56 protein-coding genes (1 of these 56 only partly in view) are annotated in these 55,884 nt (G+C 63.3%); 31 read left to right on the forward strand and 25 right to left on the reverse strand.

What is annotated here, in order from left to right:
* Positions 1 to 230: 230 nt before the first annotated feature.
* Complete coding sequence (locus G3480_RS28180) at positions 231 to 368, reverse strand: hypothetical protein (protein WP_240905532.1); 138 nt, start codon at positions 366 to 368, stop codon at positions 231 to 233.
* Here G3480_RS28180 and cmr6 point away from each other — a divergent pair.
* Complete coding sequence (gene cmr6 / locus G3480_RS02165) at positions 357 to 1,211, forward strand: type III-B CRISPR module RAMP protein Cmr6 (RefSeq protein WP_240905533.1); 855 nt, start codon at positions 357 to 359, stop codon at positions 1,209 to 1,211. The genes G3480_RS28180 and cmr6 overlap by 12 nt on opposite strands.
* 56 nt (positions 1,212 to 1,267) lie before the next feature.
* Here cmr6 and G3480_RS02170 read toward each other — a convergent pair whose 3' ends face one another.
* Both G3480_RS02170 and G3480_RS02175 read right to left on the reverse strand, forming a co-directional pair.
* A complete protein-coding gene (locus G3480_RS02170) occupies positions 1,268 to 1,741 on the reverse strand; it encodes a GNAT family N-acetyltransferase (protein WP_164652030.1) in 474 nt (157 codons plus the stop codon).
* Positions 1,710 to 2,021: a type II toxin-antitoxin system TacA family antitoxin gene (locus tag G3480_RS02175; RefSeq protein WP_164652031.1), complete on the reverse strand. Its 312-nt coding sequence runs from the start codon at positions 2,019 to 2,021 to the stop codon at positions 1,710 to 1,712. The genes G3480_RS02170 and G3480_RS02175 overlap by 32 nt, the downstream gene beginning before the upstream one ends.
* A 239-nt stretch (positions 2,022 to 2,260) precedes the next feature.
* Between G3480_RS02175 and G3480_RS02180 the strand changes: the two genes are divergently transcribed.
* From G3480_RS02180 to G3480_RS02190, 3 genes are all read left to right on the forward strand, one after another.
* Positions 2,261 to 2,629, forward strand: a complete 369-nt coding sequence (locus G3480_RS02180; protein ID WP_164652032.1) for a hypothetical protein — start codon at positions 2,261 to 2,263, stop codon at positions 2,627 to 2,629.
* Positions 2,626 to 2,919: a CRISPR-associated protein Csx16 gene (gene csx16, locus G3480_RS02185; RefSeq protein WP_164652033.1), complete on the forward strand. Its 294-nt coding sequence runs from the start codon at positions 2,626 to 2,628 to the stop codon at positions 2,917 to 2,919. Before G3480_RS02180 ends, csx16 begins: the two co-directional genes overlap by 4 nt.
* Positions 2,920 to 2,998: 79 nt before the next feature.
* A complete protein-coding gene (locus G3480_RS02190; RefSeq protein ID WP_164652034.1) occupies positions 2,999 to 3,937 on the forward strand; it encodes a hypothetical protein in 939 nt (312 codons plus the stop codon).
* Here the strand turns inward: G3480_RS02190 and G3480_RS02195 are convergent.
* The 4 genes from G3480_RS02195 to G3480_RS02210 all read right to left on the reverse strand — a co-directional run bounded on the left by G3480_RS02195 (position 3,892) and on the right by G3480_RS02210 (position 7,030).
* Positions 3,892 to 4,533, reverse strand: a complete 642-nt coding sequence (locus tag G3480_RS02195) for a LutC/YkgG family protein (protein WP_164652035.1) — start codon at positions 4,531 to 4,533, stop codon at positions 3,892 to 3,894. The two genes, G3480_RS02190 and G3480_RS02195, sit on opposite strands and share 46 nt — an antisense overlap.
* A complete protein-coding gene (locus tag G3480_RS02200; RefSeq protein WP_164652036.1) occupies positions 4,526 to 5,923 on the reverse strand; it encodes a LutB/LldF family L-lactate oxidation iron-sulfur protein in 1,398 nt (465 codons plus the stop codon). Before G3480_RS02200 ends, G3480_RS02195 begins: the two co-directional genes overlap by 8 nt.
* Before the next feature lie 74 nt (positions 5,924 to 5,997).
* A complete protein-coding gene (locus G3480_RS02205) occupies positions 5,998 to 6,405 on the reverse strand; it encodes an SH3 domain-containing protein (protein WP_164652037.1) in 408 nt (135 codons plus the stop codon).
* A gap of 178 nt (positions 6,406 to 6,583) precedes the next feature.
* A complete protein-coding gene (locus G3480_RS02210) occupies positions 6,584 to 7,030 on the reverse strand; it encodes a DUF805 domain-containing protein (protein ID WP_164652038.1) in 447 nt (148 codons plus the stop codon).
* Between the two features lie 480 nt (positions 7,031 to 7,510).
* Between G3480_RS02210 and G3480_RS02215 the strand changes: the two genes are divergently transcribed.
* The gene (locus G3480_RS02215; protein WP_206171454.1) at positions 7,511 to 10,504 is read left to right on the forward strand and encodes a bifunctional diguanylate cyclase/phosphodiesterase; all 2,994 of its coding nucleotides are present in this window, start codon (positions 7,511 to 7,513) and stop codon (positions 10,502 to 10,504) included.
* On the opposite strand, the gene G3480_RS02220 is transcribed toward G3480_RS02215, so the two are convergent.
* Together G3480_RS02220 and uvrA are read right to left on the reverse strand one after the other, a co-directional pair.
* Positions 10,493 to 11,854, reverse strand: coding sequence for a sensor domain-containing diguanylate cyclase (locus tag G3480_RS02220; RefSeq protein ID WP_164652039.1), 1,362 nt, complete (start codon positions 11,852 to 11,854; stop codon positions 10,493 to 10,495). The genes G3480_RS02215 and G3480_RS02220 overlap by 12 nt on opposite strands.
* Positions 11,855 to 12,452: 598 nt before the next feature.
* The gene (gene uvrA / locus G3480_RS02225) at positions 12,453 to 15,278 is read right to left on the reverse strand and encodes an excinuclease ABC subunit UvrA (protein ID WP_164652040.1); all 2,826 of its coding nucleotides are present in this window, start codon (positions 15,276 to 15,278) and stop codon (positions 12,453 to 12,455) included.
* Positions 15,279 to 15,387: 109 nt separating this feature from the next.
* On the opposite strand from uvrA, the gene G3480_RS02230 reads away from it, so the two are divergent.
* The 7 genes from G3480_RS02230 to G3480_RS27780 all read left to right on the forward strand — a co-directional run bounded on the left by G3480_RS02230 (position 15,388) and on the right by G3480_RS27780 (position 22,222).
* A complete protein-coding gene (locus tag G3480_RS02230; RefSeq protein WP_164652041.1) occupies positions 15,388 to 16,827 on the forward strand; it encodes an MFS transporter in 1,440 nt (479 codons plus the stop codon).
* Positions 16,828 to 16,903: 76 nt separating this feature from the next.
* Positions 16,904 to 17,419, forward strand: a complete 516-nt coding sequence (ssb, locus tag G3480_RS02235) for a single-stranded DNA-binding protein (protein WP_164652042.1) — start codon at positions 16,904 to 16,906, stop codon at positions 17,417 to 17,419.
* 42 nt (positions 17,420 to 17,461) lie between these two features.
* Positions 17,462 to 18,523, forward strand: coding sequence for a dTDP-glucose 4,6-dehydratase (gene rfbB / locus G3480_RS02240; protein ID WP_164652043.1), 1,062 nt, complete (start codon positions 17,462 to 17,464; stop codon positions 18,521 to 18,523).
* A 9-nt stretch (positions 18,524 to 18,532) separates the two neighbouring features.
* Positions 18,533 to 19,414: a glucose-1-phosphate thymidylyltransferase RfbA gene (rfbA, locus tag G3480_RS02245; protein ID WP_164652044.1), complete on the forward strand. Its 882-nt coding sequence runs from the start codon at positions 18,533 to 18,535 to the stop codon at positions 19,412 to 19,414.
* Positions 19,411 to 19,977 (forward strand): dTDP-4-dehydrorhamnose 3,5-epimerase, encoded by a 567-nt coding sequence (rfbC, locus tag G3480_RS02250; protein ID WP_164652045.1) that lies wholly within the window; start codon positions 19,411 to 19,413, stop codon positions 19,975 to 19,977. Before rfbA ends, rfbC begins: the two co-directional genes overlap by 4 nt.
* Positions 19,974 to 20,885 (forward strand): dTDP-4-dehydrorhamnose reductase, encoded by a 912-nt coding sequence (gene rfbD / locus G3480_RS02255; protein WP_164652046.1) that lies wholly within the window; start codon positions 19,974 to 19,976, stop codon positions 20,883 to 20,885. The genes rfbC and rfbD overlap by 4 nt, the downstream gene beginning before the upstream one ends.
* A gap of 617 nt (positions 20,886 to 21,502) precedes the next feature.
* The gene (locus G3480_RS27780) at positions 21,503 to 22,222 is read left to right on the forward strand and encodes a VPLPA-CTERM sorting domain-containing protein (protein ID WP_206171452.1); all 720 of its coding nucleotides are present in this window, start codon (positions 21,503 to 21,505) and stop codon (positions 22,220 to 22,222) included.
* 129 nt (positions 22,223 to 22,351) lie between these two features.
* Here G3480_RS27780 and lon read toward each other — a convergent pair whose 3' ends face one another.
* Positions 22,352 to 24,748: an endopeptidase La gene (gene lon, locus G3480_RS02265; protein WP_164652047.1), complete on the reverse strand. Its 2,397-nt coding sequence runs from the start codon at positions 24,746 to 24,748 to the stop codon at positions 22,352 to 22,354.
* A gap of 149 nt (positions 24,749 to 24,897) precedes the next feature.
* Entirely contained in the window at positions 24,898 to 25,692 is a 795-nt protein-coding gene (gene rsmA / locus G3480_RS02270) for a 16S rRNA (adenine(1518)-N(6)/adenine(1519)-N(6))-dimethyltransferase RsmA (RefSeq protein ID WP_164652048.1), read from the reverse strand.
* Between the two features lie 372 nt (positions 25,693 to 26,064).
* On the opposite strand from rsmA, the gene G3480_RS02275 reads away from it, so the two are divergent.
* The 9 genes from G3480_RS02275 to G3480_RS02315 all read left to right on the forward strand — a co-directional run bounded on the left by G3480_RS02275 (position 26,065) and on the right by G3480_RS02315 (position 35,000).
* Positions 26,065 to 26,643: a TerD family protein gene (locus G3480_RS02275; RefSeq protein WP_164652049.1), complete on the forward strand. Its 579-nt coding sequence runs from the start codon at positions 26,065 to 26,067 to the stop codon at positions 26,641 to 26,643.
* A gap of 65 nt (positions 26,644 to 26,708) precedes the next feature.
* Positions 26,709 to 27,347 (forward strand): vWA domain-containing protein, encoded by a 639-nt coding sequence (locus tag G3480_RS02280; RefSeq protein WP_164652050.1) that lies wholly within the window; start codon positions 26,709 to 26,711, stop codon positions 27,345 to 27,347.
* Between the two features lie 11 nt (positions 27,348 to 27,358).
* Entirely contained in the window at positions 27,359 to 28,000 is a 642-nt protein-coding gene (locus G3480_RS02285; RefSeq protein WP_164652051.1) for a TerD family protein, read from the forward strand.
* Between the two features lie 67 nt (positions 28,001 to 28,067).
* On the forward strand, positions 28,068 to 28,709 hold the full coding sequence (locus tag G3480_RS02290) for a vWA domain-containing protein (RefSeq protein ID WP_164652052.1): 642 nt from the start codon (positions 28,068 to 28,070) through the stop codon (positions 28,707 to 28,709).
* Positions 28,710 to 28,771: 62 nt separating this feature from the next.
* Entirely contained in the window at positions 28,772 to 29,824 is a 1,053-nt protein-coding gene (locus G3480_RS02295; protein ID WP_164652053.1) for a TerY-C metal binding domain-containing protein, read from the forward strand.
* A 5-nt stretch (positions 29,825 to 29,829) separates the two neighbouring features.
* Entirely contained in the window at positions 29,830 to 31,515 is a 1,686-nt protein-coding gene (locus G3480_RS02300; protein WP_164652054.1) for a PP2C family serine/threonine-protein phosphatase, read from the forward strand.
* Between the two features lie 69 nt (positions 31,516 to 31,584).
* Complete coding sequence (locus G3480_RS02305) at positions 31,585 to 33,084, forward strand: helix-hairpin-helix domain-containing protein (protein ID WP_164652055.1); 1,500 nt, start codon at positions 31,585 to 31,587, stop codon at positions 33,082 to 33,084.
* Between the two features lie 641 nt (positions 33,085 to 33,725).
* A complete protein-coding gene (locus tag G3480_RS02310; RefSeq protein WP_164652056.1) occupies positions 33,726 to 34,679 on the forward strand; it encodes a DnaJ C-terminal domain-containing protein in 954 nt (317 codons plus the stop codon).
* 3 nt (positions 34,680 to 34,682) lie between these two features.
* The gene (locus G3480_RS02315; protein WP_338114044.1) at positions 34,683 to 35,000 is read left to right on the forward strand and encodes a chaperone modulator CbpM; all 318 of its coding nucleotides are present in this window, start codon (positions 34,683 to 34,685) and stop codon (positions 34,998 to 35,000) included.
* 933 nt (positions 35,001 to 35,933) lie between these two features.
* Here G3480_RS02315 and mgtE read toward each other — a convergent pair.
* The 14 genes from mgtE to G3480_RS02385 form a co-directional block, all read right to left on the reverse strand.
* Complete coding sequence (mgtE, locus tag G3480_RS02320; RefSeq protein WP_164652057.1) at positions 35,934 to 37,295, reverse strand: magnesium transporter; 1,362 nt, start codon at positions 37,293 to 37,295, stop codon at positions 35,934 to 35,936.
* A gap of 90 nt (positions 37,296 to 37,385) precedes the next feature.
* The gene (gene ptsP, locus G3480_RS02325; protein ID WP_164652058.1) at positions 37,386 to 39,128 is read right to left on the reverse strand and encodes a phosphoenolpyruvate--protein phosphotransferase; all 1,743 of its coding nucleotides are present in this window, start codon (positions 39,126 to 39,128) and stop codon (positions 37,386 to 37,388) included.
* Positions 39,125 to 39,394, reverse strand: a complete 270-nt coding sequence (locus G3480_RS02330; protein WP_164652059.1) for an HPr family phosphocarrier protein — start codon at positions 39,392 to 39,394, stop codon at positions 39,125 to 39,127. The genes ptsP and G3480_RS02330 overlap by 4 nt, the downstream gene beginning before the upstream one ends.
* Positions 39,395 to 39,530: 136 nt before the next feature.
* Positions 39,531 to 39,929: a PTS sugar transporter subunit IIA domain-containing protein gene (locus tag G3480_RS02335; protein ID WP_164652060.1), complete on the reverse strand. Its 399-nt coding sequence runs from the start codon at positions 39,927 to 39,929 to the stop codon at positions 39,531 to 39,533.
* Positions 39,926 to 40,786 (reverse strand): RNase adapter RapZ, encoded by an 861-nt coding sequence (rapZ, locus tag G3480_RS02340; RefSeq protein WP_164652061.1) that lies wholly within the window; start codon positions 40,784 to 40,786, stop codon positions 39,926 to 39,928. Before rapZ ends, G3480_RS02335 begins: the two co-directional genes overlap by 4 nt.
* Positions 40,787 to 40,840: 54 nt before the next feature.
* Entirely contained in the window at positions 40,841 to 41,803 is a 963-nt protein-coding gene (gene hprK / locus G3480_RS02345) for an HPr(Ser) kinase/phosphatase (RefSeq protein WP_164652062.1), read from the reverse strand.
* A gap of 27 nt (positions 41,804 to 41,830) precedes the next feature.
* Positions 41,831 to 42,280: a PTS sugar transporter subunit IIA gene (locus G3480_RS02350; protein ID WP_164652063.1), complete on the reverse strand. Its 450-nt coding sequence runs from the start codon at positions 42,278 to 42,280 to the stop codon at positions 41,831 to 41,833.
* A gap of 410 nt (positions 42,281 to 42,690) precedes the next feature.
* Entirely contained in the window at positions 42,691 to 43,011 is a 321-nt protein-coding gene (gene hpf / locus G3480_RS02355; RefSeq protein WP_164652107.1) for a ribosome hibernation-promoting factor, HPF/YfiA family, read from the reverse strand.
* 32 nt (positions 43,012 to 43,043) lie between these two features.
* Positions 43,044 to 44,528: an RNA polymerase factor sigma-54 gene (locus G3480_RS02360; protein WP_164652064.1), complete on the reverse strand. Its 1,485-nt coding sequence runs from the start codon at positions 44,526 to 44,528 to the stop codon at positions 43,044 to 43,046.
* Positions 44,529 to 44,694: 166 nt separating this feature from the next.
* On the reverse strand, positions 44,695 to 45,420 hold the full coding sequence (gene lptB, locus G3480_RS02365) for an LPS export ABC transporter ATP-binding protein (protein ID WP_164652065.1): 726 nt from the start codon (positions 45,418 to 45,420) through the stop codon (positions 44,695 to 44,697).
* Positions 45,421 to 45,445: 25 nt separating this feature from the next.
* Positions 45,446 to 45,883 (reverse strand): lipopolysaccharide transport periplasmic protein LptA, encoded by a 438-nt coding sequence (gene lptA, locus G3480_RS02370; protein ID WP_164652108.1) that lies wholly within the window; start codon positions 45,881 to 45,883, stop codon positions 45,446 to 45,448.
* A gap of 77 nt (positions 45,884 to 45,960) precedes the next feature.
* Positions 45,961 to 46,575, reverse strand: coding sequence for an LPS export ABC transporter periplasmic protein LptC (gene lptC, locus G3480_RS02375; RefSeq protein WP_164652066.1), 615 nt, complete (start codon positions 46,573 to 46,575; stop codon positions 45,961 to 45,963).
* A gap of 50 nt (positions 46,576 to 46,625) precedes the next feature.
* Positions 46,626 to 47,144, reverse strand: coding sequence for a 3-deoxy-manno-octulosonate-8-phosphatase KdsC (kdsC, locus tag G3480_RS02380; protein WP_164652067.1), 519 nt, complete (start codon positions 47,142 to 47,144; stop codon positions 46,626 to 46,628).
* Positions 47,145 to 47,317: 173 nt separating this feature from the next.
* Complete coding sequence (locus G3480_RS02385; RefSeq protein WP_164652068.1) at positions 47,318 to 48,337, reverse strand: KpsF/GutQ family sugar-phosphate isomerase; 1,020 nt, start codon at positions 48,335 to 48,337, stop codon at positions 47,318 to 47,320.
* Positions 48,338 to 48,450: 113 nt separating this feature from the next.
* On the opposite strand from G3480_RS02385, the gene G3480_RS02390 reads away from it, so the two are divergent.
* The 10 genes from G3480_RS02390 to hisC all read left to right on the forward strand — a co-directional run.
* Positions 48,451 to 49,026, forward strand: coding sequence for a DUF72 domain-containing protein (locus G3480_RS02390; protein WP_164652069.1), 576 nt, complete (start codon positions 48,451 to 48,453; stop codon positions 49,024 to 49,026).
* Positions 49,027 to 49,137: 111 nt separating this feature from the next.
* Positions 49,138 to 50,070 (forward strand): ABC transporter ATP-binding protein, encoded by a 933-nt coding sequence (locus G3480_RS02395; RefSeq protein WP_164652070.1) that lies wholly within the window; start codon positions 49,138 to 49,140, stop codon positions 50,068 to 50,070.
* Positions 50,070 to 50,852 carry a lipid asymmetry maintenance ABC transporter permease subunit MlaE gene (gene mlaE, locus G3480_RS02400; protein WP_164652071.1) on the forward strand — a complete coding sequence of 261 codons (783 nt, stop codon included), beginning with the start codon at positions 50,070 to 50,072 and terminating at the stop codon, positions 50,850 to 50,852. The genes G3480_RS02395 and mlaE overlap by 1 nt, the downstream gene beginning before the upstream one ends.
* Positions 50,853 to 50,856: 4 nt before the next feature.
* A complete protein-coding gene (gene mlaD, locus G3480_RS02405) occupies positions 50,857 to 51,324 on the forward strand; it encodes an outer membrane lipid asymmetry maintenance protein MlaD (protein WP_164652072.1) in 468 nt (155 codons plus the stop codon).
* Entirely contained in the window at positions 51,324 to 51,944 is a 621-nt protein-coding gene (locus G3480_RS02410) for an MlaC/ttg2D family ABC transporter substrate-binding protein (protein WP_164652073.1), read from the forward strand. Before mlaD ends, G3480_RS02410 begins: the two co-directional genes overlap by 1 nt.
* The gene (locus tag G3480_RS02415) at positions 51,941 to 52,252 is read left to right on the forward strand and encodes an STAS domain-containing protein (RefSeq protein ID WP_164652074.1); all 312 of its coding nucleotides are present in this window, start codon (positions 51,941 to 51,943) and stop codon (positions 52,250 to 52,252) included. Before G3480_RS02410 ends, G3480_RS02415 begins: the two co-directional genes overlap by 4 nt.
* A gap of 47 nt (positions 52,253 to 52,299) precedes the next feature.
* Positions 52,300 to 53,580 (forward strand): UDP-N-acetylglucosamine 1-carboxyvinyltransferase, encoded by a 1,281-nt coding sequence (gene murA, locus G3480_RS02420; RefSeq protein WP_164652075.1) that lies wholly within the window; start codon positions 52,300 to 52,302, stop codon positions 53,578 to 53,580.
* Positions 53,577 to 54,221 (forward strand): ATP phosphoribosyltransferase, encoded by a 645-nt coding sequence (gene hisG, locus G3480_RS02425; protein WP_164652076.1) that lies wholly within the window; start codon positions 53,577 to 53,579, stop codon positions 54,219 to 54,221. The genes murA and hisG overlap by 4 nt, the downstream gene beginning before the upstream one ends.
* Before the next feature lie 64 nt (positions 54,222 to 54,285).
* A complete protein-coding gene (gene hisD / locus G3480_RS02430) occupies positions 54,286 to 55,593 on the forward strand; it encodes a histidinol dehydrogenase (RefSeq protein WP_164652077.1) in 1,308 nt (435 codons plus the stop codon).
* Positions 55,590 to 55,884, forward strand: partial view of a histidinol-phosphate transaminase gene (gene hisC, locus G3480_RS02435; protein WP_164652078.1) — the start only. 785 nt of this gene lie beyond the right edge of the window; only the first 295 of its 1,080 coding nucleotides appear in the window; its start codon is at positions 55,590 to 55,592; its stop codon lies beyond the right edge, outside the window. Before hisD ends, hisC begins: the two co-directional genes overlap by 4 nt.

A 55,884-nucleotide genomic window follows, 5' to 3' on the forward strand; every position in this document is an offset into this window, starting at 1 on the left:
AACGGAGCGCTCATCAGCACCGCCCTCTCAATCCGACACTGAAATGATGCCGGCCAGTCTACCGAGTCGGCGCCAAAGGTTTACGAAGCACTTTTTTCAGGCTGCTCCAACCCATTGTCGCTCAAGAGAAAAAATTTTCAGCGGGAATTGCTGACGATCAATGGCAGGTTCCAGCCGAGGGCAAGGCCCAATGGGTCAAGAGCAACGCCAAACGTGCCGGGGACGGGCCGTCACTGGAAGAGGCCGTCCAACGCCAGCTCGCGCTCGTCACTGCACTCAGCGGCCGTGGCGGCGTCTTCCGAGCCGACTGGCATTTCGCCACCGGACTCGGTCTGCCGCATCCGGTCGAGAACGGCCTGGCCTGGCATCACACCCTCGGGGTGCCCTACCTGGCCGGCAGCGCGGTCAAGGGATTGGTGCGCGCCTGGGTCGAGGTCTGGGACGACTCACTCGACGACGAGCAGCGTCAGCAACGGCTCGTAACCTGGTTCGGCAGTCTCGATCAGGCCGGCGCCTTCCTCTTCTTCGATGCCCTACCCATCGCACCGGTCAACCTGCGCGCCGATGTGATGACACCACACATGGGCAAGTGGTACGAGCAAGGCGGTGAGATCCAGGACTGGCGCCATGAGCCGGACAAGGTTCCCGCCGACTGGCATGCCCCGGTGCCGGTGCCCTTCCTAGTCGCCAGCAAGCCCCAACTGCTGTTCGGGATCGCACCGCGTCATCGGGATTGCCCCAAGGAGGAACTCGATGCTGTCTTCAAGGCGCTGAAACAGGCGCTGGACTGGCTCGGTGCTGGGTCCAAAACGGCGGTCGGCTATGGACAGATGCAAGAGGATGAATCCGGTACTCGCCAGTTGTACAAGGATCAAAAACAGCGCGAGCAGAAGCAAAGGGAGGCCGGTGAGACCAGGCGTCGAGAGGCTGAACGCCTGGCCGAGCGTGAACGGCTCGATCCGTTCGAGCGTTCATTGCTCGACTTGATCGACGCACGCCCAGACAAGAACCAGAGCGAAATCGTCTATCTGATCGGCCAAGTGAAGAGCGGTCGCTGGCAAGGCGTAGAGAAACAGCAAGTCGCACGTTGGCTGGAAAATCGGATGAAGGGGACGAAGGGACAATGGAAACCGCAATCCCAGGCCAAGAAACCCGAGAAGGATCGCGACTATCAGAACACTTTGCTCGTGCTGCAGTGGCTCAAGGGTTGATGAAAGCTTGCGTGCGTCTCTCCAGACGCAGCGAAACCCGAAACCCAGGGCTGTGCTCAACCGACCGGCAGGAACAATTTCAAGGGATCATCGAGAAATGGAAGGGCGCCATAGCGCCGATAGAACCCGGCGGCCTGGTCATCGATGGCATCAATGAAGAGTCCGACCACGCCCGCATGGGCGCGGATGGCATGGACGCGCTCGATCGCGTTCATCAACAACAGCTCTCCGAGACCCTTGGCCTGATGCTGACGATCTACGACCAAACGCCCGAGCCGGACGCCCGGAATGATGCGTGGCAACCGTTTGGAATGGCTTTCAGGCAAGACAGCGGTATCGACTTCGGTGAGCGTCAGGGCGTAATAGCCCAGGATCGCCGAGGGGGCCTGCTCCTGAACGGCCACAAAGGTCTTGGACAAGCCCTTGTTCTGATGTTGGCGCGCAACCTTGGCCAGCCAGTCATTGAGTTCGACCCGCCCGCAGTCGAAGGCGCGTCGGTCATGGCTGCCAGTCAAAGGCTGAATCAGCATCACGTTTCAGTCCTTGATAACGCGTCTGAGCGTCGGTGAGCGCCTGATTGGGTGGCGGTGGATTCTCCAGCAGTTCCAGCAAACGCTCGGCATCGCGGCGGGACAGTTGCAGCCGTTGCTCGCGCTCGATGACGGATCGGGCCTCTTTGAGCGCGGCCTGCACGAGGAATTGATTGAGCGTTGCCCCGGTGAGATCGGCCGCCTGATGCAGTGTGCGCAAGACCTCGGGCGGCACGCGCGCGCCAATGCGCGATTGTCGCTTTGGCTCGTGGGAAATCATGGGGAAGGACCCTGTTTGACCAGTATGGAGAGAACAATAGCACTGGCGCCAAAATGGCGCCACGACTCAGGCAAGCCTGTGAAGCCGATCGGTGTCTCGAAGCTCGCAAGCTTGCGAATCCTGACCGCAAAGCCAATCGCCTGTTCAATACGTCCAGCCACGGGGAGCACAGGTTCTCCCCAGGCCCCGGCCTCTGAGGAGACCGGCCGCCCATCACTCGATTGCAAGGAGACGCATCCATGCTGAACGTGCGCGATGTTATCAACGAGCACAACTGTCTGACCTCCGTGACCGCCGCCTACAACCCGATGCAGGGGCAGATCCCGCATCCCTACCTCGTCAAAGGGCAATACTTCGACGTCTCGCTCAACGGCAAGTCCAACGACAAGCACCATCTCTCTTTCGAACAGCTCGTCGAGCTGCTGGCGAATCCGTCGCTCCATCCTTCGGCGCGTGTGCGCTGCAAGCCCAACTGCGCGGGCACCAAGCCCAACGGGCGGCGCAAGCTCTCCGAACTCGACTGGTCGGCGCTGCGCGCGTGCCTGATCGAGGCGGGCGTGCTTAGCGCGAGCGGTTTGCTGCTTCGCGCGTCGCTCACGTCGGCATGAGCCTCTACTTCGTCACCCGCCATCCCGGCGCCCGCGACTGGGCGGGCGAGGAGGGCATTACGGTCGATCAGGTGCTCGAGCACCTCGATCCGGCGATCATCCAGCCGGGCGACACCCTGATCGGCTCGCTGCCAGTGAACCTGGCCGCGACGGTCTGCGCGCGCGGTGGTCGCTATCTGCACCTCTCGCTCGATTTGCCGCCCGCGCTGCGCGGGCAGGAATTGAGCGCCGAGCAGATGCGGGCCTGCGGGGCTCGGGTCGAGGAATACCAGGTGCGGCGCATGGGTTGATCGCAAGCTTGCGAAAACGCACACGCTTCGCCCATTCGGGTGTAATACCTTCCACGGATTCGAACGGGAGGAAATACGCATGTTCGGAGCAATGCGGGAACTGGCGTTACTGGAACTGAATCGCCGCTGCGGAGAAACCGCGCTTGGCTTGCCCGAGATCCGGGCGCGACATGGCGAGCAACTTGCCCTACTTCTCGTCGAGGCCGCTGAGAAAGTTGCGCGCGTCTATCTGCTACAAGCCGTTGCGGATCAACCGGGCATGGTCAAGATGTGGGTCGAGGATCTCGATGAGGCCAAGCGCCTTCGACTGCCGTTCAACAAGCCTAGCGGCGCCCAGTCACCCGCCTTGGGTCCCGTCTTCAAGCGCACCAGCAAGCCGAAGGACAATCCGCCGTGCGGGCCAAGCCTGAAGATCCAGAACACCACGGCCAAGGAATTCAGCGCCCAGGCCAAGGCGGATGCCGTCTGGCGTGACTATTTTCGGGAAACCTGCGCGATCCTGTTCGAGGGGACCGCGTTGCGCTATGGCGATGCGGTCTATCCGATCGGCGAGGAAGCCGATCCGCACATCCTCGCCGCCGCCATCCGGCTGATTCCAGAAAAGGAAACCGTGTTTCTCAGCGTCGTGGATGCCGAGGGCCGCTGGCCGGGCGATCGGCCCGAGTATCAGACCTATCTGGCCCAGGCACTGGCATCGATCAAATACGTGACGGGTGAGGCGCGCGAGCACGGCCCCGCCGACTGTCCGCTCTGTGGTGTGCGCGGCGTCACCCTCTATCCCAATCTGCGCGGCACCGGGATCAACTTCGCCAACATGGACCGGGCCGGCGCCTTTCCTGGTCTGGAGACCGGCGATGCCTGGTGTCGACTCAACCGACTGGACGGTTCGATCATCAACGCCTCACGCAACCACCGGGAAATTCTCTTGAGGATCATCGGAGCGGTTGGTTCGATCTGGGGTACGGCCCTCGCCTATTGGATGAGGACGAGCAATCGCTCTGGTCCGTGGACACCGTAGGCGAGGGTCTGCTCGATATCGGCTGACTTGGACGGGCCCGAGATCAAGAGGGCATTGGTCGGCATGCCTTTGCACCAAGACTCCTGCACGATGAGTTCATGCAGGGTGGATCGGATCTGATCCCGTTCGATCAAGACGCAGTGGATTGGCGGGACGAGCGACAGCAGCCGGGGCTCGGCGGGTGTGGGCCAGAGCACCAAGGATCCGGTTTCCGCAATGCCGGCGACGCAGCTCGTGAATCCAGCATCGGCCTGATCGAACAGGGTCTCACGGGTTTCCTCGATCGGCCGATCGAGGGCCGCCAGCTGTGGGCCTGTCTCTGGCCAGCCTCTGGTCAGCCTTTGGCTGAGCGGCCCTTCCGGGCCGTAGTAGAGGTTGCGGGCGCCCGCTTGGGTCAGCTGCTCGGCCAGGAGGCATGGCCAGTCGTGACCGACGTGGTACACCTCGGCCCGGACGGCCTTCAGCATTAGTTCGAATTTTTCTACGGCCTCATCAAGCGACCAGGCGAAGCGTCTGACCTCAAGCTCGGGTGCCGGCACCTCACCTAGAGGATTTGTGCGCAGCCGCGCGAGCATCTGTTCCCTTGTGTTAGTCATTGCTCAGCCCCTCCTCGCGTGCCAAGTCGTGAAGGGAGCGTTTGGCGATGCGCGGTGCGGTGCGCGTGCGTGCCCAGGGTCCGACCGAGATCTTGGCGAGCCATCCGAGACTGGTCACTAAACCCATGAAGCGCTCATAGCGTGCTGGACTCGCGTAGATCCAGGCCCAAAGTCGCCAGAGGTGCCGCTCCATCCAGGCCCCAGCGCCGGCGTCCTTGCGCCCGGCTTGTGCCTGCTCGAATCGCAGTCGATTCAAGAGCTGTGGGATGGGAATGCGGACCGGGCAGACGGCCGCGCAGGCGCCGCAAAGTGTGGATGCCTGCGCGAGTTCGCCCTGACGTGCCAAGCCTTGGAGCTGGGGCTCCAAGATCGCGCCGATCGGGCCGGGGTAGACGGTGCCGTAGCCATGTCCGCCGATGCGGACATAGACGGGGCAGTGGTTCATGCAGGCCGCGCAGCGAATGCAGCGCAAGGTGGCGCGCAGTTCGGGATCGGCGTGGATGCGCGAGCGGCCATTGTCGAGCAGGACCAGGTGAACCTCATGCGGGCCATCCAGCTCCTCTGGCTTGCGCGGGCCGCTGATCATGTTCACATAGGTCGTGATCGGCTGTCCGGTGGCGCTGCGTGTCAGCAGGGTGAGCAAGGGCGCCAGATGCTCGAGACGGGCGACGACCTTCTCGATGCCGGTGACGGCGATGTGGACGTCCGGCGCCGTGGTGCTGAGACGGCCGTTGCCCTCGTTCTCGATCAGGCAGAGCGTGCCCGTCTCGGCGACCGCGAAATTGACACCGGAGAGTCCGATCTTGGTGGCCTTGAAGCGCTCCCGCATGACGCGCCGCGCCATTGCGGTGAGGCGCTCGATGTCCTCGCTATAGGGCTCATCCGGATAGTGCCGGTTGAAGAGCTCGGCGATCTCGCGTCTGTCCTTGTGCACGGCTGGGGCGACAATGTGGGAAGGGTGCTCCTGGGCAAGCTGGATGATGAGTTCGCCGAGGTCGGTCTCGATGGGCTCGACACCCTTTTCCTCCAGAAAGCGATTGAGTCCGATCTCTTCCGAGACCATGGACTTGCCCTTGATGATCGCCGTGCCGCCATGTCGGCGGATGATGTCGAGGATGATGCCGTTCGCTGCGTCGGCGTCTTGTGCCCAATGCACCCGGATGCCGTTGGCCGTGCAGTTTTGCTCGAGCTGCTCCAGCAGGGCAGGAAGCTTTGCGAGCGCATGGTCGCGAATCGCCTTGCCCTGGTCGCGCAGCCGCTCCAACTCCTCGGTGTCGGGAAAGGCGGCGCGCCGTTTATCGATGAGACCGTCCATGGCGCGCCGGATATTGGCGCGCACCCGATCTCGGCCGAGTGCTTGGGCCGCGCGGACCCGCAGCTCAGTCGTCATGTCAACCTCCCCGACATTTGTTGGCGACGCTTCGTTGAGGGGGATACGCAGGGACTGATCGGCAAAGACCACATCTAAGGCTGCTCGTTACAGGTGCCTTCCATGAGGTATCGGCCCGCGACCCAGCCTGTGACGCCCTGATACTCGACCTTGCACCAGCGTGGATGCGCTTTGAGCCGCGCGGTGCGCTGGGCGGCACTCAAGGTGCTGTATTCCTGAAAGGTCAGACCGCCGCGACAGCCGAGGTTGCGCACGCACTGCCCGTCTGGCGGGATCTCTCCGACCTTCTCTGCGCGCGCGCTCTGTCCGGCGCGCATGTTGAGGACATCCTGTGTCGCGACACCTGTGACGCCGAAGAAATCCGGGCCGTCCGCCTCGGCCAGCACCTGCGAAGCCGCGACCTGCAGCAGGAAACTCAGTGCGAGCAGTGGTGGACAACCGGTCAGTGCTCGCCGGGGTGATTGGTAGGAGCCTGGTTTCATGGTTACCTCGGCCCGAAGTCCTTCCGACCTATGGCTACATCAGGGCTGCCGCGCCTCCTATGAGGTAGGCAAGTGTCCACCAATTGTTGCCCGATGCGAGCGATGTCGCCCGAAATCCCCCCTAGCCCCCCTTTGCGAAAGGGGGGAAGTTGTTGATGGACGCTTTCTAGGCGTCGACTCATGGCGGAGCTTCCCCCTCGTACTTGCCGAATGAGTCTGTGGGCAGAATCAGCAAAGACAGGAAGATCAGCAGATTGACACCGCTCGCGAGCGGGCTGCCGCCGATGATGGATGCAAAGACACCCAGCACGGCGATGGTCAGCAGGAGCCACCAGCCAGGAAGGCCGATGTCTCGAATGCGTTTTACTGCAATGTTGATCTGCGCTAGGGCGAGCGCGGTGAGCGCGACGCCGATGAGAAGGACGCCAATGACTCCCAGCTCGTCCCAGATCAGGGCTTGTAGATCTGGGATCTCCCCGTTCGCCATGCGCTCGGCTAAGCCGATCGATGTGCTGATGCCGAAGCCGATCAGGACGAAAAGGAGCATGACAAGCAGGTTGTAGCCGAGGTAGGGCAGACGTTTGAGTCGGCCAGTCATGATCTCACCATAGAGTGTCTTCAGCATGATGTCTCCTGATACAGCGCCGGGCACTTGGGTCTCGGGGCGCAGGCTGTCGCGGATTTGCGCGGATACCAACCGAGGGGAAGTTGAGTGTCCTGTCACACAAAGCAAGCATCATCTCCGATGGCGCGGCATGCTTCTAGCCTCTTGGCCGTCAGGGCAGCGCTTGAGGGCGTGATCAGGATTCCCTCTTGGTGGCACGTCACAGCTGGCGCGGCCGTCGCTTGCTCGGTCGGGAGAAGATTGACGCCCAGCCCTTGCTGATCGCGTTGGATGTGCGCGGAGATGCGATGGCTGTAATGGAGAGATTCTAGGCGATGCCGGGCGAAGTTCCTGGCGATCAAGACGTTCCCCGTCCCTGAGACCTGGTGCGCTTTGTCGGGCCGCCGGCGAATCCTTTGGTTGAAACTGGACTTTCGTCCTTGATGACAGGGATACTCAGGGGTCACATGCCCCTGTTTTGTCATGGATATGGCTCGAGTGATGGACGTGAACGAGCGTCGGCAGTTTGAATCCACCTTGACGGCGACGGCGAATTTCGTTGCTGCTCCGAACCGCGGGCGCTTCTGCGAGGCGGTCGTGCGTCATGCCGCCGAGACACTGGGGCTCGACCATGTCCATGTCGCCCAACTGATTCCGGGGCAACGCAGTGTCGCGACCCGGGCCGCCTGGCGCGATGGGCAGCCGGTCCCCAACTGGTCCTACGACCTCGCATTCACCCCCTGCGAACAGGTGCTGAGCACGGGCCATTGTATTATTGAATCCGAGGTCGATGCTCAATACCCCAGGGACGAGGATTTGAAGCGGCTCGGCGCCAAGGGCTACATCGGCGAGCCCATCCTCGACTCGGCGGGCGAGGTGCTGGGCCTCATCGTCGGGATCACCCGCGCGCCGCTGACCGACACGGATCTGGTCCATGCCAACCTGCGCATCCTGGCCGCTCGTGCGGGCGCCGAGTTCGAGCAGCGCGAGGCCATGGACAAGCTCCGGCACGAGCGCGACACCATCCACAACATCCTGCAGACGGTGGAGGCCATCATCCTCGCCCTGGATGTCGAGGGCCGCATCACCTTGATCAACCGCAAGGGGCGCCAGTTGTTGGGCTATCAGGAAGCGGAATTGATCGGCGAGGACTGGTTCTCGACCTGCCTCCCCAGCGACATCGATGTGGCGGAAATTCGCAATATCCACCGCAAGATCATGATCGAGGACATGGCTGGCGCGGAATATCTCGAGAACCCGATCCGGACCCGCTCGGGCGAGGAGCGCCTGATTGCTTGGCACAACAACAGTATCCGAGATACCCAGGGGCGGGTGATCGGTAGCCTCAGCGCCGGCGAAGATATCACCGATCGTTGTTGGGCGGAACGCAAACTCGCCGATAGCGAGGTGCGCTATCGACTGGCCTTTCACACCAGCCCGGATTCGATCAACATCAATCGACTCGCTGACGGACGCTATTTGGATGTCAATGAGGGCTTCGAGCGCTTGACCGGCTGGAGCCGCGACGAGGTGATCGGCAAGAGAGCGCGCGACCTCGGGATCTGGCACGACCTAGCCGCTCGCAGGCGGCTCGTGGATGCGCTCGCGCGCCATGGCTACCGCGAAAATCTGGAGGCCCGTTTCCGCAGAAAGAACGGCGAGATCGCCACCGCGCTCATCTCGGCCCATCTGATCACACTGGATGGCGAGCCCTGCATTTTCTCCATCACCCGCGACATCACCGACAAGAAGCGGGCGGAAGAGGCCCTGCGCGACAGCGAGGCGCGAGCCAACAGTATCCTGCGCGCCGCGCCCGTGGGTATTGGTGTGGTGGTCAGGCGTCTCTTCATCGAGGTCAACGAGACCCTGCTGCGTATGACGGGCTACAGCCAAGAGGAGTTGATCGGCCAATCCTCACGCCTGCTCTATCCGTCTGACGCGGAATTCGAGTCCGTCGGGCACGAGAAATATGTCCAGATCCGAGAGCAGGGCATCGGAACCGTGGAAACCCGCTGGCAACGCAAGGATGGATCAGTGCTCAACGTCATCCTGTGTTCGTCGCCAATCGATCCCGCCGATCTCGACAAGGGCGTGACCTTCACGGCTCAGGACATTACTACGCGCAAGGAATCCGAGGAGCGGATCCGCAATCTTGCCTATTTCGATCCATTGACCGGCCTGCCCAACCGGCGCCTGCTGCTCGATCGGCTGGAGCACGCGCTGATCGCCAGTCATCGCAGCCGCCAGTACGGCGCCTTGATGATGCTCGATCTGGATCACTTCAAGACCATCAACGATACACAGGGCCACGATATCGGCGACCGCCTGCTGATCGAGGTCGCGCAACGCATGACGGCCAGTCTCCGCGAGGACGACACGGTCAGCCGCCTGGGAGGCGACGAATATGTCGTCATGCTGGAAAACCTGGGAACGAATGAGCAGACGGCGGCCAACGCGACCGAGATGGCCATGGAGAAGATACGTCTCGCCCTCAACGCCCCCCATGCGCTCACCTCCGCCGAGCCGGCCTATTACTGCACGCCCAGCATTGGTCTGACCCTCTTTCGCGGTCACGAGACCTCGATCGAGGTGCTGCTCAAGCAAGCGGACGTGGCGCTCTATCAGGCCAAGGACGCCGGACGCAACACGGCGCGATTCTTCAACCCGACCATGCAGAAGGCCATCGAGTCGCGCATGGCGCTAGAGAGCGCGCTGCGCCAAGCTCTGCTCAAGGGCGAATTGCAGCTCTTCTATCAGCCGCAGATCGACCAGCATGGCCACTGTTTCGGCGCCGAGGCCCTGTTGCGCTGGCGCCGACCGGACCGGGGCCTGGTGTCACCCATGGAGTTCATTCCGCTGGCCGAGGAGACCGGGCTCATCCTGCCGATCGGCCAATGGGTGATGGACACGGCCTGCGCTCAGCTCAAGGCGTGGGAGTCCGATGAGCGGACCCGCTCCCTGCGCATGGCGGTCAATGTCAGCGCGCGGCAATTCCATCAGCCCGATTTCGTCGCGCAGGTCCAGGCCAGCCTGGAGCGATCCGGGGCCAACCCGCGACGGCTCAAGCTGGAGCTGACCGAGAGCGTGGTCTTGGAGAATGCCGAGCAGGTCGTCAGCCGCATGAATCAGCTCAAGGCACTGGGGGTGAGCTTTTCGATGGATGACTTCGGTACCGGCTATTCCTCACTCTCCTATCTCAAGCTGCTGCCACTGGATCAGTTGAAGATCGACAAGTCGTTCGTGCGCGACATCGCCACGGATCCGAGCGACGCCGCCATCGTCCGGGCCATCCTCGCCATGAGCCAGTCATTGGGGCTGGAGGTCATCGCCGAGGGGGTGGAGACCGAGGAACAGCGGCGCTTCCTGTGCGAGAACGGCTGTCATGTCTTTCAGGGCTATCTGCTTGGGCGACCCAGGCCGATCGAGGAATGGGCTGCCTCAGCTGAGCAGAGAGAAGACGCGGGTCAAACGACGCCATGCGGATCACGGCTCTGACGGATGAGAGAGATCACCTTGGATGGCCGCAGCAGACGGCTGCCCCTTGTGCTTGGTCAGGGGCGTTGCTTGGATCTCGACACGGTTGCGGCCTTGCTCCTTGGCGCGATAGAGCGCCTCGTCCGCGTCGCGAATGAGCGCTTCGTGATCCTGCTCACCGGCCCTGTCGCATGCGACGCCGATGCTCAGGGTGATGACGCGGTGGGGCGAAACGGGATGCGGAATGCCAAGCTCGACCAATGCGCTCCGGATCTGCTCACCGATCCGGGCGGCGCCTGAGAGTTCGGTGCTGGGCAAGATGACCACGAACTCCTCGCCGCCATAGCGTGCGCAGAAATCACCGCCGCGCCTGAGGCATCCCTGCAGCAGCTCCGCGACCCTCTGCAGACAGACGTCGCCGGCTTGATGGCCGAAGGTATCGTTGTAGCCTTTGAAATAGTCGATGTCACAGATCAGGAGCGCGAGGGGCAAGTGCTCACGGCGCCCCCGGCGCATCTCATGCACCAGTTGCTCGATGAAGAAACGCCTGTTCGGGATTCTGGTTAGGGCGTCGAACACCGCTTGGCGCCGCAGTCCGTCATAGGCGCGGATGAGCAGCCGTCCCATGACGAGGATGAGCAGGGTGCCACAGAGGGCGATGCCGATATGACTGCCGATGAGCGCCCAGGAGTTTGGCGACGTCAGGCGCGGAAGCGTCACGCTGATGCCGCCGCGGATGTCGCCCTCGCGGTATCCCTGGTCGGCATGGCACTTCAGGCAAGGCTTCTCGGTGACCAGCGGCGCCATATAACGATAGCCCCATTGATCGTCGCCCCGAAAGACCTGACCGAACTCTTTGGTCCCACGCTCGAAGGCGCGCAAGGCATCGGCTTCCCAGGGTAGGGCGGCATTGCTGGGTCGGATGGGGTTGAGGCTGGTGATGTGGAACTGCGCCCCGGCGTTTTTCTGCGCCAGTTCGGAGAGCTGACGCGTCATGTAAGCCGGGTTGACCTTGGTCAGGGTCAAGTCGTTCGTGATCTGAATGTCGCGATCTGGGTCTTTCAGATAGGGATTCGGTTGCGTCTGCTCCGTAACCGGGACATAGACCCCGCCGTGCTCTGCGTTCCAGCGCCGGGTCAGAACCAGCAGTTGGAAGAAGGATCGGGCGGCCTCCAAGGCCAGGCGCTCACGATGACGTTCGGCCTGCTCGAGGTTCCAGCCTAGCGACGCAGCGACGATCAGCAGCCAGAGCGAGATGATCGAGATCAGCTTGAGGCTGACACTGGTCGCGCTCCCGGGTAGCGGGGAATTCTCGAGGATGCCTCTGTGGCCGGCATGGCCGTGAGGGCTGGGAGGAATCTGAGGGGGCATCGAATGGGGTGCGAATTGAGCACATCTCTTAAGTTGAACGACGACTTGAGTCCGTCCAATGCTTGAGAACTCCCTCCCTTTGCTTTCCCCGGACGGAAGAGACAATGCGAATTGACTGCCCTCGCTTGCCCACATTCTAACAGTGTGTTCCTTGGGCGCAATGGGTCTGCCGCTCAGGGCTTCAGGCGATTGCTGGAAAATCTCATCGCAGCTGGCGCCGGATCGAGCTTTGCCTTCAAGTGTCAACGGCGGGAGCGTCGCCGGGCTCTGTGACCGCCGGTGCGACACCGCAGGCGGGCCTCGAGACAAGTCAGCGCGGACGAGCTTTGGCAGCAATCGCCTCAGTGCGAGACGCTGCTCTCCTGCAGGAAGAGCGGTCAGTCCGGCCTGATGAGGTCGCTTGTTTCAGAAGCTGTCTCGAAAAACCTGTCCAAGGGGCGAATTCATTCGCCCAGCCGCAGGACCAAGGGCGATGATTTCCAAACAGCCTCTCAGGGGTCGTTGCCGATGGGCGGGTCTTGATTGAGTGGTTGTCTCTAAGTCTCCCGGCATGCTGGACGTCTGAAAGGCGTCGATGTCCTTGCTCCCGAACAGGCCATTACCAGCCGCGCAGGAGCAGGGGCTGGATGAAGGCTCCCGTGTGGGACCTCTGGTTGGCGGCGACCGTTTCGGGGGTGCCAATGGCGACGACCTCTCCGCCCTTGTCGCCGCCTTCGGGGCCGAGGTCGATGATCCAGTCGGCGGTCTTGATGACGTCGAGGTTGTGCTCGATGACGACCACGGTGTTTCCCTGGTCGCGGAAGCGGTGGAGGATGTCGAGCAGATGCTTGACGTCGTGGAAGTGCAGGCCTGTGGTTGGCTCGTCGAGGATGTATAGGGTCCGGCCGGTGTCGCGCTTGCTCAGCTCGCGGCTGAGCTTCACCCGCTGGGCCTCGCCGCCGGAGAGGGTGGTGGCGCTTTGACCGAGGGTGACGTAGGCGAGCCCGACGTCGACCAGGGTCTGGAGCTTGCGCTTGATTGCTGGTACGGGCGCGAAGAGTTCGAGGGCGTCTTCGACCGTGAGGTTGAGCACCTCGTCGATGGTCTTGCCCTTGTAACGGATCTCCAGCGTTTCGCGGTTGTAACGGCGGCCCTTGCAGGTGTCGCACTGGACATAGATGTCCGGCAGGAAGTGCATCTCTACTCGGATGAGTCCATCCCCCTTGCAGGCCTCGCAGCGTCCGCCCTTGACGTTGAAGCTGAAGCGCCCGGAGGTATAGCCGCGTGAGCGCGCCTCGGGCACGGCGGCGAAGAGGTCGCGCACCAGGTTGAAGAGTCCGGTGTAGGTGGCGGGATTGGATCTGGGCGTGCGGCCGATGGGGCTTTGGTCGATGTCGACGACCTTGTCGAAGTGCTCCAGCCCTTCGGCGCTGCCATGCGGGGCTGGCCGTAAGCTGGCCCCATTGAGATGGCGCGCCGCGATCGGGTAGAGGGTGTCGTTGATGAGCGTCGACTTGCCCGAGCCCGAGACGCCGGTGATGCAACAGAAGGTGCCGACCGGGATGGCGACATCGACGGCACGCAGGTTGTTGCCGCGCGCGCCGAGCAGGCGCAGCTGACGCTCTGGGTCGATGGGGGTGCGCGCAGCCGGGATCTCGATGCGCAGATCGCCCGAGAGGTAGCGTCCAGTGAGTGACTTGGGATTGCCCTTGACCTCCTCTGCGCTGCCTTGGGCGACGATTTCGCCGCCATGCACTCCGGCTCCTGGGCCGAGGTCGACCACGAGGTCGGCGGCGCGGATGGCTTCTTCGTCGTGCTCGACGACGATGACCGTGTTGCCAATGTCGCGCAGGTGGGTGAGCGTCTTGAGGAGGCGGGCGTTGTCGCGCTGATGCAGTCCGATGGATGGCTCGTCCAGGATGTACATGACGCCGACCAGGCCGGCACCGATCTGGCTCGCGAGCCGGATGCGCTGGGCCTCGCCGCCGGAGAGGGTGTCCGCGCTGCGCTCCAGCATGAGGTAGTCCAGTCCGACATCGACCAGGAAGCGCAGCCGGGTGGCGATCTCCTTGATGACCTTGGCGCCGATTTCGCCGCGCTTGCCGGGCAGCTCGAGCGCCTCGAAATAGCGCAGCGACTCGCCGACAGGCATGCGTGAGACGGACGGCAGATTGCAGTCCCCGACGAAGACGTTGCGCGCAGCCTCGTTCAGACGTGAGCCCTGGCAGGCGGGGCAGGGTTGGTGGGAGAGGTAACGCGCCAGCTCCTCGCGGACCGTCGTGGACTCGGTCTCGCGATAACGGCGCTCCATGTTGCGGATAATGCCCTCGAAGGGACGGGACTTGCCGCTGCCCTTCTCATGGGGCAGCTTCAGTTTGAGTTTCTCCTTGCCGCTGCCGTAGAGGACGACGGCGCGGACCTCCTCGGACAGCTCGCTCCAGGGGGTTTCGGGATCGAACCCGTAGTGCTGCCCGAGCGAGCGAATCATCTGGAAGTAGTAGGCGTTGCGCCGATCCCAACCGCGTACAGCGCCCCCAGCCAGGCTTAGCTCGGGATGCAGGACCACCTTGGCCTTGTCGAAGAACTGCTCGATGCCGAGTCCGTCGCAGGTGGGGCAGGCGCCGGCCGGGTTGTTGAAGGAGAAGATGCGCGGCTCGAGTTCCGGGATGCTGTGGCCGCACAGGGGGCAGGCGAACTTTGCCGAGAAGGTCAGCTCGGCCCGCTCGGGTTCGTCCATCCAGCCGATGCGGGCGATGCCGCCGGAGAGGTTGAGTGCGGTCTCGAAGGATTCGGCCAGACGCAATGCCAGGTCTTCGCGGACCCGGAAGCGGTCGATGACGATCTCGATGTCGTGCTTCTTCTTGAGATCCAGCTCCGGCGGGTCGTCCAGCTCGCACAGCACCCCGTCGATGCGCGCGCGGATGAAGCCTTGGGCGTTCAGCTCGGTGAGCAGGCGCTGATACTCGCCCTTGCGCGCCGAGACGACCGGGGCGAGCAGCATCAGCTTGTCGCCCTCTGGCTGATTCAGCACTTGGTCGACCATCTGGCTGATGGTCTGGGCCTCCAGCGGCTCGCCGTGGGTGGGGCAGCGCGGCTGGCCGACGCGGGCGAAGAGCAGGCGCAGGTAGTCGTAGATCTCGGTGATGGTGCCGACCGTCGAGCGCGGGTTGTGCGAGGTGGTCTTCTGCTCGATGGAAATGGCGGGGGACAGCCCCTCGATGTGGTCGACGTCCGGCTTCTCCATGACCGAGAGGAATTGCCGCGCGTAGGCTGAGAGCGATTCGACGTAGCGGCGCTGGCCCTCGGCATAGATGGTGTCGAAGGCCAGCGACGACTTGCCGGAGCCGGACAGGCCGGTGAAGACGATGAGTCGGTCGCGCGGCAGGTCGAGGTCGATGCCCTTGAGGTTGTGCGTGCGTGCGCCGCGGATGCGGATGGTGTCCATGGTGCTGCCGGGGTTGGGTGGCTCGGGGCGGGGTGGCGCTGGATCCAAGACGGGGCGGCATGGGATCTCGCCGTGCGGACCCTGCTGCAGCTCGAATCAAGCTGCTATTATGCGAATCTTCGCCTTCAAGACGCAAAGGCAGTCTGCCGTGAACCAGAAAGAGACTCCCGCTCCAGAGATTCCCCGCACTCCGCTGCTGCCCAGCGAGCGCCGCGCGGCGGCCGGGCTCGCCGCGATCTTTTCGACGCGCATGCTCGGTCTCTTCATGGTGCTGCCCGTCCTGGCCATTTACGCCCATGACCTGCCGGGGGCGACGCCGATCTTGGTCGGATTGGCCATTGGCGCCTACGGGCTGACCCAGGCCATCTTCCAGATCCCCTTGGGTCTGCTGTCGGACCGCATCGGGCGTAAGCCCGTCATCTATGGCGGTCTGGTGCTCTTTATGATCGGGAGCGGCGTGGCGGCCATGGCAGAGAGCATCCACTGGGTCATTCTCGGGCGCGTGATCCAGGGCAGCGGGGCCATCGCGGCGGCCATCATCGCCTTAACGGCGGACCTGACGCGCGACGAGGTGCGCACCAAGGGCATGGCGGCGATCGGGATCAGTGTTGCGCTCTCCTTCGCGGCGGCATTGGTCCTTGGGCCGGTCCTGTCGCGCTGGATCGGGATCTCGGGCATCTTCTGGCTGACCGCGCTCTTGGCCGTCGTCGGCATGTTGGTGCTCGCCTACGTGGTGCCGGATCCGGAGCACTCGCGCATCCATCGTGACGCGCAGCCGGTGCTGAGTCAGCTGTCCAGCGTGACCCGGAATCCGACCTTGCTGCGGTTGGATTCCGCGATCTTTATGCTGCATCTGATCATGGTCAGTCTCTTCGTCGTGCTGCCGCTCTCCATCCAGGACGCCGGGCTGCCGCTGGCCGATCACTGGGTGATCTATCTGCCGGCCGTGCTGCTGGCGATCGTCGCCATGGTGCCCTTCATCATCATGGCGGAGCGGCAGGGCAAGGTGCGTCAGGTGCTCATGGGCTCGGTCATCGCCTTGGGTCTCTCGATGCTCGGCTTCTTCGTGCTGAATCAGTCGCTCTGGGGCGTCGGCATCTTGCTGCTGGTGGTCTTCACCATCTTCAATTTGCTCGAGGCCGTCTTGCCTTCCCTCGTCTCCAAGGCCGCGGCGGCCGGCGCCAAGGGAACGGCCATGGGCGTGTTCTCGAGCGCGCAGTTCATTGGGGCCTTCTTGGGGGGGCTGCTGGGCGGCTGGGCGCATGAGAGCTTTGGCGCCGATGCCGTCTATCTGGTGGGCGCGCTGACATCCGTCGTTTGGGTGGGTCTGGTCATGACCATGGTCATGCCGGAGAACCTAGCGCGTCAGGTGATCGCTCTTGGGGACGCGTCCGAACTCGACGCCTCCAGCCTCGAGCAACGGCTGCTCGCCGTCCCCGGCGTCAAGGAGGCCGTGATCGCGCTCGATGACGGTGTGGCCTACCTCAAGGTGGACAGCCGGCAGCTCGATTGGGCAAGATTGCGGACCTTTTCTTCGGCCAATGCCTGACGCTGAGTCAGGGCGCGGCTAGGGGTTTTCAGTGAGCTATTGATCGTCCCAGCACGCAGTGGGGCGGGAGGAAGACATGGCGGGAGTGAATAAGGTCATCCTGATCGGCAATCTCGGCGCCGATCCGGAAGTGCGGTACATGCAAAACGGTGATCCGGTCGCCAATGTGCGGATCGCGACCAGTGAGACCTGGAAGGATCGCAACACCGGTGAGCGACAAGAGCGCACTGAGTGGCACAACGTGGTCTTTTTCGGCAGGATCGCGGAGGTCGTCAAGCAATACCTGCGCAAGGGCTCCAAGATCTACGTCGAAGGTAAGCTGCGCACGCGCAAGTGGCAGGCACAAGACGGACAGGATCGCTATAGCACCGAGGTCGTGGTGGACATCAATGGCACCATGCAGATGCTCGACAGCCGGCAGGGCGGGGGCATGGGCTCCTCGGTGCCCTTTGATGACGCCCCTCCGCCGTCGCGGGGCAGCGGACGGCCGTCTCAGCCTCAGCCTCAGCCCGCTGGAAACGTGGGAGAGTCTCAGGGGAGCTTCAACGGCGGTGGCGGTGGCGGCGATTTCGACGACGACATCCCCTTCTGATCACCCCCCATCCGACCAAGGACTCATTCGCGAGAGGACTCGATGCGCACCATACTCGTCACCGGCGGCGCTGGATTCATCGGCGGCAACTTCGTCCACTACATCTTGGACGAGACTGATGTCCGGGTGATCAACCTGGATGCGCTGACCTATGCCGGCAACCTGGACACCTTGGCCGACTTGCGCGACAACCCGCGCCATGTCTTCGTCCAAGGCGATATCGCCGATCATGCCTTGATTAGCCGGCTGCTCGCCGAGTACGAGGTGGATGCCGTCGTCAACTTCGCGGCCGAGAGTCACGTCGATCGCTCCATCGATGGGCCTGGCGCCTTCATCCAGACCAATGTGGTGGGGACCTTCACGCTGCTCGACTGCGCCCGCGAGCATTGGAGCAAGCGCACTGGCGAGGCGCGGGAGGCGTTTCGCTTCCTCCATGTCTCCACCGATGAAGTCTATGGATCCTTGGGGGCGACTGGGCTCTTCACCGAGACCAGCGCCTACGCCCCAAATTCGCCCTACTCGGCCTCGAAGGCGGCCTCGGACCATCTGGTCCGTGCCTGGTTCCACACCTACGGGCTGCCGGTGCTGACGACCAACTGCTCGAATAACTACGGCCCTTATCAGTTTCCGGAAAAGCTCATCCCGCTGATGATCCTCAAGGCGCAGCGCGGTGAGGCCTTACCCATCTACGGCGATGGCGCCAACGTCCGCGACTGGCTCTTCGTCACCGACCATTGCCGGGCGATCTGGCGGGTGCTCGAGGCCGGCAGGCCAGGCGAGGTCTACAACGTCGGCGGCAACAGCGAGCGCACGAACCTCGAGGTTGTGGATACGCTCTGTGGGCTTCTGGATGAGCTGCTGCCGGACTCGCCGCATCGCCCGCACGTCAATCTCAAGCGCTTCGTGCCTGATCGGCCCGGACATGATCGCCGTTATGCCATCGACGCCAGCAAGCTCAAGCACGAACTCGGCTGGGAGCCGCAGGAGACCTTCGAGTCAGGGATGCGGCGCACCGTGACTTGGTATCTGGAGAGCCCGCAGTGGTGCCAGCGTGTGACCGATGGCAGCTATCGCGGCGAGCGGCTCGGCGCCGCAGACGACTGAGGAGATGGCATGAATCGAAAAGGCATTATTCTGGCTGGCGGCTCCGGGACCAGGCTCTACCCCTTGACGCGCACGATCAGCAAGCAGCTGCTGCCGGTCTACGACAAGCCGATGATCTACTATCCCCTGTCCACGCTGATGCTGGCAGGGATTCGCGAGATCCTCATCATCTCGACCCCCCAGGACCTCCCCATGTTCCAAGCGCTGCTGGGCGACGGCTCGCAGTGGGGGGTTTCGCTGAGCTATGCGGAGCAGCCAAATCCTGGCGGTCTTGCACAGGCCTTTCTGATTGGCAAGGCGTTCGTCGGTGACGCGCCCTCTTGCCTCATTCTTGGCGACAACATCTTCTATGGCCAGGGCTTGGTCAATCAGTTGACGGCCGCACGCGCGCGCGCGCGCGGCGCGACCGTATTCGGGTACTACGTCTCGGACCCAGAGCGCTATGGTGTCGCCGAGTTCGATGACTCCGGCAAGGTCGTCAGCATCGAAGAGAAGCCGACCCAGCCCAAGTCGAACTGGGCCGTGACCGGGATCTACTTCTACGATGGCAAGGTCTGTGAGCTGGCGGAGACTTTGACGCCCTCGCCGCGCGGTGAGCTGGAGATCACGGACCTCAACAACTGCTACCTGCGCCAGGGCGAGCTCGCGCTGGAGCGCATCGGGCGTGGCACGGCCTGGCTGGACACCGGGACCCACGAATCGCTCATGCAGGCGGGGCAGTACATCGAGACCATCGAAAAGCGCCAAGGACTCAAGATCTGCTGCCCGGAAGAGGTGGCCTTTCTGAATCGCTGGATCGACGAGGCTCAACTGCGCGCCATGGCCGAAGAACTGCAGAAGAGCGGCTATGGTGACTATTTGCTTGGCTTGCTGAGCCGGGGCGCGCTATGAAGGTCATCGAGACCGCCATCCCCGGCGTCCTCATCCTCGAGCCCAAGGTTTGGGGCGACGAGCGCGGCTACTTCCTGGAGACCTTCCGCTCCAAGAGTTACGCCGAGCTGGGCATCCCGCAGCCCATGGTCCAGGACAATCAGTCCTTCTCGCGCAAGGGCGTGCTGCGCGGCCTGCACGTCCAGCACCCGCATGCCCAAGGCAAACTGGTCCAGGTCCTGGACGGTGAGGTCTTCGACGTGGCCGTGGACATTCGGCGCGGCTCGCCCCATTTCGGTCAATGGGTGGGTGTGACGCTCTCGGGTGAGAACAAGCGCCAGTTCTGGGTCCCACCCGGCTTTGCGCATGGCTTCCTGGTCACGGCCGAGACCGCGCTCTTCGTCTACAAGAACACGGATTACTACAGCCCAGAGACTGAATTCAGCGTTCGCTGGGACGATCCGGACATCGGCATCGAGTGGCCTCTGGACGGCGCGCCCGAGCTTTCGCAAAAAGACAAGCATGCCCTCGGCCTCAAGGAGATTCCGGCGGAGCGGCTACCAGGCATCGAGGACTACGCATGACCGACAGAATCCTGGCCGGGGCCCGGCCGCGTCTCTTGCTGATTGGTGCCAACGGCCAGGTGGGCTGGGAGTTGAGGCGCACGCTCGCTTGTCTCGGTGACGTCGTCGCCGCGTCGCTCGAGGGCGAATACGGCCCAGTTATCGACTTGATGGATGCCGGCTCACTCGTGCGTTTGGTGCGCGACACCAAGCCGGATGCCATCATCAATGCGGCCGCCTACACGGCCGTCGACAAGGCCGAGACGGATCGTGACACCGCCAGCCGCATCAACGCCGATGCCGTGGGCGAGATGGGCGCGCTCGCTGCCGAGCTGGGTGTACCCGTGATCCACTATTCGACGGATTTCGTCTTCTCCGGCACCCTCGGTCGCGCCTACACCGAGGACGACGTCCCGGATCCTATCAATGTCTATGGCGAGACCAAGCTTGGCGGCGAGCGCGCCCTGCTGGAGTCCGGCGCAAAGGCGCTGATCTTTCGTACCAGCTGGGTCTATGGGGCGCGGGGCGCCAACTTCCTCCTTACCATGCGGCGCCTCTTCCAAGAGCGCGAGGAACTGCGCGTGGTCGACGACCAGATCGGTACGCCGACCTGGAGCCGCATGCTGGCCGAGATCACGGCGCAGGTGCTCTATCGCGTCATGCGCGGCGATCTCGACCTGGACCGGGTCGGCGGTCTCTACAACCTGACCGGAACGGGCGATGTGAGCTGGTACGGTTTCGCCCGCGCCATCCTGGAGGCGAGCGGCAGCCCCGCCAAGCTGATTCCGATCCCCTCGTCCGAGTATCAGGCGCCGGCCAAGCGCCCCATGTTCTCGGTGCTCAACAACCGACGCTTCGAGGAGACCTTTGGTCTGAGCACGCCGGATTGGCGATTGTCGCTCGCTCAGTGCCTCGAAGAGTTGAAGTGAGCTTGGTGTTTAGCGTGAAAGATGTCCGGCGCTTGAGCCTTAGATTCAGGTCCCAGGGTCATTGAGCCATCTGCTGACCTCATGCTTTCTAAGAGGCTGTCTGAATATTGCAATCGCCCGAGCTGTAGGGGCGAATTCATTCGCCCTCCCGCCAGTGCCAAGGGCGACTAAAGTCGCCCCGAGGTGTTTTTCAGACAGCCTCTAAGGCCGGAGCACTCGTTCGAGCGCTAAGAAGCATGACGTATCTCAGCGATTGGATTGGCGCCGGTCTAAGGTGCAGTGCTCCCGCGAATCGCTCTCCCCCCGATTAGGCCGGCTCCCTGCAGATTCGCTGCCCGATCTTGTGACTGTCACAGCCGATGTGACGTAACAGCGGGTAGCCGTGTGACGTTCACCGGCGATACTCCCACCTGTCGTTCCTTCTTGTCTTCTTCTAAGTAACTGATTGTTATTGGCAGCAGCTTTGATGCTTCCGTTCGTCGGGAGGGGGAATTCTGGGTGCGGTTGTTGCATTATTTGTCGGGCAGAGGGAGTGCGTTGCCTCGGCTCTCTAGATCCCTCGCAAATACTCCGGCGCCTACGGTAAGCCCAGAGTGCATCGATTATGGAGAACGACGATGTCGAAAAAGACGACGAAATTCGCGAGCAGTGGCTTGGCGGTGCTGTTATTGATGGGCGCCGGCAGCGTGGCAGCGGCGACGATTAACTTCAACTTCTCGGGGCTTAACGAGAACAGCTACGTAAGCGATGTCACGGTTGGTGGAGTAACCATGTCCGTCACCGGAACGCAGTCTAGCACTGGAAGTGGCAGCAATGTTGCCAGGATCTACGATACGAAAGCGGGGCATACGACCGATCCCGATCTCAATTATGGCAGCTCAGGTTTCACGAATCTGAATACAGGCATCACGGGTGTCGATCTGGGCAATGTACTCATCATCGACGAGAATGGTCTCGGCACAACATCCGATGATAATCAGAATGGCGGGAAGTTTTCGCTGAGCTTCAGTCAACCCTTGAGTCTTGAGAGTCTAGACGTCGTGGATAGTGATAGCGGGAAGGTCACGATCAAGCTATTCGATGCGAATGATAATTTGCTTGGCTCTTTCTCCAACTTGCTCAACGGCGATACTAATCGACCAGTCAATCTTTTCGAGACCATCAGGCTTTCAGGGATGTCTCCAGTCACAAAGCTGGAGGTGGTTTCTACGACATCTTTCGCGATCGACAACATCAAGGGCAGTGCCGTGCCAATCCCAGCCGCCGTCTGGCTCTTCGGTTCGGCCCTTCTGGGGCTAGCTGGCGTTGGCTATCGTCGGCGCCCGTCTGCGATCTAGCTGGGATTGGAAGGTCGCAGTGGGAGCGGCGCCCCGCCGCGACGGCGCTCGATCGTGGCGGGGCGCCGCTCCGACTCATCTATTACAGCACTCATCTAGCACCTGGCCAGGCTTGTACTTGTCGCTGCCTCAACCCTTGAATAGCAACGGCAGCACATCCTCGTAACGCGACGCGAAGTGCACCTTCAGCCCCTTGCGCACATGCTCGGGCACTTCGTCGAAATCCCCTCGGTTGTCCTCCGGCAAGATGATCTCCTTGATCCCCGCGCGGCGTGCCGCGATCAGCTTTTCGCGGATGCCGCCGACGGGGAAGACCTCGCCCGTGAGGGTGATCTCACCGGTCATTGCGATGCGCCGTACCGGCTCGTTGCGCGCGAGCGACAGCAAGGCCGAGGTCATGGTGACACCGGCTGAGGGTCCGTCCTTGGGCGTTGCGCCAGCGGGGACGTGCACATGGATGAAGGACTTTTCGAAGAAGGCCGGGTCCGCGCCGAACTCGGTGGCGTGGCTGACCAGGTAGCCGTAGGCGATCTCGGCGGATTCCTTCATGACGTCGCCGAGCTGACCGGTCAGCTTGAAGCCGCGGTTGAAACCGTGGGTGCGGGCCGCCTCGATGGAGAGGGTTGCGCCGCCCATGGTCGTCCAGGCCAGTCCGGTGACCACGCCTGGTCCTGAGAGCTTGCGCTCGTCGCGAAACACCGGGCTGCCGAGATAGCCCTTGAGGTCATCGCCGGTCACGGTGATGGGCGTCTCTTCCCCTTCCAGCATGCGCACCGCGACCTTGCGGACGATCTTGCCGAGCTGTTTCTCAAGCCGGCGTACGCCCGCGTCCCGCGCATAGCCCTCGATGATGGCGCGCAGGGTCTTGGTGTCGAGCTTGACGGCCTTTTTGCCAAGTCCGGCCCTGTCGATCTGACGTGGTAAGAGGTACTTCTTTGCAATCTGGAGCTTCTCTTCGGCGATGTAGCCGGAGAGTTTGATGATCTCCATGCGGTCGCGCAGCGGTCCGGGGATGCTGTCGAGCTGATTGGCGGTGCAGACGAAGAGCACCTTCGAGAGGTCGAAGCGCAGATCCAAGTAGTGGTCGAGGAAGTCGGTATTCTGCTCCGGGTCCAAGACCTCGAGCAGGGCCGAGGCCGGGTCGCCGTGATAAGAGGCGCCGATCTTGTCGATCTCGTCGAGCATGATGACCGGATTGGCGGTGCCTGCGTCCTTCATGGCCTGCAGGAACTTGCCCGGCATGGCGCCGATGTAGGTCCGGCGGTGGCCCTTGATCTCCGCCTCGTCGCGGATGCCGCCGACCGAGAAACGGTAGAAGCGCCGCCCAAGGGCGTCGGCGATGGAGTGGCCGATGGAGGTCTTGCCGACGCCGGGCGGGCCGACGAGCAGAATGATGGAGCCCGCGATCTCGCCCTTGTGGATGCCCACCGCCAAGAATTCCAGGATGCGCTCCTTGACGTCTTCAAGCCCGTAGTGATCGCGATCCAAGACACGGCGGGCGCGCTTGAGGTCGAGCTTGTCCTCGGAGTGCTTGCCCCAGGGCAGCAGGGTGATCCAGTCCAGATAGTTGCGGGTCACCGAGTACTCGGGCGAGCCGGTCTCCAGGATGCCCATCTTGTCCAGCTCTTCCTCGACCCGCTTCTGCGCCTGCTCAGTGAGTTCGAGTTCCTCGATGCGCGCCTTGAACTTGTCGATCTCCGCCGTGCGGTCGTCTTTGGCGATGCCCAGCTCTTTCTGAATGGCCTTGAGCTGCTCGCGCAAGAAGAACTCGCGCTGCTGCTTTTGCATCTTCTCTTCGACCGTGCGGCGAATCTTCTGCTGCGCGCGCGCGAGTTCCAGCTCGTTGTTGAGCAAGACCAGCACCTTTTCCATGCGCTTCAAGAGCGGCAGGATCTGCAGGACCTCCTGCAGCTGCTCTTTCGAGGAGGTCGTCAAGCTGGCCGCGAAGTCGGCCAAGTGCGAAGGATCGTCGGGGCCAAAGCGATCCAGGAAGACCCGCAGCTCCTCGACATACAAGGGATTGAGCGGCAGCAGCTCCTTGATGGTGTTGATGACCGCCATGGCATAGGCCTTGACCTCGGAGTCATTGCCGGCGTCAGGCTCTGGCAGGTAGGAAACGTGTGCCCGGAAGGGGACCTTCTTGTGGACCCAGTTGCCGACACGGAAGCGCTGCAGGCATTCCACCAACACCTGCAAATGCCCGTCCTGCTGGTGGATGCGGTGGACGCGGCAGGCCGTGCCGATCTCATAGAAGTTCTCGGTCGTGGCCTCCTCGGAGGTCTCGCTGTCGACCAAGAGGACCCCGAGGATCTTGTGCTCGGTGTCCGCCACTGCCTTCATGGTGGAGGCCCAGTGCTCGGCGTCCATCATCAAGGGAACGGCTTGCCCAGGAAAGAAGGGGCGTGAAGCGACGGGCAGAACGTGAATCTCTGCGGGCAGGACGTCGTTCGCGCGCGCGAGCTGGATCAGCTCGATCTCTTCGTCGCCGCTATCGTTATCGATTTCCAGTTGATCCTCATCCGTCATGCTGCAAGCCTCGTTCAAAATACCTTAAAGAACATGCTGATTTATTGCGGCGCTGGAATCAATTCTCGACGGTCGAAAGGGTCACTCGCCTCATGAGTGCCCGGCGCCTGAGCAATGACCTGTCCGACCCGCCGGCAGGCCCGAGGAGTTCAGGTCCGCGCTGCGGTTTTCCAAGCCAGATTCGCGAGCCGGGCGAAGGCGGCGACATCCAGTTTTTCCGCGCGCAGCGAAGGCTCGACGCCCGCCTCCTCGAAGAGCGGCTGATCGATGAGTCCGGACAGGCTGTTGCGCAGCGTCTTGCGGCGCTGGCCGAAGGCCGCGGCAACGATACGCGCATGTAGGGACGGGTCCGTGATCTCGTGGGGAAGCGGCCGCAGGGGTCTCAGCCGCATGAAGGCGGAGTCGACCTTGGGGGCTGGCGTGAAGGCCCCGGGGCCGATCCGAAACAGGCTCTGAGCATCGCAATAGGTCTGGACCATGACCGAGAGTCGGCCGTAGGTCTTATCCCCAGGATCGGCGACGATGCGGTCGACGACCTCCTTCTGCAGCATCAGGTGCAGGTCGACCAGGCAGTCGGCCTGATCGATGAAATGGAACAGCAGCGGCGTCGAGATGTTATAGGGCAGGTTGCCGACCAGCCTGAGTTTGTCCCCAGCGGCCGCGAGGGCGCGGAAGTCGAAGCTCAGGGCATCGGCGTTGTGGATGCGCAGATCGCCCAAAGCGCCCAGGCGTTGTTGCAGCGGGCCGACGAGATCGCGGTCGAGTTCGATGACGTCCAACGTGCCCAATGCGCGCAGCAGGCCCTCGGTGATCGCGCCCTGACCTGGACCGATCTCGACGAGGCGCTCACCGGGTTTGGGGGCGATGGCCAAGTGGATGCGCTGGATGACGCTGGGGTCGTGCAGGAAGTTCTGGCCGAAACGTTTGCGGGGTCGATGATCCATCCGGCTAGGTTACCTGAAAGCCCGGTATCAGCCACCTGTTTCGGGTGGGCGGGCTAGGTCTGTGGGTGGAGTGACTGCCAGCGGCGGGGACGATTGAGGACCCCGTCACAGTCGTGATCCTTGGGATCGGTGAGCATGCGGCTATTTTTCGGGTCGAGTGACGCCAAAGCGTCGATTTCGGACACTTGAATCTCGATCCGTGGCGGGACAGTGTACGCAGATCACTGCTGCCTGCCGGGGGACGGCAGGCATTCACTGAGGAACTGTCCATCAACAACTTCCCCCCTTTCGCAAAGGGGGGCTAGGGGGGATTTCGGGCGGCATCACTCGCATCGGGAAACAATTGATGGACACTTTCTAAGGAGACTGAGCATGGCTGCAAATCTCGTCAAAGGCGGCAACATTTCCCTGTCCAAGACGGCGCCGAGCCTCAAGCGCATCCTCGTTGGGCTCGGCTGGGAGGCCAGGGCGACCGCCGGCAGCGACTTCGATCTCGACGCCAGCGCCTTTCTGCTCGGCGAGAACGGCAAGGTGCGTCGCGACGAGGATTTCATCTTCTACAATCAGCTAACGTCACTCTGCGGCTCGGTCGAGCACAGCGGCGACAATCTCACCGGTGAAGGCGAGGGCGACGACGAGGCGCTGAAGATCGACCTGGAGCAGGTGCCGGAAGCCATCAAGCGAATCCTTGTCTGTGTCACCATCCACGAGGCCGAGGCGCGAAGTCAGAATTTTGGGCAGGTGTCGGATGCCTTCATGCGGATCGCCAATCTCGACGACGATCACGAAATCGCCCGATTCGACCTGTCGGAGGACTACAGCACGGAGACCGCCATGATCTTCGGCGAGGTCTATCGGCGTGGCGACGAGTGGAAGTTCAAGGCCGTTGGTCAAGGCTTCGCCGGCGGGCTGGAGGCGCTCTGCCATCAGTTTGGGGTTGACGTCGCTTGATGAGCGGCCATCCATGGCCCGGAAGCGTTGGCCATCAGGTTTCTTAGAAGAGAAGGGAGACACCCATGAGAAGGTTGCCCGTCTATCTGCTGCTCGATACCTCCGGCTCCATGACCGGCGAGCCGATCGAAGCGGTGAAGAACGGCGTTCAGATCCTGGTCTCGACCCTGCGCCAGGATCCCTACGCGCTCGAGACCGCATTCCTGTCCGTCATCACCTTCGACAGCACCGCCCGCCAGGTGGTGCCGCTCACCGAACTCGCCACCTTTCAGCCGCCGCCGCTCAACGCGACCGGGGTGACGGCCTTGGGCGAGGCGCTGGGGCTGCTCGCCGAGCGCATCGAGGCCGAGGTCGCACGCACGACGGCCGACGCCAAGGGCGACTGGAAGCCGCTGGTCTTCATCATGACCGACGGTGCGCCGACGGACGACTGGAAGAAGGGGCTCGACAGGCTCAAACAGGTGCGCACCGGCGTCATCGTCGCCTGCGCCGCCGGCCAGGGTGGCGATACGTCCGTACTGAAACAGATCACCGAGGTCGTCGTCGCCCTGGACACGGCAGACGCGAGCACCATCAAGGCCTTCTTCAAATGGGTCTCGGCCTCCGTCTCCACCGGAAGCCAGAAGGTCGATCAGGGGCTGAAGGAGGTCACGGGTCTCAGCGACCTGCCGCCGCCTCCGCCCGAAGTCAACGTGGTCCTCTGAGGAGAAAGGGCATGGGTATCTCACTCAAGAAAGGACAGGGCGTCAGCCTCAAGAAGAGCGAGCACGATCTCTCCATGGTGACCATCGGCCTCGGCTGGGACATCAACGAAGCCAAGAAGGGGTTGCTAGGCGGGCTTATGGGCAAGAAGGCCGCGGACTATGACCTCGACGTCGTCGCCTTCCTCTGCGCGGCTAACGGCAAGGTGCGGGACCTGGGCCGGGACGAGAACGGCCAGGCGACGCTGATGAACAGCGACGTCATCTTCTTCAACAACCTGCGTCATGGCTCCGGCTGCATCTGGCTGACGGGTGACAACCGCACCGGCGCCGGCGAGGGCGACGACGAGCAGATCGTCGTCAAGCTCAACGATCTGCCGGAGACCTATGCCAAGGTCGTCTTCGTGGTGCAGATCTACAAGGGCGCTCAGAACGGACAGAGCTTCGGCCAGGTCCGCAATGCCTTTATCCGCGCGGAAGATGCCAAGGGGCGCGAGATGGCCCGTTTCGACCTCTCCGGCGGGGCGCAGTACGAGGATTGCCGCTCGATGCTCTTCGCCGAACTCGAGCGCGAGCCCGGCGGCTGGAAGCTCAATGCGATCGGCGAGCCGTCGCAATCGGACTCCTTCGTGGAATGGCTCAAGCGCTACGCTTGAGGCCAGCGCGTCACGCCCTGGCTCGCGTGCAGGCGACGACTGTCCACTCCCAACGACGAGGAGAGCCATGAGCGCTCGGAGACTTCCCGTTTATATCCTACTCGACACGTCCGGCTCCATGCGTGGCGAGCCCATCCATTCGGTCAACGTCGGCATCCAGGCGATGCTCAGTGCCCTGCGCCAGGATCCCTATGCGCTGGAGAGCGTCCACCTCAGCATCATCACCTTCGACGTCGAGGCGCGGGAGTATCTTCCGCTGACGCCCCTGGACGCCGTGAAGCTGGACGAGATTCAGGTGCCTCAGGCGGGGGCGACCTTCCTGGGCGCCGCCCTGGAGCTGTTGATCGCCTGCGTCGATCGCGATCTGCGCAAGAGCACGCCAGACGCCAAGGGTGACTGGCGCCCGCTGCTCTTCGTCATGACGGACGGCAGCCCCTCGGACCTGCATGCCTACCGGCAAGCCATCCCGGAGATCAACAAGCGCGGCTTCGGCGCCATCGTCGCCTGCGCCGCTGGTCCCAAGGCTAAGCAAGAGGTGCTGCGCGAGCTGACGGACCGGGTCGTGACCCTGGACACCATGGATTCGGCGGCCTTCTCCGGCTTCTTTAAATGGGTCTCGGCGAGCGTCGCCGTCGGGTCGACCAGTGCCGGTGTCTCCGGCTCGGTCTCGCTTCCGCCGCCTCCGCCGGAGGTCCAGCTGGTGCTCTGAGGCAGCGGATTCGACCCTGACCCCTGTTCGCCCCGGCACCGCCACGACAAAGGAGTGACTGCATGCGCAGACTACCCCTGTTCTTCGTCCTCGACTGCTCGGAGTCCATGGTCGGCGAGAACCTCCAGAAGATGGAGGACGGCCTGCAGGCGGTCATTCGCGCCCTGCGCACCGACCCCCATGCGCTGGAGACGGTCCATGTTTCCGTCATCGCCTTCGCCGGGCTGGCGCAGACCATCGTCCCGCTCGTGGAGGTCGTCTCCTTCTACCCACCGCGTCTGCCGCTCGGTGGCGGGACACGGCTCGGGGCGGCCCTGGACACCTTGATGACGACCCTCGACAGCGTCGTGGTCCGCTCGACGCCGGACCGCAAGGGCGACTGGAAGCCCATTGTCTACCTCTTCACCGATGGCCGCCCCACCGACGATCCTGGACCCGCGATCCAGCGCTGGAATGACCGCTATGCCAAGCGGGCCACCCTGATCGCCGTGGGTCTCGGTCGGGACGCTGACTTCAGTGTGCTCAAACGCCTGACCGAGCAGGTGATCCTCTTCGAGGAGGCGAAGGCCGGCGACTTCCAGACCTTCGTCAACTGGATCAGTGCCTCCGTGGTCGCCCAGAGCCGCAGTCTCGGGGAAACCGGGGAGACGGCCGCGCTGCCGACCCTGGACGAGCGCGTCATGCGCATCGTCAAGGAGCCGCCCTCCAATCAGGTGGACGAGTCCTGCGTCACCCTCACGGGCCGCTGTCAGAAGACCCGCAAGCCCTACATCATGAAATACGAGCGTGAGCTGCAGGATCTCGGCACCCAGGAATTCAGCCTGCAGGTGCCGCTCTTCCGGCTCACCGGCTGCTACCCGCTCGACGAGTCCTATTTCGACTGGTCCGACGGCGCGGCGCTGGAGGCCAAGGTCAGCACCTCCGAGCTGCTCGGCTCGCCTGGCTGTCCGCATTGCGGGGCGGCCACGGCCTTCGCGATGTGCAACTGCGGAAAGCTCTTGTGCGTCAATGGTCCGGGAGAGGTGATCTGCCCATGGTGCGAAGCAAGGGTCGCCTTCGCGCCAGGGCCGTCGCCGGACGACGGCGGGTTCGAGGTCGGGCGCGGGCGAGGCTGATCCGCATGGCCAGATTGCGTCGCAGACCAACCCCAAAGGAGCTTGCCAAGCTCTCGCCCTACCTAGAAGGCTTGGTGCGGCGTCTGTTCGAGTCAGACGATCAGGTCTTCTTCGAGCGTCCCCAGGTTGCGCCGGAGCGGCTGGAGGCGTTTCTGACCTCCGATGAGGTGCTGGAGGCTACCTTCGACTATGTCGAAGAATTGGTCGGCGTGTGGCAGACCAGGCGCTATGGCAAGCCGCTCAAGGTCATGGCGCGCAAGCAGGGCGTCGGGCCGGTCGTGGAGAAGGCCGTGATGCCGGATTTCTCGGGCGAGCCGGCATCCCCCCAAGCGGAATCGGGCTCATCCCCAGCGACCACGAAGGAGGCGCCAGCCATGCCCAAGACTGATCCAGCCGAGCCCGGTAGGGCGCCTGCGTCCGCAGGCAAGGACGCCCCAGCGCCCCGGCACCCAACACGTCAGACCGGGCTTCAGCCTGGCCAGGTGCCGCCAGCGGGCGCCGCAGTCCAGAAGCTGCCGGAACCGAAGGCATCCTTCACACTGCCGAATGCCAAAGTGGGCGTCGCCTACGACCACAAGATCCTCGGCCGCGACGCCCAGGGGAGGCCTGTCCGGGTGCTGGAGGCGCAGATCCCGGACGCACTCGGGCTGACCTTTGATACCGAGCGCGGCACGCTGCGGGGCACCCCAGCGTTAGACGGAGATCACCGCATCCCGCTGCGCTGGACGCTCGACGGTGCTGCCGTCCACTCGGACGACTGCCTGCTCATCGTCAATCCAGATCCGAAAAGCCTCTGGAAGGTCATTGAGCCGCCGGATGGCGCGCCCTACCCCAAGTCCCACACGGATGCGACGCTGATCGCAGGCGAGGGACTCAGCATCGTCGCCGCAAGCCGGCGCGGACGCTCACATGAGCATGCCGGCAGTTTCCGCGACGACGATTTTCATGTCCGTCACGATCCGGAAAGCGGCTGGAGTCTCATCCTGGTCGCGGACGGTGCCGGCAGCGCGCGCTTCTCGCGCCAAGGCTCCAGGATTGCCGTCGCGACGGCCGGGGAACATCTGTTCGCGAGCCTGAAGGGCGATGTCGGCGAGCGCATGACGGCGGCCCTCAATGGCTGGGATGCCGATCCCGCCAGTACGGGGCAGGCGATGGGCCAGGAATTCCACTATCTGTTCCACAAGGCCGGCCAGCTCGCCGTGCACGCGATCGAGCGGGAGGCCCAAGCCCAGGGCGTGGAGCCACGAGACTATGCGACCACCCTGTTGGCCGCGGCGGTCAAGCGCCAGGACGAGGGGACCTTTCTCGCGACCTTCTGGATGGGCGACGGCGCCATCGCCGCCTATGGCCCGCGCGGCAAGGTGCGTCTCATGGGGACACCGGACGGCGGCGAGTTCGCCGGTCAGACGCGCTTCCTCGACCGCGCTGCGCTCTCGGATCAGGGGTTTGCCAAACGCATCGGGATCGGCCGCTACCAGGATCTCAGTGCGATCCTCCTGATGACGGACGGCGTCTCGGATCCGCGCTTCGAGACCGACAAGGGTCTGAACGATCCCGCCAAGTGGGACAGCCTCTGGGGCGAGATCGCGCCGCTGCTGGAAACGCCGGAGCCGGCGCAGCAGCTCGCGGACTGGCTAGCCTTCTTCTCGCCGGGACATCATGACGACCGCACCATCGCACTGCTATGGTGAGCCGCCGATACCGGGATTGGCCCATTCACCCCGTCGCCCGGATGCTGGATTGATGCTCAGGAATCGCCCATGACGCGAGTCGTCACTTGCAGGACCCTGGATGGCCAGGTGATCGAGTTCGTCGACGAGGTGATCGGCTCGGGCGCGATGAAGGACGTGCACTTCTCGCCCGACCGCTCCTACGTCGTCGCCTTCTACAAGACCGCGCAGGACTTTCAGGCCAAGGAGCGCCTGCAGATGATCGCCGGCAAGTATCGGGAGAGCATCTTCGATCAGGTCGGCGGGGACTACTGGCAGAACCTCTTCTGCTGGCCGACGGCGGTGCTGGAGCACGAGGGCCGCCTTGGGCTGGTCGCACCGACCTATCCGCGTCACTTCTTTTTCGAGCACGGCTCCAGAAATGGCGACATGCTGGGCATCAAGGGCAAGGAGAAGGAGGGCAAGTGGTTCGCCGCGGCCAACCTGCGCAACCGCTTCGTGGATCCGCGCGAACTCGGTACCTGGCTCAATCACCTCAAGGTCTGTCTGCTGCTGGCGCGGGCCGTGCGTCGCATGCACATGGCCGGTCTGGCCCATTCGGATCTGTCCTACAAGAACGTGCTGGTCGACCCCTCGCAGGGGCTCGCCTGCGTCATCGATGTCGACGGGCTGGTCGTGCCCGGCAAGTACCCGCCGGACGTGGTCGGGACACCGGACTTCATCGCCCCCGAGGTGGTCAGGACCAGCCATCTGGCCAAGGATGACCCCAACCGCTGCCTGCCCAGGCGCGAGACCGATCTGCACGCGCTGAGCGTCCTTATCTACATGTACCTGCTCTATCGGCACCCGCTGCGCGGCGCCAAGGTGCATGACCTCGACGACGAGCAGCGCGACGAGATGCTGTCCATGGGCGAGAAGGCGCTCTTCGTCGAACACCCGACGGACGCGAGCAATCGCATCAAGGTCGCTAACGCCAAACCGACCGAGCTGCCCTGGGCCGACACCGCCAAGCTGCCCTTCACCATCACCGGACCCTATCTCTCCCAGCTCTTCCTACAGGCGTTCGTCGCTGGACTCCATGATCCAGCCTTGCGCCCCTCCGCCAACGACTGGGAGACCGCGCTGGTCAAGACGGTCGACCTCATTCAGCCCTGCCTCAACCCCAAGTGCGAGCAGAAGTGGTACGTTTTCGACAATTCCACCAAGCCCGTCTGTCCCTTCTGCGGCACGCCGTTCCGGGGCAAGCTGCCGGTCCTCAACCTCTACTCCTCGCGCAAGGAAGGCCAGTACAGGCCGGACAACCATCGCCTCATGGTCTGGACCGGACAGTCGCTCTTCCTCTGGCATGCCAACAACCTCATTGCCCCCAACGAAAAGCTGAACGAGGCGCAAAAGAAGCGGGTCGGCTATTTCGTCTTCCACCAAAATGCCTGGTGGCTGGTCAACGAAAACCTACCGGACCTCATGGATGTCTCGACCAAGACCCCGATTCCCATCGGCGGTCAGCTGGAACTCAAGGATGGGCAGCAGATCCTGCTTGCGAAAGGGGATGGCGGGCGGCTGGTCGTGGTGCAGATGGTCGATGCCTGAGCCAGAAGTGCGGGCGATGCAGGCCGCGTCTCTCGGGGTCGATCGCCTGGATCAAGCTTGTGAGGCGGGACAAGGCAAGGGCGCTTGTCCGAGTGGGACAGCGCCGCAGCCGCTCGATTCGGTGGGAGCGGCGCCCCGCCGCGACGAGCCCGCAGACGGCTGCGGGCTCTGTTCCAGGCTCCGGGGTGCCGGAATCACGGCATGAGCCTTAGAAAATGTCCATCAACAACTTCCCCCCCTTTCGCAAAGGGGGGCTAGGGGGGATTTCGGGCGGCATCGCTCGCATCGGGAAACAACTGATGGACACTTGCTTAGCCTATGCACTGCGCTGACGACATGGGTCTCAAACGGGTTGCCAGATGGCAGCAAGTGCCTTATCCCTACAGGGGCTGTGTGTCGGCTTTGTCGCCGTCGCAGCATCGGGTCATTACGCCGGCTTGAGCCATTGCGTGAGAACCGCGTCGAGCCTGCCCCCAGATTGATGGCAGGCCGGTCGTTTTCGGTGCTCGGGGGATCCTGCCTGCTGCGTGCAGCGCAGACTGCCCGGAATCCGCGTCTCACAGGGGCTTGAGGTCTCTGTGAATCGGCGTTATCAGGCGTCACCAAGCAGGTGACGCGAAGCACAACAAGATTGCCGTCCTATGGAATTCAAAGATTACTATCAGATCATGGGCGTCAAGCGTGATGCTACGCAGGACGAGATCAAGCGTTGCTATCGCAAGCTTGCCCGCAAGTATCATCCTGACGTCAGTAAGGAGCCTGACGCCGAGACGCGATTCAAAGAGGTCGGCGAGGCCTACGAGGTCCTGAAAGACCCCGAGAAGCGTGCTGCTTATGATCAGCTCGACCCCAATTTGAACGCCGGAGAGGACTTTCGTCCGCCGCCCGATTGGGACCAGGGCTTCGAGTTTCACGGTGGTGGCTTCACGGCCGCCGATGCCGATCAGTTCAGCGATTTCTTCGAGACCTTGTTCGGCCGCAGCGGCTTCGGAGGCGCCCAAAGGCGTCAGGCCCACCCTGAGTTTCACGCTCAGGGCGAGGATACTCATGCCAAGGTCTTGGTCGATTTGGAGGATGCCTATCAGGGCACGACGCGGACCCTGACCCTCAGACACACGGAGCTTGGGGCCGACGGCCGGCCTCGGGTCAAGGAGCGCACGCTCAATGTCTCCATCCCCAAGGGTGTGCGCCAAGGGCAGCACATCCGTCTCGCTAAGCAGGGCGGCGCCGGTCTGGGGAAGGGGGAGGCCGGAGACCTCTTCCTCGAGGTCGAATTTCGGCCCCACCCGCTCTATAGCGTCGAGGGCCGCGACGTCTACCTCAATCTCCCCGTCGCCCCTTGGGAGGCCGCGCTCGGAGCGACCTTGAAGGTGCCGACGCCTGCTGGGACGGTCGACCTCAAGATACCGGCAGACTCATCGAGCGGCCGCAAGCTTCGCCTGAAGGGCCGCGGCATTCCGTCCAAGGAGCCGGGCGACCTCTATGTCGTCTTGCAAGTCGCCCTGCCGAAGGCCGATACGGAGTCGGCCAAGGCCGCCTACGCGGCCTTCGAGAAGGCGCTCAAGTTCAATCCGCGCACGCACCTGGGGGTTTGATCCGTGAACAAGACCGACATCTTGAGTCTGCTTTCCGGTGAGTTGCTCGAGGAAGACATTGAGCTGACCCTCGCCGAGCTTTGCCGCGTCTGCCAACTGCCGGCCGAGCGGGTGTTCGAACTGGTCGATGAAGGTGTCGTCGATCCGCTCGGACGCGAACCCAATCAGTGGCGTTTTCAAGGCATCAGCATTCGGCGCGTACGCTGTGTCCAGCGCCTCGAGCAGGACCTCGGCGTCAACATCGCCGGTGCGGCCTTGGCCTTGGACCTGCTCGAAGAACTCGATCAGCTGCGCGCACGGTTGCGCCGCTTGGAGGGCTGATCCGGATAAGAAAGTGACCATCAACAACTTCCCCCCTTTCGCAAAGGGGGGCCAGGGGGGATTTCGGGCGGCATCGTTCGCATCGGGAAACAATTGATGAGCGCTTTCTAAGCAAGAGGGCGGCTCGCCGCTGGTGAAGCGGGCCGCCCTGCGTCGGCCGAAAGGCTCCGGACTCGAGGCACCGCGCGGCGTGCAGGCGAAGCGAGGTGGGAGCGGCGCCCGTGAGGGCGTCTCATCAGCAGGGTGCAAGTCCGTGTCGGAGGATGCTGTAGGCTCCGTAGCCGAAGGTCACTGCGTCGCCGCGAGGTGGGGCGGGAGGCAACCGGAGGCGAATGATCGGTCTGCAGGATCAGAGCCCGTTGCGGCGGGGTGCCGTGGCGAGCCCTCTGGGAGGCGGCGAAGCCTGAAACTCACCGTGGACGCTGGAGAGGGCGTGCGAAGCGATCCATGGGCGGCATCACCTGGTTGGGGGTGGAACGATCGGACGGTGAGGCGAAGTCAGCGGCGAGACCTGCCGGCGGAGGTGAGCGTTGGCAGGAGTCAGAGCCCGCAGAGTCGCGCAGGTTCGCGACTGGACAGCCAAGGGCTGACGGGGAGGAGACACCCGTCCAAAGCGCTGGGGTGCAGACCCTGCCGAGGGCTGATCTGGTGCGGACGAGAGGCGCGGAGAGCAAAGCCGCGCTGAGCGAAGGTGGGTAGGAAGGTTGATCGGTAAAGGCCAACGCCGACGGAGGCGAGATGCTGACTGCGTCAGTGCCCGCGAGGGCTAAACAAGCAGACGCCGCCGGTGATCCGCGACAGTGGAGCTGGGTGGAGCCGAGGGTGTGGACGGGGGAGGGGAGGCGTGAGCCTTCCCTACCCCTATCGGAGTCTCATGAGGGCGTTTTCAAACGGCCTCTAAGAGCTTGTCGGGCGCGGTCTCTTGGGGTTGGGTTAGAGCAAGAAGATGGTGGCGAGCCCCAAAAAGGCGAGGAAGCCGACGACGTCGGTGACCGTCGTCAGGATGACGCCGCCCGCGAGTGCGGGGTCGATGCCAAGTCGTTCCAGCAGCAGGGGCAACAAGGCTCCGGTGAAGGCGGCGGCGAGTAGGTTGATGGTGATGGCGGCGGCGATCACCAGGGCAATGTCTGTGTCCTTGAACCAGAGCTTCGCGATCACGGCGACGACTAAGGCCCAGATGACGCTGTTGATCGCTGCGACCGCCATCTCCTTGAAGAGCAGCCAACGTGTGTTCTTGAGTGTCAGCTGGCCTAGCGCGAGACCGCGGATGGTCAGCGTCAAGGTTTGAGTGCCGGCGATTCCACCCATGCTGGCGACGACGGGCATCAGCACCGCCAGGGCTACTACCTGCTGGATAGCGGCCTCGAATTGTCCGATGACCCAGGCGGCCAGAAAGGCGGTGAGCAGGTTGACGCCGAGCCAAAGGGCGCGGCGACGGGCGCTCAACATGACCGGAGCGAACATGTCCTCGGTCTCCGAGAGGCCGGCTTGACCGAGGAATTGGTGGTCTGCTTCCTCGCGGATGACGTCGAGCACATCGTCGACCGTGATCCGGCCGAGCAGCAGACCTTCATCGTCAACGACGGGGGCGGTCACCAGGTCGTGCTGCTCGAATCGCGTCGCGACCTCGCGTGCGCTCCAGGTGGCGGGGATGGCCTGGACGTCCAGGGTCATGGCCTCCGCCACCGAGTCCTCTGGCTCATGTGTCAGGAGGTCCGTGAGGTAGAGCACGCCCAGATAGTGTCCCTTGCGGTTGACCACGATGAGGTTGTCGGTGATGTCCGGCAGGCCATCCTTCAGACGGCGCAGGTAGCGCATCACCACGTCCAAGGTCATCTCCGGGCGCACCGTGACGGTGTCCGAGTTCATCAAGCCGCCGGCGCTGTCTTCGGCATAGGACAGGGCCTTTTCGAGTCGATCGCGGCGCTGCTGGTCGAGGGACTTGACGACCTCATGGGTGATCGCCACCGGTAGGTCCTGGACGATGTCGGCAAGGTCGTCCGTATCCAGGCTGCCCACGGCGGCAATGAGTTCGCCGGCGTCCATGAGGTTGATCAGGTGTTCACGGACGTCGTCGTGCAGATAGGTCAGGACCTCGCCATCATTCTCCTTGTCCACCAGATTCCAAACCAGCTCGCGCTCCTTGGGCGGGAGTGACTCCAGCAGGTGCGCGATCTCGGCCGTCTGCAAGGCGTTGAGCATGCGCGCGGCCTTGCGCATGGCGCCTTGCTCGAGCACCTGGTGCAGGTCTTCGATGCGCGTGGTTTCTGGATTGCTGGGCGCAGGGGCGGACATGATCACCTTGTCGGACGTTCGCGAGAGAGGCCATGAGCCGTGGGTGGCTCTGGCGCCCTATGCTAACAAGTGGAGACGTCCTGAGCGATCTCAGGCGTGATTGAGGGCGTCGAGTAGGCGCGAGGGGCTGGTGTCGTCGAGCTGGGTGAAGAGCGCTGCGACGCGTCGCTGCAGATCTTGGGTGTCGGCCTCGAGGATCAGCTCTTTGACGTCGAGGATGGCCCCTGGCTGCATGCTCAGCTCGCGCATGCCCATGCCGAGTAGGAGGCGCGTGAAGTGGGTGTCGCCGGCCATTTCGCCGCACATGCTGACGGGAATCCCGGCGCTGTCGGCGGCCTCGATGGTCATGCGGATCAGTCTGAGAATTGCTGGGTGGATGGGATCGAAGAGATAGTTGACCGAATCGTCCAGCCGGTCCACGGCCAAGGTGTATTGGACGAGATCGTTGGTGCCGATGGAGAGGAAATCCATGCGCTTGGCGATGGCGCGGGCCGAGAGTGCCGCCGCCGGTACCTCGATCATGGCGCCGACGGGCATGTCATCGTCATAGGCTAGCCCTTGTTGATGGAGCTGTCGCTTGAACTCCTCAATGAGCGAGAGCACGGTGTCGATCTCATCGACATTCGTCACCAAGGGCAGCATGAGTCTCACGGGACCTAGCGCCGAGGCGCGCAGGATCGCCCGCAGCTGAGGGCGAAAGAGGGCGGGCTCCTTGAGGCAGAGGCGGATGGCGCGTAGACCCAGCGCCGGGTTGCAGACGCTTGAGCTACAGGCCGTCAGGCCGTCGGCGCGCTTATCGACCCCGAGGTCGAGGGTTCGAATGGTGATGGGAATGCCGTCCAGGTCCTCGAGCATCGCGGTGTAGGTTGCGAGATGCTCGTCCTCGTCCGGCAGGTCGTTCCTGCTCATGTAGAGGAATTCGGTGCGGTAAAGGCCTACGCCCACGGCACCGTTGGCGCGTGCGATGTCCACATCCTCGGGCAGCTCGAGATTGGCCTGCAGGCTGATCGAGGCGCCGTCGAGTGTCCGGGTGGGCCTGCTGACGATCTCGCGCAGCCTGCGCTGCCGGGTCTCGATGGCGCGCAGGCGCTGGCGGTAGTACTCCAAGGTGGATTCGTCGGCCTTGGCGAGGACGGTGCCCGTTTCGCCGTCCACCACCAGAGACTCGCCTGGGTGCAGGTAGCGGGTGATCTCGTGAACACCCATCACCGCTGGAACGGCAAGGCTGCGGGCGAGGATGGCGGTGTGCGACATGGGGCCGCCGAACTCGGTGACGAAGGCCGCGGCGCCCCTGTGTCGGAGCAGAATGGCATCTGCGGGGGTCAGGTCCCGGGCGACGACCACGACCCCCTGCAAGTCCTGCTCTGCCAGGGTGCGTTGCACGCCTTCCCCGCGCAGATGGGCTTGGATCTCCTGAACGACGTGCTCGATGTCGTCTCGGCGGGTGCGCAAGTAGGGATCGTCCATCTGGTCGAAGACCTCGACCAGGGTGTCGCGATGCAACTGCAAGGCCCACTCGGCACTGCACCGCTCGTCAGCAACGATGCGCCGCACCTCGTCCACCAGGGTCCTGTCCTCGAGCATCAGCAGGTGGGCATCGATCAGCTCGGCGATCTTGAGCGGGGTGCTGGCGGGGATCTGCGTCCGCACCGTTTGAAGGGACTCATAGGCTGCCGCGACCGCAAGGTCGAAGCGCGCGATCTCGTCTGCGACCTGCTCCGCGCTGATGGCGGCTTGCGCGGCGCCGCTTTGGCCGCGCAGATCGATGAAGGCCGGTCCGATGGCCACGGAGCAGCTCGAGGCGATACCGATCCCCTGAAAGGCGAGTGTCACTCCGGTTCTCCGAAGCGCTCCCCGATCAAGGTTCCGATAGCCATGATGGCCTCCTCTTCGTCATTGCCCTTTGCCTCCACCGTCACCGTGGTGCCTTGACTGGCCGCAAGCATCATCACGCCCATGATGCTCTTGCAGTTGACGCTCTGAGCACATCGCTCAATGTCGATCTGGCTTTCGAAGCTCGTGGCGCACTGCACCAGCTTGGCCGCGGCGCGCGCGTGCAGTCCGAGCTTGTTACAAATCTCGAAGTCTTTACGGATCATCCAGAGAGGAGCCCCTGATTGTTCTAAGCCTAGTGCTTAGGCGATTTCTGTCAAAGCTCATTGCCGCTGACCTGTCTCGATGCCTGCCTTTCGTGTCGCACCGCGCCATCTGGTATGAGATTTTCCGACAATCGCCCTATTTGTGCGGCTCGCACAGGCGTACGCCATTGCGGCCGCCCTCCAACGCCCTGTCGACAACAGTGTCCAGGTCGAGCTGGGCGTAGTTTAACGCTCGCAAGAGCATCGGAAGGTTGACGCCAGCGAGCACCCGGCTGCGTGGGTGCCGCTCGTTCAAGGTGAGGGCAACATTGGCGGGGGTTGCGCCGTAGACATCGGTGAGGATGAGCACACCATCGCCCTGGTCGAGATGATCGGCAAGCCGCAGCGATTGGTCGACCAATGACTCGCAGGGAGTATCGTTGACGACTTCTAGAATCTCGGCATTGGCGGGGCGCCCCCCGAGGATGTCGCTGGCGATCCGCAGCAGATCGCCGGCCAAGGGGCTGTGGGTCAGAATCAAGATGCCGACGCTCACGAGAGTTCCCGGTGCCTCACCATGACTTTATGGCCGAGGGCCTCGAAGTGGCGTCCCAGGGCCTCTGTCATATAGACGGAGCGATGCTGTCCGCCGGTGCAGCCGATGGCAATGGTCAGATAGCTGCGTCCGTCGGTCTCGAAGCTTGGAATCCAATGCTCGAAGAACGTGGTCATGTCGTCGCGCATGCGGATGACATCCGGGCTGGCCTCGAGGAAGCTCGCGACTTCTGCGTCCCGCCCGGAGAGCATGCGTAGTTCAGGCTGCCAGTGCGGATTGGGCAGGCAGCGGACATCGAAAACGAAATCCACGTCGATCGGAACACCATGCTTGAAGCCGAAGGACTTGAGCAGGATGGAGGCTTTCGGTGAGGCGCTGCCGACGAGCCAGCCGCGCACCCGGTCGCGCAGCTCGTGTACGTTGGTTTCCGTCGTGTCGATGAGGACATCGGCACACTGGCGAATGGGCTCTAGAAGCTCCTGATCGAGCTGAATCGCCTCCCGCAGGGAGCGATCGCCACGGGTCAGTGGGTGCTTGCGACGAGTCTCGCTGAAGCGTCGGATCAGGGTCTCGGTGTCCGTCTCCAGAAAGAGGACCTGGCAATCGACGCGGCTGGTCCGTGCCTCACGTATCAGCTGGGGGAGTTGTCCGAGGTCGTCGGGACTGGTGCGCGCATCGATGCCGACCGCCGTGCTGGAGAGCGCTTGGTCGTCGACTTTTCTCTCGAGCCCCTTGATCAGCTCCCTGAGCAAGAAGATGGGTAGATTGTCGATGCAATAGAAGCCGAGGTCTTCGAGCGTGTGCAGCGCAACGCTCTTGCCGGATCCGGAGAGACCGCTGAGGATGACCAGTTTCATTGGATGTGCTGTCTGTCAGGGCGAAAAGGTTTGTCGCAGCGCATCAAGGCAACGTCAGGGCTGAGCCGCCGGTGGTTCGGGGCGGTCTTGGCTGATGGCCCGTGCCTGGCGGTCGATGAAGTCCACCCCTGCATCATAGCCGCGAATTCGGAGGATCTGGTGCCTGACCGCAGCCTCGACCAGGATGGCAAGATTGCGGCCGGGCGCGACCGGCATGACGATCTTGGGGATGGCAACGCCCAGTACGAGCATGGCAGAGAGACTCCCGGTGAGACGATCGATGCAGGCCAGCTGCTGCTGGTCCAGCGGTTTGAGATCGATGACGAGATTGAGCGTCTTGTTGCGCAGGACGGCCCCTTCTCCAAACATCGCGCGGATGTTCAGGATACCCAGTCCGCGCACCTCTAGAAAGTCGCGTAGCGTCTCCGGGCAAGTGCCTTCGATGGTCTCAGGTGCGATGCGGGCGAACCTGGGCGCGTCGTCCGCGATGATACGATGGCCGCGCGTAATGAGGTCGAGTGCCAGCTCGCTCTTGCCGACTGCAGGGTCGCCGATGAGCAGCACGCCCATCCCAAGCACTTCAATGAAGACCCCATGCATGGTCTTGCGCTCTGCGAGCGCATGCGTCAAGAAGTAGCGTAGATGATTGATCAGCTCTTGGTCGCCGAGTGACGATCCGAGCAGCGGCGTTTGGGTCCGCTGGGCCTCGTCGCGCACATCCGGGTCTGGCTCGATGTCATCCGTGAAGATGACGGCGGCAGGGCGGTCGGCGAAGAGCTTCTTGACGGTCTCACTATAGGCCGTGGTCCCGAGTGTCGTCAGATAGCGCTGCTCCGGATGCCCCACGACCTGGAGACGGTTGGGGTGAATACAGTTCAGCGAGCCGATCAGGGACTGTTGCACCTGCTCTGGCGCGTCGCCTCGCAGTAAGCGCCTAATCTTGGGCTCGGCCGTCAGCCAGCGCAGCTTCAGCTGAGGTGCGGTCTGATCGACGATGGATTGGAGGCTGTCGAGCATGACGACGACCCTTGCCGGGGTATTTCCTCAGTCGCTCTTCAGGACTTCCAGCAGGTCTGCGGCCGACGCAGCTTCGCGAAGCCGCGAACGGATGCCGGCCTTGCTGAAGAGGCTAGCCAGATGCGCGAGGAGCTGCAGATGCTCTTCGTTCGCCTCCTCTGGCACGAGCAGCGCGAAGGCCAAGTCGACCGGTTCGCCGTCTGCGGCATCGTAGTCGACGCCCTTGCTCGTCTGCACGAATGCGCCTAGGACCTGGGTCACGTCCTTGAGGCGGGCATGGGGCAGCGCGATGCCATGCCCCAGCCCGGTGCTGCCAAGGCGTTCGCGCTCCAGCAGTCGTTCGAAGACCGTCTCGGCCTGAATGCGTGGGTGATCCTTTGCTAAGAGTTCCGCCAGTGTTTCCAGAAGTCGCTTCTTGCTGGCGATCTCCATCCCACAGCCGATTCTGGCCTCGCTAATCAGGTCAGGGCTGAACATGGGGCCGACTCCAAATAGCCTCGAGTGTGGCCATTGTGCGCGTGCTGGATGGGTGACAAGGGCTGTTTTTGTTCATGCCGTCTAATACCTCGGGTCATGATTTAGAACACGAGACCCAAGCATCTAGATGTGCTTATCTGCGGTCGTCTCAATGAAAAACACCTCGAACGGTCTATCCGCCCGTCCGAGGTGCTGCGAGCATGCGCTCAGAAAACGCTGATGCAAAGCGCCGCCGATATCGGCAAGACGGTCTCCCAATCACCAAGGCCATCAAATCGCTGCGCACTGGGTCAGCTGGGCATTGGCTCAAGGGATGCGTCTGCCCCTTCCGGGCGCTCTATTCTACGGAACGAATCATCCGCTGCCACAAAAAGTCGCTTGGCGGTGTTCGCCTGTCGAAGGCAGATCGCTCACTCGGCCTCGACGATCTTGACCGCCCCGCCGCGGTGGCTGCTCTTTTTCTCCTTGTGACGAATGACCTGTCTGTCGAGCTTGTCGATCAGACCATCAATGGCCGCATACATATCCTCGTGGACGGAGTCCGCAAAGACCTTGCCTCCGTTGACGTGCAGCGTCGCCTCTGCCTTCTGCGACAGCTTCTCAACGCTGAGGACAACGTGGGCGTTTATGACGTGGTCGAAATGTCGTGCGAGACGGTCGAATTTGCTGTCGACGTAAGACTTCAGCGCTTCGGTGACGTCGATGTGGTGACCCGTCAGGTTGATCTGCATCATGTGACTCCTTCAAAGGTTCAAACGGCCTGTTAAGCCAGGCGTTTGCGCTCGTTCGAGGGTGGGATACCCATTGCCTCGCGGTATTTGGCGACTGTTCGTCGTGCGACATTGATGCCCTGATTGCCAAGCTCTTGGGCGATTTTGCTGTCGCTCAATGGCTTCTTGGGGGGCTCCCCGGAGATGAGCTTACGAATCAGGGCGCGAATTGCCGTCGACGAGCATTCGCCGCCAGATGCTGTGTTGACGTGAGAGGAGAAGAAATACTTGAACTCGAAGGTGCCGCGAGGCGTGTGCATGTATTTCTGCGTGGTGACCCGAGAGACCGTCGACTCATGTAGCTCAAGGACTTCGGCGATGTCGCGCAGCACCATGGGGCGCATGCCTTCGTCGCCATGTTCGAAGAAATCCTGCTGCATCTCGACGATCTTTGATCCCACTCGCAGCACCGTGTCGTTGCGGCTCGCCAAGCTCTTGATAAACCAGCGGGCCTCTTGCAGATGGCTCTTGAGCGTGGTGCTGTCCGCGCTTTGATCCGCGCGTCGGACCAAGCTCGCATAGTCTGCATTCACTCTCAGTTTGGGCGTCGATTCCGCATTTAGCTCGACGAGCCAGCGCCCCTCTTTCTTGCGCACGAAGATGTCGGGGACAACGTACTCCGATGGCGCCGTTTCAATCAAGCTGCCTGGCTTCGGGTGCAGGCTGCGAATCAGGCCCAGGGCGTCGACGACCTCCTCTTCCGAGAGCTTGAGGAGCTTCATCAGGGCGTTGACATCGCTGCGCGGCAGGTGGTCGAAGCCCTTGTCGCAGATGGCGATGGCCTGACTCCGCAGTTCGGTGTCGGCGGGCAGCTGGCGCAGTTGAATGAGCAGGCATTCTTGAACGCTGCGGGCGCCAATCCCAGCGGGATCGAGCGACTGCACGTGGTGGATCTGGGCCTCGATCTCCTCCGGGCTGATCGAGTCGTTGTCGATCGTGGCCATTAGGTCGTCGACATCGCTGCGCAAGTAGCCGGCGGCATCGATGGCGTCGATGATGGCCTGGCAGATCATGAAGTCTCGATCGCTGAGTCGGCTGAGGTTCAGCTGCCACGCGAGGTGATCCTGCAGGGTCTGAGGACGGCTGCGGTGGGCGAGGGGGTCGAACTCCGAGCCGTCGTCAGCGCCATGGGGCGTGGTTGGCAGGTAGCTGTCGTAGACGTCCGCCCATTGGGTGTCGACCGGCAGGTCTTCCGGCATCTCGCTGGACTCGGCGCGAATCTCTCGATCCACCTTGAGATCCTGCTCGCCCGCAGTGGCTTCTTGCTGCTCGGCGCGGCTCGGTCCGCTCTCCTGGGCGATAGGCTCGCTGTGGCGATCAGCATCATCGCCCTCCTCAAGCATGAGGTTGGTGTCGAGCGCCTCTTGAATCTCCTTCTGCAGGTCAAGCGAGGAGAGCTGCAGCAGCTTGATGGCTTGCTGCAGCTGGGGCGTCATCGTGAGATGCTGGCTAAGGCGAAGCTGTATGGATTGCTTCATCGATGGCGCTGGCGTAGTGAGATGAGCCGGTTCAAGTAGTTCAAAGCAATAAGGGTGCCTAGGTCGATTCTAGCCTAATTGTCTCTGCGAAAACGTCAAGTCGTCGGCTTAGGTGAACTATTTCACAGGAGCGCGCCGGCCGAAACCGGCGTTAGCGGCTCCGTCCCTACATCGAGAAGTCCTCGCCGAGATAGACGTCTCTCACCTGCTGGTCCGCGAGCAGCTCGGCCGGCTCTCCCGAGGCGATCACCGTCCCCGCGTTGATGATGTAGCCGCGATCGCAGATGTCGAGCGTCTCGCGCACATTGTGATCTGTGATCAGGACGCCGATGCGGCGCTCGCGCAGATGGGAGACGATGGCCTTGATATCCCCGACCGCGATGGGGTCCACGCCCGCGAATGGCTCGTCGAGCAGCATGACGGCTGGATCCACGGCAAGCGCGCGGGCGATCTCGAGTCGTCGGCGCTCCCCTCCGGAGAGGCTGAGGGCCAGGGAGTCGGCGACGTGGGCGATCCCGAGTTCTTCGAGCAGATGCTCGCAGCGCTGCTCGCGTTCCGGGCGCTTGAGTTCTTTGCGGGTCTCGAGGATGGCCATGATGTTCTCGCGTGCGCTGAGCTTGCGAAAGACCGATGCCTCTTGCGCCAGGTAGCTCAGCCCGGATCTGGCGCGGGCGTGCATCGGAAGGCGGGTGATGTCGCGCTCGCTCAGCAGGATGCGGCCCTTGTCGGCAGGAATGAGGCCGACGATCAGATAGAAGCAAGTGGTCTTGCCGGCACCGTTGGGGCCGAGCAAGCCGACCACTTCGCCGGCGTTGACCTGCACGCTGACGTCTCGCACGACCTGACGGCTGCGGTAGTGCTTCTGCAGATGCTCGGCGCGCAGCGCGCTCAAGGGCGGGCTCTCCTGCTCAGGGCTTTCATTCCTGCTCCGGGGTGATCGTGATCTTGACCCGGCCGGATCCGCCGGCGCGGAATTGTGCCTTGGCGCGATCGTAGACGATGCGCTCGCCCGCCAGTCGGTCGGCACCCTGGATCAGCAGCCCATCGCCAATCAGGGTCAGTTCATCTTTGTCAGCATCATATTCCATGCGCTTGGCGAAGGCCTGAACCTCGCCTTCGTCATTGTCGCGCAGTTGCCTGTATTTGGCGGGGTTCCCGAGCGCGATGATGAGTCTGGGCTGGCGGTCTTTGCGATGATAGACCGTCACATGATCGGCTAGCAGACGCATGCTGCCCTGGTCGACTTGGACATTGCCCACGTAGACGCTGGTGCTATCGCTCTCGCGCACCTCGACGTCGTCCGCCTCGATGAAGACCGGCTGTTTGGCATCGTCCTTCAGCGCCCAAGCGGGCATCCATGTGCACGCGGCGATGAGTGCGAGAATGACGGCTTGCGGCCATGGCTGCCGCAGGGATGGGACTGCTGCCAACCTCAAGGCTGGGACTCCTCTTCGGGGGCGAGCCGGATGCGCGCGCGGCCGTGGAAGGTGGAACGGGTCGGCTCGTTGTACCACAGCCGCATCCCTTGCGCCGTGAGTGTGTCGCCGTCGCTACGGATGCTGACGGGAAGGTCGGTCTCGGCGAGCGCCTCAGCGCGCAGGATGTCGATCTGCTCGGTCTCCAGGTGGGTCGGTCGGTAGTCGCCGTCACCCTCGCGGTCGAGCTGGACGTTTCCAGAGAGGCGCACGCGCTCGCCGCTGTCGAACACCGTCCCTGTCCGTGCGCGGGCAGTCCAGGGCGGCCCCTCGGTCTGAAAGAGTTCCATGCGCGGTTGGGTCAGCTCCGAGACGTCTTCGCTGGCGAAATGGCGCAGCTCTTGCGCGATCAGCTTGCGGCTGGGCCGGCCTGAGGCGTCCGTCTCGACGGCGGAGAAATCGCGCACGACATAGTCGGGCAGGCGCTGACGCGCCCCCAGCAGTGGCGTTTCTTGCGCGCTTGTGTGCAGCAGCCACCAGGCCGTGAGGCCGATGGCGCCGAGCAGCGCGAGCAGCAGGAGCTGACGCCGTGACCAGCCATAGCCGTTGGCGTGTGGGGCGTAGCGGGTCATGCTTCGCGCATCATGATCAATCGTGCGTCATCGTCAATAGTGCGTCATCGTCAATAGTGCGCCATCATCGACGCGAGCGAGCCCTGAGCCTCCATGAGCAGCTCGCAGACTTCGCGCGCGGCACCGCGGCCGCCTGGCGCCGCCGTCGTCCAGTGCGCAAGCGCTCTGAGCGCCGGATGGGCGTCCGCGACTGCGATTGCGAGACCGACGCGACGCATGACGGGTAGGTCGACCACGTCGTCGCCGACATAGGCGACGGCGTCGTCAGTCAGATTCAGGCGCTGCCGCAGCTCCTCGTAGGCCGGCAGCTTCTGTCGATAGCCTTGGTAGACATCCGAGATGCCGAGGCTTTCCATGCGCATTTGGACGACGTTGGACGTGCGTCCCGTGATCACGGCCAGGCGTACGCCTGTCTCCTGAAGCATGACCATGCCGTGACCGTCACGCGAGTTGAAGGCCTTGTACTCTTGGCCGTCGTCACCCAAGAAGAGGCTGCCGTCCGTGAGGACACCGTCCACATCGAAGATGACAAGCCGGATGCGTGCGGCGCGGTCTCGAACTTCTTGCATCAGTGCCCTCCAAGGATGTCTTATTCTAGCGAGGCTTCGCCTCAGACCGACGAGTCATGCCATCGGAATCGGGATCGAACCGACGATAGCGATACCGACGGTCTTGGGTGGTCGGACGCTTCATCGAAATTCGACTCATCTGCAAGCATTTTGCGCCCTCAAGGATTCTAGGATCAGACGACGCCGGCCCGGAGCAGATCGTGCATGTTCAGCGCGCCGATGAGGCGTCGCTCGTCGTCCAGGACCATGAGTCCATTGATGGACTTCGACTCCATGATCTGGATCGCCTCGACCGCAAGCGCCTCTGCGCTCAAGGTGACACAGTTGCGTGTCATGATGCTGTCGATACTGGTTTCGCGCACATCGATGCCGCCGTCCAGGGCGCGTCTCAGGTCGCCGTCGGTGAAGATGCCGATCAAGTGATTCTGATCGTCGACCACCCCGGTCATCCCGAGTCCTTTGCGCGACATTTCTTCCAAGGTGCCGAGCAGGCTGGTGCCGAGCAGAACCCGAGGGACGCGCTCGTCGCGGTGCATGATGTCGCTGACATGGAGCAGCAGACGCCGCCCGAGACTGCCGGCAGGGTGTGAACGTGCGAAATCCTCGGCGGTGAAGCCGCGGCTCTCGAGTAGCGCGATGGCAAGGGCGTCACCCATTGCGAGTGCGGCCGTGGTGCTGGACGTGGGCGCCAGGCCCAGCGGGCATGCCTCGGTCTCGACGCTAATGTCCAGATTGACATCTGCTTCCCGGGCCAGGGTCGAGTCGCGCCGGCCGGTCATGGTCACCAGGGGCACGCCGAGCCGCTTGAGGATCGGCAGGATGGTCAGCAGCTCATCGGTTTGGCCTGAGTTGGAGATGGCTAGCACCATATCCCGCGGCGTGATCATCCCCAGGTCGCCATGACTGGCTTCTCCCGGATGGACGAAGAAGGCGGGGCTTCCCGTGCTCGCGAGGGTTGCGGCAATCTTGCCGCCGATGTGCCCTGATTTGCCCATGCCCAGAACCACGATGCGGCCCTCGCAGGCGAGCATGTAGCGACAGGCCGCGACGAAGGCGTTGTCGATGCGCGCGGCGAGCGCGGCCACGGCCTCGGCTTCGGCCTCGATCACCGCGCGGCCGAGCGCCATGATCTGCTCCCCCTGTCCGCTCGATAGGTGGGCCTGAAGTGCGCCGAGTTGTCGCTTCTCTGTCATGCTGGTGTGCGGCCGTCAGATTGGGGAGCGTCAGTCTGTCCCGAAGTTCGCACGCACAAAATACACCAGGTAGCGGGTCATGTCCCGCTAACGCTGAAGGAGGTCCCGTGGAGTTGAGCGCAAGCCTCGTCATCCCGTTGCGACGCGGCTGGGCACCCTTGCCGAAGGAGTCCTTCTACCCGGAGGACCTGCCCAGCGACTGGCAACTCGCCTATTTTGCCAATGTCCTTGACGCCGTCCTCGTGCCTGTCGAACTCTGGCGATCCGCGAGCGCGGATGTGGTCGCGCGCTGGCGTGAGGATGTCCCGGATCACTTCGGCTTCTTCATTGAGGACCTGACTGGCGCCATGACGCCAGCCTTGTGGTCGCAGCTGTCGGGCTGCTTGGGTGATGGTTTGAAGGGCCTGGTGGTCTGTCCGGATGGCCTGGATGCTCACTGCCGGTGGATGGCGTCACCCTTCGCCGCGGGGCATGCTGTCGCCGATGCGGGCGTGGAGAGCGGCTCCGGGATCGCCTATCTGGTGCCCAGTCATTTGCAACAAGACCTCCGGGCGGCGCGGCGCTGGCTCGAGGACCTGGTTGCGTCCGCAGGAGGGCGGCCGACACTGCTAATGCTGAGCGACGTCGAGATCGAGGCGGTCGGCCAATGGCAGTTACTCATCGATCTTCTTGGTCTGTCGAGGCGATGATGCCGACCTGTGAATTCCATTCGCGTCAGGCGCGCTCTCTTGACGCTTGGATGCCTGCTCGCGACAATCCCGCCCTTTCGCCGACGGCGCACTCAATGTTCAAACCAGATCATGGCTAGGCGAGACCCCGCGGATGTGCGCAGTGCTCGGGAGGGAGACGGCCCCAAGGCGCAGGGGACGACTGCCCCAGGGCGGGCTGCTACGGGTGGCGATAGCCGCGCGGAGCCGTCCTCTTGGGCTTCCGCGCCCCTGGTTCGTATTCGCGGCCTGAGCTATCGCCGCGGCTCCCTGGTCATCTTCGAAGACCTGGATCTGGATATTCAGCGCGGCGCGGTGACTGCGGTCATGGGGCCGAGCGGCACCGGCAAGACGACCTTGCTCAAGCTCATTACCGGGCAGCTGAGACCGGATGCTGGCAGCATTGAAGTCGATGGGCTTGACATCCAGCGCATGGATAAGGCTCAGCTTTTCAAATTGCGTCGCCGCATGGGGATGCTGTTCCAGTCGAATGCCCTGCTGACGGATCTCAGCGTCTTCGACAACGTCGCCTATCCGCTGCGTGAGCACACGGATCTGAGCCCCTCGATGCTGCGCAAGGTGGTTCTGCTCAAGCTGGAGGCGGTTGGGCTACGCGGCGCGCGCGACGTCATGCCAAGCGCGCTGTCCGGCGGCATGGCGCGCCGTGCCGCGCTGGCGAGGGCCATCGCCCTGGATCCCATGATGATCCTCTACGACGAGCCCTTTACTGGCCAGGACCCGATCTCGATGGGGATGCTGATCGCGCTGATTCGGCAGTTGAACGATGCGGCTGGGCTGACCAGTATCGTCGTATCCCATGACGTGCGCGAGACGGCGAGCATCGCGGACTATCTCTACGTGATCTCCCAGGGTCGCATCATTGCTGAGGGGACGCCCGCGCAGGTTGCGGCCGAGGACTCCGAATGGGTCCGCCAGTTCATGGATGGTCTGCCGGACGGGCCCGTGCATTTCCACTATCCAGGGCCGTCCTTGGCGCAGGACCTGCGGCTGCGGGGCGCGGCCTGATGCTGCTGGATCCGATCGCCACGCTGGGACGTGCTGTGCTGGCGTCGCTGACCCGGCTGGGACGCGCGAACCTGCTGCTTGTCGACATCCTGCGCGGGACTGGGGAGATCTTCCGGCATCCGCGCCTGCTCGGCGAGCAGATCGTCAATATCGGCGTCCTGTCGCTGTTGATCGTCGGCGTCTCGGGGCTCTTCGTCGGCATGGTGCTGGGTCTGCAAGGCTATTATGTGCTCGCCCAGTTCGGTGCTGAGGAGAGTCTGGGGGTCATGGTGGCCGCGTCTCTGGTGCGCGAGCTGGGTCCGGTGGTCGCCGCGCTGCTGGTCGCCGGGCGCGCGGGCTCTGCGCTGACGGCCGAGATCGGCTTGATGAAGGCGACCGAGCAGCTGTCCGGCCTGGAGATGATGGCCGTCGATCCGGTCCGCCGTGTCCTGACGCCACGCTTCTATGGTGGCGTGCTTGCCATGCCCATGCTTGCCGCCATCTTCAGCGCGGTGGGCATTCTTGGCGGCTACTTCGTCGGCGTGGGGCTGTTGGGCGTCGACACAGGTGCCTTCTGGAGCCAGATGCAGGCCAAGATCGATTTCGCCGAGGACGTGGTCAATGGCGTCATCAAGAGTCTGGCCTTCGGCGTCGTGGTGACTTGGATCGCCCTCTTTCAGGGCTATGACAGCGCGCCGACGTCCGTCGGCGTGAGTCGCTCGACGACCCGGTCGGTCGTCCACGCGGCGCTGGTTGTCCTGGGGCTGGATTTCGTCTTGACGGCACTGATGTTTGGAGATTAAGGCGATGGCCAAGCGACAAAATGTTGAACTCATGGTCGGTGCTTTCGTGGCGCTCGGCTTGGTCGCGCTCTTCTTCTTAGCGATGAAGGTGAGCAATCTCAGCCTGAGCGCTGGCGGCGAGGGCTATGTGCTGACCGCGCGCTTCACGAATGTCGGCAGTTTGAAGGTCCGGGCGCCTGTCACCATGGCGGGCGTGCGCATCGGACGGGTCGAGAGCCTGCGCTTCGACAAAACGACCTACATGGCTGTAGTGACCATGCGCGTCGATGCTGGAATCGATGCCATCCCAGAAGATACCTTCGCGAATATTTTTACCTCCGGTCTTCTCGGCGAGCAGTACATCGGGCTCGAGCCGGGCGGCAGCACAGACTATCTCCAAGACGGTGGCGAGATCGCCCACACGCAGTCGGCGCTGGTGCTCGAGCAGATGATCGGGCAATTTCTCTTCAAGAAAGCAGGTGAGAGCGGCTGATGTTTTCGAGACGTTACTTTCTAGCCGGGCTTCTGGTCCTGGCGCCTTTGGTCTGGAGTTCGGGCGTCCTGGCCGCGCAGGACGAGGCGACGGCGCTGGTCAAACGCACGTCCGAGCGCATGCTGAGTACGCTCCAGGCGCGCCGTGCCGAAGTGGATCGCAATCCCTCGCTGATCTACGGCATGGTGCAGAGCATCGTTGCACCCCACTTCGATTTTCAGCGCATCACCCAAGGCGCGGTCGGGCAATATTGGCGTCAGGCGACGCCGGCTCAGCAGCAGCGCTTGGTCGACGGCTTCCAGCAGGTGCTGATCCGCACCTACGCGCGCTCGCTGCTCAGCTACTCGGGTGAGGAGATCCGCTATCTGCCCGTCAGGCCGGGGAGTCGTCCCTCGACGGTCACCGTCTCGACCGAGGTGCGCGAGCCTGGTTCGACCCCCATCCCCGTCGACTATCGTATGTACAACAGCGGCGGTGGCTGGAAGGTGTATGACGTGGTGATCAACAACGCCAGCCTCGTTGGCAACTATCGCAGCAGCTTCGCCAACGAGATTCGTCAGGGCGGCGTCGATGGTCTGATCGCCAAACTCGCGGACATGAATCAGCAGGGCCAAGAGTGACGGCAGCGCGTTTGGTGTCCTCGGAGTCCGGCCGCTGGGAGCTGTCTGGCGCGCTGGACTTCACGACGGTTACCCCTTTGGTGAAGGAGGGTCTGGGCTTGCTCCGCCGGGTGCCGGACCGTGGCCGGGTCGAGGTCGACCTCTCCGGCGTCGAACTGGCCAACAGCGCCGGGCTTGCGCTTCTGCTGGAGTGGCTGGAGATGGCGCAGCTGCGCGACATTCAGATTGCCTATCATCACCTGCCCGATTCGCTGCGGCGGATCGCCGCCTTCTCGAATCTTCAAGATCTGCTGCCGACCGGGCACTGATCGCCTGCGCCTTCGGGCTCTCTTCTTCTGCTTTTCGCTCGATTTCCATGGACAAACTCCTCATCACTGGCGGACATGCACTTCAGGGGCGCGTGCGCGCGTCCGGCGCCAAGAACGCCGCGCTGCCGATCTTGGCAGCGACCCTGCTGGCGGATGCTCCAGTCAGACTCACGAATGTGCCGCGGCTGCGCGACATTGATACCACGCTCGCGCTCTTGGGTCGTATGGGTGCAAGGCTGGAGCGCACTGCGGATGGCCATGTCAGCGCACAGCCTGGCGCACTGACCAGTTGCGTAGCTCCCTACGAGCTCGTGAAGACCATGCGCGCCTCCATCCTGGTGCTAGGCCCGCTGCTGGCGCGCTACGGTCAGGCCGACGTCTCCTTACCAGGCGGCTGCGCCATCGGCGCCAGGCCCGTGAATCTTCACATCGAGGGACTGCGGGCCTTGGGCGCCGAGGTCACTGTGGATAGCGGCTACATCCGTGCGCGCGCCAAGCGCCTGAGAGGCGCGCGCCTGGTGATGGAGATGGTCTCGGTCACCGGGACCGAGAATCTCATGATGGCGGCGGCGCTCGCCGAGGGTGAGACGCTCATCGAGAACGCGGCGCGTGAGCCGGAGGTCGTCGATCTGGCCGATTTCCTCAATGCCATGGGTGCCCGCATCGAAGGCGCGGGGAGCGCGGAGATCCGCATCCAGGGCGTCGAGCGGCTGGGCGGGGCCGAGTATCGGGTGATGCCCGACCGGATCGAGACAGGTACCTTCTTGGTCGGTGCGGCGATGACGGGTGGCTGTGTTCGTGTTGAGGAGACCCGCCCGGATTGTCTGGATGCCGTGATCCTGAAGCTGCGTGAGGCGGGCGCCTCGGTCGAGGTGGGGCCAGATTGGATCGAGCTGGACATGCAGGGCCGCAGGCCGCGCGCGGTCGACGTGCATACCGCGCCGCATCCGGCCTTTCCGACGGACATGCAGGCCCAGTTCTGCGCCCTCAACGCCGTTGCGGAAGGGGTGGGCGTGGTGGCTGAGACCATCTTCGAGAACCGCTTCATGCACGTTCCGGAACTGCAGCGCATGGGGGCCGACATCCGGGTCGAGGGACATTTGGCTGTCTGTCATGGCGTCTGCGGCTTGACCGCAGCCCCCGTCATGGCGACGGATTTGCGCGCCTCGGCGGGGCTCGTCCTCGCTGGGCTGGTCGCTGCGGGTGAGACCCTGGTCGACCGCATCTATCACCTCGATCGCGGCTATGAGACCATGGAGGCAAAGCTCTCGGGCCTGGGTGCGAGCATCGAGCGGATCTCCGGGGGCAATGGGACTGCCACGCCATGAATCTGAATGCCCCGCTGACGATTGCCTTATCCAAGGGTCGCATCTTCGACCAGACGCTGCCGCTGCTGGCGCACGCCGGCATCGAGCCGCTGGATGACCCGGAGACGAGCCGTAAGCTGATCCTCGAGACCACCAACCCCAAGGTCAATTTCGTCATTATCCGCGCCAGCGACGTGCCGACCTACGTTCAGTATGGTGCCGCCGATCTCGGTGTCGCTGGCAAGGACGTCTTGCTCGAGCACGGTGGCGAAGGGCTCTACGAGCCGCTCGATCTCGGCATCGCCCGCTGCCGCTTGATGGTGGCAGGCCTGCCGCACAGAGTCGAACCGACCTCCAGGCGGTTGCGCATCGCCACCAAATACGTGCGCAGCGCCGAGCGCTACTTCGCCTCCAAGGGGCAGCAGGTGGAGATCATCAAGCTCTACGGCTCCATGGAGCTGGCGCCGCTAGTCGGCTTGTCCGATCTCATCGTGGATCTGGTCGAGAGCGGCAATACGCTCAAGGCCAATGGTCTGGTGCCGCTGGAGCACATTGCCGATATCAGCTCGCGGCTGGTCGTCAACAAGGCGTCCTGGAAGATGAAACACGAGGCCGTGAGCGCGCTGCTCGATTGCCTGCGCGAGGCCGTGGGACAGGCGTGAGCGAAAGCCCCGTGGGGTTCCCCGGCCTTAGAGTGAAATTTCAATTAGAAACAGTGACATCGTCGTGACCGAGATCAAACGTCTTGCCACCTCAAATCCCGATTATCAGGCACGGATCGCCGATCTGCTGGCCTGGGAGTCCGTGTCGGATGACAGGGTCCAGCAGACCGTGGCCGAGATCATTCGCGAGGTGCGCGCGCGCGGCGACGCGGCCTTGATCGACTACACCAGCCGTTTCGATCGTTGGACCCCAGCGAGCGCGGCCGACCTCGAGCTGCCCAAGGCACGTCTCGAGCAGGCTTGGGGCAAGATCCCGGCTGATCAGCGTGTCGCGCTCGAGACGGCGGCGGAACGCATTCGCGCCTATGCCGAGCATCAGAAGATGAGCGGTTGGAGCTATCGTGAGCCCGACGGCACCCTGCTCGGTCAGCAGGTGACGCCCTTGGATCGTGCCGGGCTCTATGTGCCTGGCGGCAAGGCTGCCTACCCCTCGTCCGTGCTCATGAACGCCATCCCCGCCAAGGTCGCGGGTGTCGCCGAGCTGATCATGGTCGTGCCGACGCCGGATGGCGCGCTCAACGAACTGGTGCTGGCAGCGGCCCAGGTCTCCGGTGTCGATCGTGCCTTCGCCATTGGTGGCGCTCAAGCGGTCGCGGCGCTGGCCTATGGCACGGAATCGGTTCCGGGCGTCGACAAGGTTGTGGGACCCGGCAACATCTATGTCGCCACGGCCAAACGCGCCGTCTTCGGTCAGGTCGGCATCGACATGGTGGCCGGTCCCTCTGAGATTCTGGTGATCTGTGACGGTGGAACCCATCCCGACTGGATCGCCATGGACCTCTTCTCGCAGGCCGAGCACGATGAGGACGCCCAGTCGATCTTGGTGAGCTGGGACGGTGATTTTCTCGATCGCGTCGCGGCGAGTATCGACAAGCTGCTGCCGACCATGGAGCGCCAGGAGATCATCTCCGCCGCCTTGCGCGCTCGCGGTGCCCTGATCCAGGCGCGTGATCTGGATGACGCCATCGCTGTCGCCAACGACATTGCCCCCGAGCACCTCGAGCTGTCAGTGGAGGATCCGGAGGCCATCGTCGGTCGCATCCGGCACGCGGGCGCCATCTTCATGGGACGCTACACCGCCGAAGCCCTGGGCGATTACTGTGCCGGTCCCAACCACGTGCTGCCGACCTCGCGCACGGCACGCTTCTCATCGCCGCTTGGCGTCTACGATTTCCAGAAGCGCTCCAGCCTTATCATGGCCTCGCGGGCCGGCTCGGCGGAACTGTCCAAGACCGCATCCGTGCTCGCGCGCGGCGAGGGGCTGACCGCCCATGCCCGCTCGGCCGAGTACCGCGGAGAAGGCTCCCGATGAAGGCCCGCATCGATGCCCTGGTGCGGCCCGAGATCCGCGCCCTCAAGGCCTACCACGTCCCCGAGGCTGCAGGCCTGATCAAGTTGGATGCCATGGAGAACCCCTATGGCTGGCCGGACGCGCTCAAGGCCGAATGGCTCGAGACGCTGCGCGCGGTCGAGCTGAACCGCTATCCGGATCCCCAGGGTGAGGATCTACAGCAAGCCATCCGCGCGGCGATGGAGATCCCGGAGGAGATGGGGCTGCTGCTGGGCAACGGCTCGGACGAGCTGATCCAGATGATCGCACTCA

It is taken from the genome of Thiorhodococcus mannitoliphagus (genome assembly GCF_010915725.1).
Taxonomy (GTDB): domain Bacteria; phylum Pseudomonadota; class Gammaproteobacteria; order Chromatiales; family Chromatiaceae; genus Thiorhodococcus; species Thiorhodococcus mannitoliphagus.

Bases quoted from the DNA above. Each gene is read 5' to 3' on its own strand.
- G3480_RS28180 (WP_240905532.1), bottom strand. From the start codon at position 368: ATGCCAGGCCAGGCCGTTCTCGACCGGATGCGGCAGACCGAGTCCGGT.
- G3480_RS02170 (WP_164652030.1), bottom strand. From the start codon at position 1,741: ATGCTGATTCAGCCTTTGACTGGCAGCCATGACCGACGCGCCTTCGAC.
- G3480_RS02175 (WP_164652031.1), bottom strand. From the start codon at position 2,021: ATGATTTCCCACGAGCCAAAGCGACAATCGCGCATTGGCGCGCGCGTG.
- G3480_RS02180 (WP_164652032.1), top strand. From the start codon at position 2,261: ATGCTGAACGTGCGCGATGTTATCAACGAGCACAACTGTCTGACCTCC.
- csx16 (WP_164652033.1), top strand. From the start codon at position 2,626: ATGAGCCTCTACTTCGTCACCCGCCATCCCGGCGCCCGCGACTGGGCG.
- G3480_RS02190 (WP_164652034.1), top strand. From the start codon at position 2,999: ATGTTCGGAGCAATGCGGGAACTGGCGTTACTGGAACTGAATCGCCGC.
- G3480_RS02195 (WP_164652035.1), bottom strand. From the start codon at position 4,533: ATGACTAACACAAGGGAACAGATGCTCGCGCGGCTGCGCACAAATCCT.
- G3480_RS02200 (WP_164652036.1), bottom strand. From the start codon at position 5,923: ATGACGACTGAGCTGCGGGTCCGCGCGGCCCAAGCACTCGGCCGAGAT.
- G3480_RS02205 (WP_164652037.1), bottom strand. From the start codon at position 6,405: ATGAAACCAGGCTCCTACCAATCACCCCGGCGAGCACTGACCGGTTGT.
- G3480_RS02210 (WP_164652038.1), bottom strand. From the start codon at position 7,030: ATGCTGAAGACACTCTATGGTGAGATCATGACTGGCCGACTCAAACGT.
- G3480_RS02215 (WP_206171454.1), top strand. From the start codon at position 7,511: ATGGACGTGAACGAGCGTCGGCAGTTTGAATCCACCTTGACGGCGACG.
- G3480_RS02220 (WP_164652039.1), bottom strand. From the start codon at position 11,854: ATGCCCCCTCAGATTCCTCCCAGCCCTCACGGCCATGCCGGCCACAGA.
- uvrA (WP_164652040.1), bottom strand. From the start codon at position 15,278: ATGGACACCATCCGCATCCGCGGCGCACGCACGCACAACCTCAAGGGC.
- G3480_RS02230 (WP_164652041.1), top strand. From the start codon at position 15,388: ATGCGAATCTTCGCCTTCAAGACGCAAAGGCAGTCTGCCGTGAACCAG.
- ssb (WP_164652042.1), top strand. From the start codon at position 16,904: ATGGCGGGAGTGAATAAGGTCATCCTGATCGGCAATCTCGGCGCCGAT.
- rfbB (WP_164652043.1), top strand. From the start codon at position 17,462: ATGCGCACCATACTCGTCACCGGCGGCGCTGGATTCATCGGCGGCAAC.
- rfbA (WP_164652044.1), top strand. From the start codon at position 18,533: ATGAATCGAAAAGGCATTATTCTGGCTGGCGGCTCCGGGACCAGGCTC.
- rfbC (WP_164652045.1), top strand. From the start codon at position 19,411: ATGAAGGTCATCGAGACCGCCATCCCCGGCGTCCTCATCCTCGAGCCC.
- rfbD (WP_164652046.1), top strand. From the start codon at position 19,974: ATGACCGACAGAATCCTGGCCGGGGCCCGGCCGCGTCTCTTGCTGATT.
- G3480_RS27780 (WP_206171452.1), top strand. From the start codon at position 21,503: ATGTCGAAAAAGACGACGAAATTCGCGAGCAGTGGCTTGGCGGTGCTG.
- lon (WP_164652047.1), bottom strand. From the start codon at position 24,748: ATGACGGATGAGGATCAACTGGAAATCGATAACGATAGCGGCGACGAA.
- rsmA (WP_164652048.1), bottom strand. From the start codon at position 25,692: ATGGATCATCGACCCCGCAAACGTTTCGGCCAGAACTTCCTGCACGAC.
- G3480_RS02275 (WP_164652049.1), top strand. From the start codon at position 26,065: ATGGCTGCAAATCTCGTCAAAGGCGGCAACATTTCCCTGTCCAAGACG.
- G3480_RS02280 (WP_164652050.1), top strand. From the start codon at position 26,709: ATGAGAAGGTTGCCCGTCTATCTGCTGCTCGATACCTCCGGCTCCATG.
- G3480_RS02285 (WP_164652051.1), top strand. From the start codon at position 27,359: ATGGGTATCTCACTCAAGAAAGGACAGGGCGTCAGCCTCAAGAAGAGC.
- G3480_RS02290 (WP_164652052.1), top strand. From the start codon at position 28,068: ATGAGCGCTCGGAGACTTCCCGTTTATATCCTACTCGACACGTCCGGC.
- G3480_RS02295 (WP_164652053.1), top strand. From the start codon at position 28,772: ATGCGCAGACTACCCCTGTTCTTCGTCCTCGACTGCTCGGAGTCCATG.
- G3480_RS02300 (WP_164652054.1), top strand. From the start codon at position 29,830: ATGGCCAGATTGCGTCGCAGACCAACCCCAAAGGAGCTTGCCAAGCTC.
- G3480_RS02305 (WP_164652055.1), top strand. From the start codon at position 31,585: ATGACGCGAGTCGTCACTTGCAGGACCCTGGATGGCCAGGTGATCGAG.
- G3480_RS02310 (WP_164652056.1), top strand. From the start codon at position 33,726: ATGGAATTCAAAGATTACTATCAGATCATGGGCGTCAAGCGTGATGCT.
- mgtE (WP_164652057.1), bottom strand. From the start codon at position 37,295: ATGTCCGCCCCTGCGCCCAGCAATCCAGAAACCACGCGCATCGAAGAC.
- G3480_RS02330 (WP_164652059.1), bottom strand. From the start codon at position 39,394: ATGATCCGTAAAGACTTCGAGATTTGTAACAAGCTCGGACTGCACGCG.
- rapZ (WP_164652061.1), bottom strand. From the start codon at position 40,786: ATGAAACTGGTCATCCTCAGCGGTCTCTCCGGATCCGGCAAGAGCGTT.
- hprK (WP_164652062.1), bottom strand. From the start codon at position 41,803: ATGCTCGACAGCCTCCAATCCATCGTCGATCAGACCGCACCTCAGCTG.
- G3480_RS02350 (WP_164652063.1), bottom strand. From the start codon at position 42,280: ATGTTCAGCCCTGACCTGATTAGCGAGGCCAGAATCGGCTGTGGGATG.
- hpf (WP_164652107.1), bottom strand. From the start codon at position 43,011: ATGCAGATCAACCTGACGGGTCACCACATCGACGTCACCGAAGCGCTG.
- G3480_RS02360 (WP_164652064.1), bottom strand. From the start codon at position 44,528: ATGAAGCAATCCATACAGCTTCGCCTTAGCCAGCATCTCACGATGACG.
- lptA (WP_164652108.1), bottom strand. From the start codon at position 45,883: ATGCCCGCTTGGGCGCTGAAGGACGATGCCAAACAGCCGGTCTTCATC.
- lptC (WP_164652066.1), bottom strand. From the start codon at position 46,575: ATGACCCGCTACGCCCCACACGCCAACGGCTATGGCTGGTCACGGCGT.
- kdsC (WP_164652067.1), bottom strand. From the start codon at position 47,144: ATGCAAGAAGTTCGAGACCGCGCCGCACGCATCCGGCTTGTCATCTTC.
- G3480_RS02385 (WP_164652068.1), bottom strand. From the start codon at position 48,337: ATGACAGAGAAGCGACAACTCGGCGCACTTCAGGCCCACCTATCGAGC.
- G3480_RS02395 (WP_164652070.1), top strand. From the start codon at position 49,138: ATGGCTAGGCGAGACCCCGCGGATGTGCGCAGTGCTCGGGAGGGAGAC.
- mlaE (WP_164652071.1), top strand. From the start codon at position 50,070: ATGCTGCTGGATCCGATCGCCACGCTGGGACGTGCTGTGCTGGCGTCG.
- mlaD (WP_164652072.1), top strand. From the start codon at position 50,857: ATGGCCAAGCGACAAAATGTTGAACTCATGGTCGGTGCTTTCGTGGCG.
- G3480_RS02410 (WP_164652073.1), top strand. From the start codon at position 51,324: ATGTTTTCGAGACGTTACTTTCTAGCCGGGCTTCTGGTCCTGGCGCCT.
- murA (WP_164652075.1), top strand. From the start codon at position 52,300: ATGGACAAACTCCTCATCACTGGCGGACATGCACTTCAGGGGCGCGTG.
- hisG (WP_164652076.1), top strand. From the start codon at position 53,577: ATGAATCTGAATGCCCCGCTGACGATTGCCTTATCCAAGGGTCGCATC.